At 62.9% G+C, this 57,403-nt stretch carries 52 protein-coding genes (1 of these 52 cut by a window edge); 41 read left to right on the top strand and 11 right to left on the bottom strand.

What is annotated here, in order from left to right; genetic code table 11:
- The 9 genes from MA04_RS16235 to MA04_RS16195 form a co-directional block, all read left to right on the top strand.
- On the top strand, window positions 1-310 hold the end of the coding sequence (locus MA04_RS16235; RefSeq protein ID WP_163124105.1) for an AraC family transcriptional regulator. The gene continues 719 nt to the left of window position 1, outside the view; the window shows 310 of its 1,029 coding nt (coding positions 720-1,029); its start codon lies off the left edge, out of view; the stop codon is at window positions 308-310.
- Window positions 297-1,169 (top strand): formyltetrahydrofolate deformylase, encoded by an 873-nt coding sequence (gene purU, locus MA04_RS16230; RefSeq protein ID WP_262461584.1) that lies wholly within the window; start codon window positions 297-299, stop codon window positions 1,167-1,169. The genes MA04_RS16235 and purU overlap by 14 nt, the downstream gene beginning before the upstream one ends.
- Before the next feature lie 247 nt (window positions 1,170-1,416).
- Window positions 1,417-2,457 (top strand): 23S rRNA (cytidine(2498)-2'-O)-methyltransferase RlmM, encoded by a 1,041-nt coding sequence (gene rlmM / locus MA04_RS16225; protein ID WP_163124111.1) that lies wholly within the window; start codon window positions 1,417-1,419, stop codon window positions 2,455-2,457.
- A 45-nt stretch (window positions 2,458-2,502) separates the two neighbouring features.
- Entirely contained in the window at window positions 2,503-2,691 is a 189-nt protein-coding gene (locus tag MA04_RS16220) for a hypothetical protein (protein WP_262461581.1), read from the top strand.
- A gap of 17 nt (window positions 2,692-2,708) precedes the next feature.
- Window positions 2,709-2,951: a sulfurtransferase TusA gene (gene tusA / locus MA04_RS16215; RefSeq protein WP_014995161.1), complete on the top strand. Its 243-nt coding sequence runs from the start codon at window positions 2,709-2,711 to the stop codon at window positions 2,949-2,951.
- 656 nt (window positions 2,952-3,607) lie between these two features.
- A complete protein-coding gene (locus MA04_RS16210; protein ID WP_163124114.1) occupies window positions 3,608-4,381 on the top strand; it encodes a hypothetical protein in 774 nt (257 codons plus the stop codon).
- 10 nt (window positions 4,382-4,391) lie between these two features.
- Window positions 4,392-6,002: a GH3 family domain-containing protein gene (locus MA04_RS16205; protein WP_163124116.1), complete on the top strand. Its 1,611-nt coding sequence runs from the start codon at window positions 4,392-4,394 to the stop codon at window positions 6,000-6,002.
- 10 nt (window positions 6,003-6,012) lie between these two features.
- Window positions 6,013-7,101 carry a GNAT family N-acetyltransferase gene (locus MA04_RS16200; RefSeq protein WP_163124119.1) on the top strand — a complete coding sequence of 363 codons (1,089 nt, stop codon included), beginning with the start codon at window positions 6,013-6,015 and terminating at the stop codon, window positions 7,099-7,101.
- A gap of 2 nt (window positions 7,102-7,103) precedes the next feature.
- Complete coding sequence (locus MA04_RS16195) at window positions 7,104-8,051, top strand: hypothetical protein (RefSeq protein ID WP_262461578.1); 948 nt, start codon at window positions 7,104-7,106, stop codon at window positions 8,049-8,051.
- A 9-nt stretch (window positions 8,052-8,060) separates the two neighbouring features.
- Here MA04_RS16195 and MA04_RS16190 read toward each other — a convergent pair whose 3' ends face one another.
- The 4 genes from MA04_RS16190 to MA04_RS16175 form a co-directional block, all read right to left on the bottom strand.
- On the bottom strand, window positions 8,061-11,249 hold the full coding sequence (locus tag MA04_RS16190) for an efflux RND transporter permease subunit (protein ID WP_163124125.1): 3,189 nt from the start codon (window positions 11,247-11,249) through the stop codon (window positions 8,061-8,063).
- Complete coding sequence (locus MA04_RS16185; protein WP_163124128.1) at window positions 11,233-12,498, bottom strand: efflux RND transporter periplasmic adaptor subunit; 1,266 nt, start codon at window positions 12,496-12,498, stop codon at window positions 11,233-11,235. The genes MA04_RS16190 and MA04_RS16185 overlap by 17 nt, the downstream gene beginning before the upstream one ends.
- A 339-nt stretch (window positions 12,499-12,837) precedes the next feature.
- Window positions 12,838-13,521, bottom strand: a complete 684-nt coding sequence (locus MA04_RS16180) for a hypothetical protein (RefSeq protein ID WP_262461574.1) — start codon at window positions 13,519-13,521, stop codon at window positions 12,838-12,840.
- 129 nt (window positions 13,522-13,650) lie between these two features.
- A complete protein-coding gene (locus MA04_RS16175; RefSeq protein WP_262461572.1) occupies window positions 13,651-15,039 on the bottom strand; it encodes an MATE family efflux transporter in 1,389 nt (462 codons plus the stop codon).
- A 57-nt stretch (window positions 15,040-15,096) separates the two neighbouring features.
- Between MA04_RS16175 and MA04_RS16170 the strand changes: the two genes are divergently transcribed.
- Window positions 15,097-15,663 carry an elongation factor P hydroxylase gene (locus MA04_RS16170; RefSeq protein ID WP_262461570.1) on the top strand — a complete coding sequence of 189 codons (567 nt, stop codon included), beginning with the start codon at window positions 15,097-15,099 and terminating at the stop codon, window positions 15,661-15,663.
- A 333-nt stretch (window positions 15,664-15,996) separates the two neighbouring features.
- Here MA04_RS16170 and MA04_RS16165 read toward each other — a convergent pair whose 3' ends face one another.
- Complete coding sequence (locus MA04_RS16165) at window positions 15,997-16,515, bottom strand: DUF2062 domain-containing protein (protein WP_163124136.1); 519 nt, start codon at window positions 16,513-16,515, stop codon at window positions 15,997-15,999.
- A 153-nt stretch (window positions 16,516-16,668) separates the two neighbouring features.
- On the opposite strand from MA04_RS16165, the gene MA04_RS16160 reads away from it, so the two are divergent.
- From MA04_RS16160 to murB, 8 genes are all read left to right on the top strand, one after another.
- The gene (locus MA04_RS16160) at window positions 16,669-18,897 is read left to right on the top strand and encodes a DNA internalization-related competence protein ComEC/Rec2 (RefSeq protein WP_262461567.1); all 2,229 of its coding nucleotides are present in this window, start codon (window positions 16,669-16,671) and stop codon (window positions 18,895-18,897) included.
- Between the two features lie 63 nt (window positions 18,898-18,960).
- Complete coding sequence (locus tag MA04_RS16155) at window positions 18,961-19,596, top strand: MotA/TolQ/ExbB proton channel family protein (RefSeq protein ID WP_014995148.1); 636 nt, start codon at window positions 18,961-18,963, stop codon at window positions 19,594-19,596.
- Entirely contained in the window at window positions 19,593-20,018 is a 426-nt protein-coding gene (locus MA04_RS16150; protein ID WP_163124140.1) for an ExbD/TolR family protein, read from the top strand. Before MA04_RS16155 ends, MA04_RS16150 begins: the two co-directional genes overlap by 4 nt.
- Window positions 20,015-21,763, top strand: coding sequence for a lipid A export permease/ATP-binding protein MsbA (gene msbA, locus MA04_RS16145; RefSeq protein ID WP_163124142.1), 1,749 nt, complete (start codon window positions 20,015-20,017; stop codon window positions 21,761-21,763). Before MA04_RS16150 ends, msbA begins: the two co-directional genes overlap by 4 nt.
- Window positions 21,756-22,787, top strand: coding sequence for a tetraacyldisaccharide 4'-kinase (lpxK, locus tag MA04_RS16140; RefSeq protein WP_262461566.1), 1,032 nt, complete (start codon window positions 21,756-21,758; stop codon window positions 22,785-22,787). Before msbA ends, lpxK begins: the two co-directional genes overlap by 8 nt.
- On the top strand, window positions 22,784-23,548 hold the full coding sequence (kdsB, locus tag MA04_RS16135) for a 3-deoxy-manno-octulosonate cytidylyltransferase (protein ID WP_262461564.1): 765 nt from the start codon (window positions 22,784-22,786) through the stop codon (window positions 23,546-23,548). The genes lpxK and kdsB overlap by 4 nt, the downstream gene beginning before the upstream one ends.
- Window positions 23,541-24,026 carry a low molecular weight protein-tyrosine-phosphatase gene (locus MA04_RS16130; protein WP_163124150.1) on the top strand — a complete coding sequence of 162 codons (486 nt, stop codon included), beginning with the start codon at window positions 23,541-23,543 and terminating at the stop codon, window positions 24,024-24,026. The genes kdsB and MA04_RS16130 overlap by 8 nt, the downstream gene beginning before the upstream one ends.
- Window positions 24,023-25,057, top strand: a complete 1,035-nt coding sequence (gene murB, locus MA04_RS16125) for a UDP-N-acetylmuramate dehydrogenase (RefSeq protein ID WP_262461562.1) — start codon at window positions 24,023-24,025, stop codon at window positions 25,055-25,057. The genes MA04_RS16130 and murB overlap by 4 nt, the downstream gene beginning before the upstream one ends.
- Window positions 25,058-25,318: 261 nt before the next feature.
- On the opposite strand, the gene rne is transcribed toward murB, so the two are convergent.
- Window positions 25,319-28,693 carry a ribonuclease E gene (gene rne, locus MA04_RS16120; RefSeq protein WP_262461561.1) on the bottom strand — a complete coding sequence of 1,125 codons (3,375 nt, stop codon included), beginning with the start codon at window positions 28,691-28,693 and terminating at the stop codon, window positions 25,319-25,321.
- A gap of 874 nt (window positions 28,694-29,567) precedes the next feature.
- Between rne and MA04_RS16115 the strand changes: the two genes are divergently transcribed.
- The 3 genes from MA04_RS16115 to sppA are packed head-to-tail and all read left to right on the top strand — an operon-like array spanning window position 29,568 to window position 32,213.
- Window positions 29,568-30,524 (top strand): RluA family pseudouridine synthase, encoded by a 957-nt coding sequence (locus MA04_RS16115; protein WP_163124156.1) that lies wholly within the window; start codon window positions 29,568-29,570, stop codon window positions 30,522-30,524.
- 38 nt (window positions 30,525-30,562) lie between these two features.
- The gene (locus MA04_RS16110) at window positions 30,563-31,276 is read left to right on the top strand and encodes an HAD-IA family hydrolase (protein ID WP_163124158.1); all 714 of its coding nucleotides are present in this window, start codon (window positions 30,563-30,565) and stop codon (window positions 31,274-31,276) included.
- Window positions 31,236-32,213, top strand: a complete 978-nt coding sequence (gene sppA, locus MA04_RS16105; protein WP_163124161.1) for a signal peptide peptidase SppA — start codon at window positions 31,236-31,238, stop codon at window positions 32,211-32,213. The genes MA04_RS16110 and sppA overlap by 41 nt, the downstream gene beginning before the upstream one ends.
- Window positions 32,214-32,236: 23 nt before the next feature.
- Here sppA and MA04_RS16100 read toward each other — a convergent pair whose 3' ends face one another.
- The gene (locus MA04_RS16100) at window positions 32,237-32,830 is read right to left on the bottom strand and encodes a Maf family protein (RefSeq protein ID WP_163124164.1); all 594 of its coding nucleotides are present in this window, start codon (window positions 32,828-32,830) and stop codon (window positions 32,237-32,239) included.
- 148 nt (window positions 32,831-32,978) lie between these two features.
- Between MA04_RS16100 and MA04_RS16095 the strand changes: the two genes are divergently transcribed.
- From MA04_RS16095 to MA04_RS16025, 15 genes are all read left to right on the top strand, one after another.
- On the top strand, window positions 32,979-33,509 hold the full coding sequence (locus MA04_RS16095; protein WP_163124167.1) for a YceD family protein: 531 nt from the start codon (window positions 32,979-32,981) through the stop codon (window positions 33,507-33,509).
- A 19-nt stretch (window positions 33,510-33,528) separates the two neighbouring features.
- Entirely contained in the window at window positions 33,529-33,720 is a 192-nt protein-coding gene (gene rpmF, locus MA04_RS16090) for a 50S ribosomal protein L32 (RefSeq protein WP_014995069.1), read from the top strand.
- A 409-nt stretch (window positions 33,721-34,129) separates the two neighbouring features.
- On the top strand, window positions 34,130-35,164 hold the full coding sequence (plsX, locus tag MA04_RS16085; RefSeq protein WP_163124170.1) for a phosphate acyltransferase PlsX: 1,035 nt from the start codon (window positions 34,130-34,132) through the stop codon (window positions 35,162-35,164).
- A 154-nt stretch (window positions 35,165-35,318) separates the two neighbouring features.
- Window positions 35,319-36,245 carry an ACP S-malonyltransferase gene (gene fabD / locus MA04_RS16080; protein ID WP_163124173.1) on the top strand — a complete coding sequence of 309 codons (927 nt, stop codon included), beginning with the start codon at window positions 35,319-35,321 and terminating at the stop codon, window positions 36,243-36,245.
- A gap of 9 nt (window positions 36,246-36,254) precedes the next feature.
- Window positions 36,255-36,989 carry a 3-oxoacyl-ACP reductase FabG gene (gene fabG, locus MA04_RS16075; protein ID WP_163124176.1) on the top strand — a complete coding sequence of 245 codons (735 nt, stop codon included), beginning with the start codon at window positions 36,255-36,257 and terminating at the stop codon, window positions 36,987-36,989.
- Window positions 36,990-37,263: 274 nt separating this feature from the next.
- On the top strand, window positions 37,264-37,497 hold the full coding sequence (gene acpP / locus MA04_RS16070; RefSeq protein ID WP_014995065.1) for an acyl carrier protein: 234 nt from the start codon (window positions 37,264-37,266) through the stop codon (window positions 37,495-37,497).
- A gap of 419 nt (window positions 37,498-37,916) precedes the next feature.
- On the top strand, window positions 37,917-39,155 hold the full coding sequence (gene fabF / locus MA04_RS16065; RefSeq protein ID WP_163124179.1) for a beta-ketoacyl-ACP synthase II: 1,239 nt from the start codon (window positions 37,917-37,919) through the stop codon (window positions 39,153-39,155).
- Window positions 39,156-39,165: 10 nt separating this feature from the next.
- Window positions 39,166-39,954 (top strand): aminodeoxychorismate lyase, encoded by a 789-nt coding sequence (gene pabC, locus MA04_RS16060; RefSeq protein WP_262461552.1) that lies wholly within the window; start codon window positions 39,166-39,168, stop codon window positions 39,952-39,954.
- A gap of 73 nt (window positions 39,955-40,027) precedes the next feature.
- Window positions 40,028-41,086: an endolytic transglycosylase MltG gene (gene mltG / locus MA04_RS16055; RefSeq protein ID WP_163124186.1), complete on the top strand. Its 1,059-nt coding sequence runs from the start codon at window positions 40,028-40,030 to the stop codon at window positions 41,084-41,086.
- A complete protein-coding gene (tmk, locus tag MA04_RS16050) occupies window positions 41,083-41,709 on the top strand; it encodes a dTMP kinase (protein WP_262461549.1) in 627 nt (208 codons plus the stop codon). Before mltG ends, tmk begins: the two co-directional genes overlap by 4 nt.
- Complete coding sequence (locus MA04_RS16045; protein ID WP_022994617.1) at window positions 41,706-42,716, top strand: DNA polymerase III subunit delta'; 1,011 nt, start codon at window positions 41,706-41,708, stop codon at window positions 42,714-42,716. The genes tmk and MA04_RS16045 overlap by 4 nt, the downstream gene beginning before the upstream one ends.
- A 58-nt stretch (window positions 42,717-42,774) precedes the next feature.
- On the top strand, window positions 42,775-43,122 hold the full coding sequence (locus MA04_RS16040; RefSeq protein ID WP_163124195.1) for a PilZ domain-containing protein: 348 nt from the start codon (window positions 42,775-42,777) through the stop codon (window positions 43,120-43,122).
- 274 nt (window positions 43,123-43,396) lie between these two features.
- On the top strand, window positions 43,397-44,194 hold the full coding sequence (locus MA04_RS16035; RefSeq protein WP_262461547.1) for a TatD family hydrolase: 798 nt from the start codon (window positions 43,397-43,399) through the stop codon (window positions 44,192-44,194).
- A 2-nt stretch (window positions 44,195-44,196) separates the two neighbouring features.
- A complete protein-coding gene (rmuC, locus tag MA04_RS16030; protein ID WP_262461545.1) occupies window positions 44,197-45,525 on the top strand; it encodes a DNA recombination protein RmuC in 1,329 nt (442 codons plus the stop codon).
- 222 nt (window positions 45,526-45,747) lie between these two features.
- Complete coding sequence (locus tag MA04_RS16025) at window positions 45,748-47,385, top strand: S1 family peptidase (protein ID WP_262461543.1); 1,638 nt, start codon at window positions 45,748-45,750, stop codon at window positions 47,383-47,385.
- Here the strand turns inward: MA04_RS16025 and MA04_RS16020 are convergent.
- Together MA04_RS16020 and MA04_RS16015 are read right to left on the bottom strand one after the other, a co-directional pair.
- Complete coding sequence (locus MA04_RS16020; protein WP_262461541.1) at window positions 47,358-48,188, bottom strand: hypothetical protein; 831 nt, start codon at window positions 48,186-48,188, stop codon at window positions 47,358-47,360. The genes MA04_RS16025 and MA04_RS16020 overlap by 28 nt on opposite strands.
- A gap of 11 nt (window positions 48,189-48,199) precedes the next feature.
- Complete coding sequence (locus MA04_RS16015; protein WP_262461539.1) at window positions 48,200-49,321, bottom strand: aminotransferase class V-fold PLP-dependent enzyme; 1,122 nt, start codon at window positions 49,319-49,321, stop codon at window positions 48,200-48,202.
- A 200-nt stretch (window positions 49,322-49,521) separates the two neighbouring features.
- On the opposite strand from MA04_RS16015, the gene MA04_RS16010 reads away from it, so the two are divergent.
- The 4 genes from MA04_RS16010 (at window position 49,522) to nirD (ending at window position 53,960) form a co-directional block, all read left to right on the top strand.
- Entirely contained in the window at window positions 49,522-50,154 is a 633-nt protein-coding gene (locus MA04_RS16010) for a TetR/AcrR family transcriptional regulator (RefSeq protein ID WP_163124214.1), read from the top strand.
- Window positions 50,151-50,711 carry a DUF1285 domain-containing protein gene (locus MA04_RS16005; RefSeq protein WP_262461536.1) on the top strand — a complete coding sequence of 187 codons (561 nt, stop codon included), beginning with the start codon at window positions 50,151-50,153 and terminating at the stop codon, window positions 50,709-50,711. The genes MA04_RS16010 and MA04_RS16005 overlap by 4 nt, the downstream gene beginning before the upstream one ends.
- A 372-nt stretch (window positions 50,712-51,083) precedes the next feature.
- Window positions 51,084-53,615: a nitrite reductase large subunit NirB gene (gene nirB, locus MA04_RS16000; RefSeq protein ID WP_262461534.1), complete on the top strand. Its 2,532-nt coding sequence runs from the start codon at window positions 51,084-51,086 to the stop codon at window positions 53,613-53,615.
- A gap of 3 nt (window positions 53,616-53,618) precedes the next feature.
- A complete protein-coding gene (gene nirD, locus MA04_RS15995) occupies window positions 53,619-53,960 on the top strand; it encodes a nitrite reductase small subunit NirD (RefSeq protein WP_014995050.1) in 342 nt (113 codons plus the stop codon).
- Here nirD and MA04_RS15990 read toward each other — a convergent pair whose 3' ends face one another.
- Complete coding sequence (locus MA04_RS15990) at window positions 53,961-54,797, bottom strand: ion transporter (RefSeq protein ID WP_233916691.1); 837 nt, start codon at window positions 54,795-54,797, stop codon at window positions 53,961-53,963.
- Between the two features lie 350 nt (window positions 54,798-55,147).
- Here MA04_RS15990 and MA04_RS15985 point away from each other — a divergent pair, with 350 nt between their 5' ends.
- Window positions 55,148-56,005: a redoxin domain-containing protein gene (locus MA04_RS15985; protein ID WP_233916855.1), complete on the top strand. Its 858-nt coding sequence runs from the start codon at window positions 55,148-55,150 to the stop codon at window positions 56,003-56,005.
- Between the two features lie 154 nt (window positions 56,006-56,159).
- Here MA04_RS15985 and MA04_RS15980 read toward each other — a convergent pair whose 3' ends face one another.
- Window positions 56,160-57,236 (bottom strand): 3-deoxy-7-phosphoheptulonate synthase, encoded by a 1,077-nt coding sequence (locus tag MA04_RS15980; protein ID WP_233916692.1) that lies wholly within the window; start codon window positions 57,234-57,236, stop codon window positions 56,160-56,162.
- Between the last annotated feature and the right edge of the window lie 167 nt (window positions 57,237-57,403).

Genomic DNA, 57,403 nt, shown 5'->3' with positions numbered 1-57,403 from the left:
GCTGTCCGAGGATTACGGCGGTCATTTCCCTGACTTCGGCGAAGTCTGCCGACGTTTGCAAATGACACCGCAGACCCTGCGCCGCCGTCTCAAGGACGACAACACCAGCTATCAGGAAATCAAGGATTCGATCCGCAAGGACGCCTCGGTGTATTACCTGTCCAAAGCGGAACTCAGTATTGACGAAATCGCCCTGTTGATGGGCTTCAGTGAAGCCAGCTCGTTTCACCGGGCGTTCAAGAAATGGACCAACATGACCCCGTCGGCGTACCGGCGGACCCACTTTGGAGAAACGAATGAGCACCCCTGACGCCGCCACCGCGCGGCTGCTGGTGACCTGCCCGGACCAGCCCGGCATCATCAGCGCGGTTTCCACTTTCTTCTACAACCACGGCGCGAATATCACCGATCTGGATCAGCACTCCAGCGATACCCAGGACGGTACTTTCTTTCTGCGCCTGGAATTCCAGACTCCGGATCTGGATTGTTCCCGGGACGCCCTGGAGAACAATTTCCGCAAGCGGGTGGCGGAACGGTACGGTATGCAGTGGCACATCAGCTATGCCGCCGAGAAGAAGCGCGTGGCGATTTTGGTGTCCCGTCACGACCACGTGCTCATGGACCTGCTCTGGCGGGTCTCGCGCGATGATCTGTCCGCGACCATCGCCATGGTGATCAGTAACCATGACGATCTGCGCGCCGAGGTGGAGCGCTTTGACATTCCCTACCATCACATTCCGGTGACCAGGGAGAACAAGGCGGAAGCCGAGGCCCAGGCGCTGGCATTGCTAGAGGGCCAGGTGGACGTGATCGTGCTGGCCCGTTACATGCAGATTCTCAGCCCGGAGTTCGTCGCCCGGCATCCCCATCGCATCATCAATATTCACCACTCTTTCCTGCCGGCCTTCGTCGGCGCCAATCCCTACCAGCAGGCCTGGGACCGTGGCGTCAAACTGATCGGCGCCACCAGTCACTATGTCACCGAGGATCTGGACCAGGGACCGATCATCGAGCAGAACGTGCAGCGCGTCTCCCACCGCCACTCGGCCAGCGAACTGCGCGCCCTGGGGCAGGACGTGGAACGCCAGGTGATGCAGCGCGCGGTACGCTGGCACCTGGAAGACCGGGTCATCGTCGACGGCAACAAGACGGTGGTGTTCGTTAAGTAAAGGCAATGAATAGTGGACAGTTAACAGGGAATAGTTAACAGGGAATAGTTGCGCGAGAACCGGACGGGGTGATCCGCAATTCAGGAGGCCGCGCTCAAAACCTGGGCGCGGCATCTTTGTCCTGAAAAACGCCACGGTTCAAATTGGCATCTGCTGATACGCAAACGGCTATTGCGAAACCGCAATCTGTTTTGACTTTCGCTGTTCACTATTCACTGTTAACTATTAACTGCTTTCCCGAGGTTTTATGGCTAAGCAACCACACCGCTACCTGGCCTTGTGCCGGCCCGGGTTTGAGTCGGATCTGGCGGCGGAGCTGTCGGATCGGGCCGCTGATCTGGGCGCCGCCGGTTATCCGCAGGCGCAGCCGGACAGTGGCTGCGTGTTCTGGGAGAACCTGCAAGGGGATCCGGCGCCGATTCTGGAGAGCGGACTGATTTTCGCCCGAACCTTGTATCCGCTGGTGGCGGCGTTCGATGATCTGCCGGAGCGGGACCGCATTGGTGCCTTGTGGCCTGAACTGAAACGCAACGGCCCTTATACGGAGCTGTATCTGGAACACGCGGACACCAATGACCGCCGTGAACTGGCCGGCTTCCTGCGCGGCTTCCGCAAGGCTCTGGAGCCGCGTCTGCGCAAGGAAGGGTTGCTGCGCTCAAGTGCCGGTCAGCGTTTACACCTTTACTTCGACGATTCCCGCCACGGCCATATCGGCGTCAGCCCGGCCCGTCTGCCGCTGCCCGAAGGCGGTATTCAGCGGCTGAGATTGGCGCCGGAGGCGCCGAGCCGGTCGGCGCTGAAACTGGAAGAGGCGATGTTGCGTTTCCTCGGTCGCGGCCGGCCGGAGGGGCTGCACACGGCGGTGGACCTGGGCGCCGCTCCCGGCGGCTGGAGCTGGCAGCTGGCGCGTTTGGGCATCAAGGTCACCGGCATTGATCATGGCCGTCTTGATACCCGCCTGCTGGAGGAATACCCGGTACGGCACGTTTCCGCCGACGCCTTCACCTGGCGCCCGGAGCGGCCGGTGGACCTGGTGGTCTGCGATGTGGTGGACAAACCGGCGCGCACGCAATCGCTGATGCTGAAATGGCTCACCCAGGGCTGGGCCCGGACGGCGTTGTTCAATCTGAAATTGCCGATGGCGCGCCGTTACCGTGAGTCGCGGGTGCTGTTGGAACGATTGGCGGAAGGCCTGGAAAAACAAGGATTGGCCGCGCGCATCAACGCCGCCCATCTATACTACGATCGCGAGGAAATCACCGTCTGGGTGGATACTCGTGCCCCCTGAGCGCGGCCCGGCTCGGAAGGGGGGGATTACACGCTGCAGGCGTCATTGCAGCTGATGGCGGTGGGGCTGTTCACGCTGGCCAGCGGGTTCAGCGCCAGCTATTTCGGCTACGCTGGTCATTTCCTGCTGGCGGCGCTACTGGCCTGCGCGATGGCCTTGCTGGCGCTGGCCTGGCGGCCACCGCTTGGGCCCGGCGTGACAGGGCGTTATACTGGCGCGCCCGATCACTCCTGAATCTCCGCGGAAATACCATGTCCGACGCCATTGACGCCCAACACCACCTCGACGCCACCGGTCTGTTATGCCCGGAGCCGGTGATGTTGCTGCACAGTAAAGTGCGTGACATGGCGCCAGGCGAAGTACTGGAAGTCCGCGCCACCGATCCTTCCACCGAACGGGACATCCCCAAGTTCTGCCAGTTCCTGGGCCACACTCTGTTGGCCCGGCAGCAGGACGGCGAGCTGTTCCTTTATTGGATCGAGAAGAAGCGCTAGGGCTGGACGCCAGACGCTGACACGCAACACGCCGGCACGCCTTTAAAAACACCCTGTCATGCCGGACTTGATCCGGCATCTCCTTCTACGAAGTCATGCCCCTACAGAGGGAGATGCCGGATCAAGTCCGGCATGACGTGGCCGCAAGCGGGCCTTGGGATTGGCGTGCCAGCGTGTTGCGTGTCAGCGTACAGCGAATTGTGAGACAGCAATGGTCCTCTTCATACAGAAAAGGACCGCGATGGTTGATGAAAATCGTTCACCAATAATCTTCATTCCTCTCCGAATCTTTCCTTCATTTCAATGAATTTTTTGTTGTCCTTTGTTGAAATCGAGACCTGTTAGACACCGAATAACCTCATAAAAAATAGTGCTTTGCGCGATTCGTCGGTTCCAGTTCCGATTTCATGACATTGCACTTGTTTTCTCTTTCTTGCCCTGGCTAGATGCTGTCATCGATTGTTCAGACGAATCGGTTAGAACAATAACCGTGACACCGGGAAGACGGTGACGCTCGGGATACATGCAGCTTATTGCGCCAAACATAACGTCAAATAAGTAACGCCAGATAAGGGACCATGGTTCCGGTTTGATGCCGGACGGGAATCGCCGTGCCGCGGCGCGGCCAAGTGCACTATCAAGGATGGAGAAAGAACATGGCGGGTGATACCGGCAATACGTTGAAAACACGCTACGTACCCATCGAGCGGATCTCCTTCATTGACATGAAGGAGATGTACGGGCTTTACGAAAAGTACTACCAGAACGTGTCCCTGGAGGTGTTCGTCAAGGATATGTCGGAGAAGAGCGGCGTCTTCATGGTGCGCCGGACCCTGGATCAGCAAGTGGTGGGTTTTTCGACACTGAAAACCGTGCCGATGAACGTCAGGGGGCGGGCGGCCACTGGCGTCTTCAGTGGTGACACTATCCTCGAGAAACAATATTGGGGGGATCGCTCCCTGCAAACCGCTTTCCTGCGCTGGATGGTGCGGGAAAAAATGAAGCGCCCGACGAGAATGCTGGTGTGGCTGCTGATCTCCAAGGGCTACAAGACCTACTTGCTGCTGGCCAATAACTTCAATCGGTACTATCCCCATCCCGATGGCCACCATCAGGATCTGGCGGATTACGTCGACCACTACTGCGAGCGGCTCTATTCCGGCAGCTATTGCTCCGAGCGCAAGCTGCTGGACTTCGGCGAAAACTATTCCGCGCTCAAGGGCGCGGTGGCGCCGATTTCCCAGGAAATGCGCGACGGCAACGTCAAGATCCGCTTCTTCGAAGAGCGTAACCCGACCTGGGAGCGGGGTACCGAGCTGCCCTGTGTCGGTGTCTTTGATCGTGGCACGGCGCAGGCCTATCTGGCCAAGCTGTGGCGCAAACGGCCGCGCCGCCTGCGTCTGGCCCTCCGTCCGGCGGCTTACGAATAAGGAGAGGGTTATGCTCAGCCAACGGCTATTGCATCTGGGGGTGCTGCCCGCCGGACGGCGTTTCCGCACCGGCCTCTCCCATCTGGAACACACCCAGCGATTTCGTCATCGCCAGTTGATGCGGCAAGTGGCGGCGTCACCGGCGGGGCAGGAGCAGGGAATCGGTAAGGACTGGTCCTGGGAGCGCTTCGCCGAACGGTTACCGGTTACCGGCTACGAAGACTGGCGCGCCCGGGTGGACCAGGGCCGGCGGGACGGCGTCAATCCGCTGATCGCCTCGCCCACCGCCCGTTACCAGCCCACCAGCGGTTCCACCTCGGCGATCAAATGGATTCCGTACAGTCGAGCCTTTCTCGGCGAACTGGACGGGGCCATCGGTCCCTGGCTGGCGGATCTTTATCATCGTTATCCGAAATTGCGGCACGGCCGGCATTATTGGTCGCTGTCCTGGATGCCCACAGCGCTGCGGGAGTCCCTTGGTGAGGAATTGAATGACGATCTGGCGCTGATGTCCTGGGGCAAGCGGCTGATCGCCGGCGCCACCCAGAGCGTGCCGTCCACGGTGGCTCTGGCCCGCAGCTCCGACGATTCCCTGTTCGCCACCCTGGCTTACCTGGTCGCCGATCGCCGCCTGAGTCTGCTGTCGGTGTGGAGCCCCACCTTCGGCATTGGCCTGCTGGAAGGTCTGGCCAAGTGGCGCGAGGAACTGGCGGGAGTGTTGAACCAGGGTGACTGGGGAATGCGGCGAGCGGCGATGGCGCAGTCCGGGTGTCCACGTTGTCCTCGTGCGGCAGCCCTGCTCAGGGCCTGGGATGGTGAGCTGACGGCGGATTTTTTCCGTGTCCTGTGGCCGGCGTTGGCACTGGTCAGTGCCTGGGACACCGCCGCGTCCGAACCCTGGGCACGGCGTCTGCAATCGCTGTTGCCGCAGGCGGAGTTCCAGGGCAAGGGGCTGTGGGCCACGGAAGGGGTGGTGACCTTTCCTTGTCAGGGCCGTTATCCGCTGGCGTATCGCAGCCACGTGTATGAGTTCCAGGATCCGGACGACGGCGCCATCTACGCCCCCTGGGAGCTGGAAGCCGGGCAGCGGGTGATGCCGTTGCTGAGTACCGGCAGCGGCTTGCTGCGCTACCGGCTGAATGATCTGGTGGAAGTGACCGAACATTGGCGCACCGTGCCTTGCCTGCGTTTCCTGGGGCGGCGCGGCACCGTCGATCTGGTCGGCGAGAAGATGACCGGCGAGGCGGTCAACGATGCGTTCGCGCAGGCGCCATTGCCGCCCGGCGTGACGCCGGTGGGCGTGGTGGCCTGTGAGGATGCCGGTGAAGGAAAACCCGGTTATCTGGCGTTGCTGGAAGGCGCTCCGCAAGCGCCGGTGGCAGCGCTGGCCGAGCATCTAGAGCAGGCCTTCGGCGGCCACTTCCATTATCGTCTCGCGCGCAACCTGCACCAGCTGGCGCCGCTGCGTTGTGTGGTGCTGGCGGACATGCGCGAACGTTATCTGGGCCATTGCCGGGACCAGGGCATGATCGAGGGCAACATCAAGATCGAGGCCCTGCGTGCCTGGCCGGGAACCGCGCCGGCGTTTCTGGCACCGGCGCCGTCGCCGGTTTCAGCCTGAGGAGGGGGCCATGCGTATCCGAAGAGCCACCAGTCAGGACAACCCGGCGATTCTGGCGCTGTTGGAAAACACGCCGCAGCCGGGGGCGATGACATTGACGTTTGAGCGGCGCCCGGATTATTTCCGCGGGGCCGCCATTACCTGCGAAGAGCCGGAAGTCTGGGTGGCGGAGAGTGATGGGCCCTCGCCGGAGCTGGGCGCGGTGTACAACGTGGGCCGTCGCCGGGTATGGGTGAATGGCGATTGCGTGCCGATCCGCTATGCCCATGATCTGCGTATCGCGCCCGGGCATCAGGGCAGCCGTCTGTTATTCCGTCTGTTCCGCACTTTGAAAGCCACTCTGCAGGAAGCGGAGTGGATGCAGACGGTGATCCTGCGCGATAACGGAGTATCACGGAATACCGTGGCCAGCGGCCGCGCCGGGCTGCCGGGCTATTATCCCTTCGGCACCATCGAGACCAGTGTGATCTACACCCGCCCGGGCCGCTTTCAGGCACCGGCGGGGCTTACCGTGCGCGCCATGACCCGGGCGGATCGTGGCGCGCTGCTGGCCTTGCTGGAACGGGAAGGGCCGCGCAAGCAGTTTTTTCCCCGGCTGGATTTGAGTGAGCTGCATTCCTCTCCCTATTTCCATGGTCTGAGCCTGGGCGACTGGGTCGGTGTCTGGCAGGGGACAACACTGAAAGGTGTCCTGGGGAGTTGGAACCAAAGCGATATCAAACAGACACGGGTAAGCGGCTATCGCGGCGCGCTGGAATGGCTGCGGCCGCTGCATAATGCCACCCGCCCGTTGCACGGCGGTTTGCGGTTGCCGGCGCCGGGCGAGTGTTTGTCGTTTGTCACGCTGCACACCCTGGTGACCGAGAACAATGACCCGCAATGGCTGGCGCCGCTACTGGAGCACGCCGTGCATGCCCATCATCGCGATCACGGCGCGGTGGTGTGCGGCTTCTTCACGCAGGACCCGTTGCGCGAGGCGGTGCGTGGTCTTCGCCGCCGTACCCTGCTCAGCGACCATTATCTGGTCAGTTATGGTGAAGACCCGCGTCCGCGATTGCACCCGGATCGGATCCCTTATGTGGAAGTGGCCCGGCTATGACGGTGGCGGATAAAGATTATATCGGCATGTGGTATCAGGCGCGGCGTCGTTGTGGCATCGACGATGCCATCCATTTCGCGGTGATCGACCCGGATGGCATTGGCGAGCGGCACTATTCGATTCCTCATCGAGATCACGATGGCATTGGTGGATTGCTGGTGTTGCTGCGGCAATGGGGAGTACCGGCGCCGCCAGTGCCACACAGCCGTCAGAGTTCACCTCCGCCCTGGTGGCAATGGCTGCGGGCGCCGGGGGCGCCCCCCGGACAGCCGCTTCCCTGGCGCCGTCTCCGTGGACCCGAACCCCATGGCCAGGTGGAGACCACCTGTTTTGGTCCCGAAGCCACGGCGGCGATCATGGCGCGGGCGAAGCAGGAACACGGTTCGTTGAACAGTTTATTGCTGCATCGTCTGCATCGGGCGGTAGGCGAAACGCTGTTGGAGACACCGTCCACCGGCAGTTGGTTATATCCGGTGAATATGCGCGGCGCCGTGAGCCGCCCCCGGGATGACATGAACCTGTCCAGTGGCTTTTACGTGCCGGTGGCGCCGGAGCAGTCGGTGGCGGCGCTGTACGCCACTTTGCGCGAGGGGCTGCGCCAGCAGCAGCACTGGCGTTTCTGGCACCTGGCGCATGTGGGCCGTTGGGTTGGCGAGCGCGGCGTGAATTGGTTATGCCGGCGCATGCTCGAGGGTCCCGGTCATCTCGGTTCCTTCAGCAACCTGGGGGTTTGGCGACTCGATCTTGGCGCCGCCGGTTTTTCCGATGCCGCTTGTCTGGCGGTATGCGGACCAGGCAGTCCCAACCACCCGGTCGCCAACGGCGCCATTATCGTCAACGGCCGGCTGACCCTGTCGCTGCGGGTGGACGCCTCACTGACGGCGGGGCGCCTGGCCACGCGAAAATGTCTGAATCTGTGGCGTCACTTTCTGTTGGAAGAAGGGGCTTGAGGCCGGCTCTTATCCTGCATTCTCATCACTGGCCGGCGCTGCATTCTTGCGCCGCCCGGCGAACCATCCCGTCACATCGTCCATCACCATATAGAGCGTCGGGATCAGTACCAGCGTGATCAAAGTGGCGAAGACGATGCCGAAGGACAGCGATACCGCCATCGGTTTCACCACCTGTGCCTGCAGGCTGTATTCCAGGAACACGATCGGCACCAGCCCCAGAAAGGTGGTCAGCGAAGTCAGAATGATCGGCCGGAAGCGGGCGCGTGCCGCCTTGATCGCGGCTTCCACCAGAGGTTCGCCATCGCGGCGGTAGCGATTGACGAAATCCACCAGAATCAGACTGTCGTTCACCACCACCCCGGCCAGGGCGACGATGCCGAACATGGACAGCAGACTGAAGGGCATGCCCAGCACCAGGTGGCCGACCGCCGCGCCGATGGTGCCGAACGGAATCACCGACATGATCATCAGCGGCTGCACATAGGACTTCAGCGGGATCGCCATCAGCGCATAAATCAGGAACAGGGCCAGGCCGGTGCCATAGAGCAGATCGACCATCATTTTTTCCTGATCCCGGGTGGCGCCGGTGACACGATAGCTGACGCCGGGATGATGGCTGAGAATGTCCGGCAACTGATGCTCGATCAGATCCTTGGTGATGCGGCCGGGCTCGGCCACTGCTTTGTCCACCCGGGCGGTGATGCTGATCGAGCGCTGACGGTCGAAGCGGCGGATGGTGGCCGGGCTGCTACCCATGTCCAGGTCGGCCACGGCGGAGAAGGGCACGGCCTGACCATCGCCGGTGCGAATGCGCATGTCTTCCAGATAACCCTCGGACTGTCGCTCCGTCCTGGGATAGCGAACCATGACTTTCACTTCGTCCTGGCCTCGCTGGATTCGTTGCACTTCCTCGCCGTAGAACGCCTGGCGCACCTGCCGTGCCAGATCCCGCTGGCTCAGCCCCAGCAGCTCCGCTTCCGGTTTGATCCTGAGCTGGATTTCACGCACGCCGCTGTCATGGGAATTACGCAGGTCGTAAACGCCGTTGTAGTCCCGCAATCGTTGTTCCAGTTCGGCGCTGGCTGCCTCCAGATGGGCCTGATTCTGGCTAACCAGTTCCAGTGAGATATCGTTGTCGTCCGGGCCGCCCTCGCCACCTATGTGAAAAGTCCGGGCCCCGGGAATGCGGCCGACTTTCTCCCGCCAGCGCCGTGACAGCTCCGGCACCGACACCAGACTGTTCTCGCTCTTTACCAATTCCACCACGATGCCGCCGGTGGTGTCACTCTCGGTCCAGGCCAGCTGGGTGCGTACCAGTGGCTCATTCAGTCCCAATTCCTGCTGGAGTTCCTGGTCCACTTCGGTGAGCGCTTTGCCGATGGTGTCCAGGTTGGTCTGGGTCACGTAGGCCGGCGTGCCTTTGTTCATTTCCAGTTCCACCTGAACGAAGTCGCCGCTCAGGTCGGGAATGAACACCACTCGCAACAGCCCGCCGACAATCAGGCCCACGGCCAGAATCAGCACGGAAAGGGCGCCGGCCAGCGCCAGATAACGATGGCGCAGGATGCGCCGCAGCAGGGGCAGGTAGGTGTTGTCGACGAAGCGGAACAGGCCGTCGGAGAAGCGCCGCTGGAAGCGGATCATCCGATTCGGCTTCGAGGTTTCCGGGGGGGCGTCGCGCATGTGGGCCAGATGGGCGGGCAGAATCAGTTTTGATTCGATCAGCGAATAGAACAGGCAGATCACCACCACACCACCAATGGAGGCGAAAAACTGCCCCCAGATACCGGAGACCAGCAGGATTGGCAGGAACGCGGCCATGGTGGTCAGCACGCCGAAGGTGGCGGGGCCGGCCACATCGAGCACACCGAGCACCACGTTGTTGGAGGAATGGCCATCCCGTTGAATCCGGGTGTAGGCGGATTCGCCGATAATAATGGCGTCGTCGACGACGATGCCAAGGACCACCAGGAAAGCGAACAAACTGATCAGATTGATGGTGATGCCGAACAGCGGCAGCGTGAACAGGGTGCCGAGGAAGGCGGTGAGCAGCCCGGCCATGACCCAGAACGCCAATTTCAGACGCAGGAACAACGACAGGATCAGGAACACCAGCACCGCGCCCATCAACAGGTTTTCCGACATCATGTTGAGCCGGCCTTCCAGGTAGTAGGACACGTCGATCATCCAGTTCACCTGGACACCGTCGGGCAGACTTTCCTGCATTTGATCCACGTAGTCGCGGACTTCCCGGGACAGTGCCAGAGCATCCTGCTCGCCCAGAGCCAACACCCGGATGCCCACGGCGGGACGGCCGTTATGGGTCAGGTAGTAGTTGTCCTCGACGAAGCCGTCGCGGATATCGGCGATGTCGTGGAGCAGCAGGCGACTGCCGTCCGGGTTGGTGCGCACCACGATATCCTCGAAATCCCGGCCCACGTAGGCCTGGCCCACGGTGCGCACCAGAATATCGCCGCCGGCGGCCTGGATGCGGCCGCCGGGCAGGTCCAGGGAGGAGCGGCCCACGGCGTCCGCCACTTCGGTCAGCGTCAGGCCGTAATTGCGCAGGGTTTCCTCGCTGACCTCGATGCCGATCTCATAGGGGCGGTCGCCAATCAGTTCGGTTTTGGTCACCGAGGGCAGGGCGGTGATGTCATCGCGCACCCGTCGCGCCACTTCCTTGAGGGTACGGTCGTCCACGTCGATGCTGGACACCGCCACCCAAATCACCTCGGTGCTCCAGACGTTGCGCTGGTATATCGGCCGCTCGGTCTCCGCCGGGAAGGTGGTGATCGAATCCACCCGCATCTTGATGTTGTCCATCACTTCGCGGATGTCGTAATCCGGAGCCACTTCCACTTGCACCGAACCGTTGCCTTCGCTGGCGATGGAGACGATTTCCCTGATCCCTTCGAGGTCCTGGATTGCTTCCTCGATCTTGATCAGCACACCTTGTTCCACATCCGTGGGCGTGGCTCCCAGGTAGGGCACCGTGATGGTGACGTAGTTGGTCTCCACCTGCGGCTGGATTTCCTTGGTGATAGTGAACGCGGTGATAGCGCCGCCGATGATCAGAATCGCCATCAACAGGTTGGCGGCCACCGGGTTGTGGGTGAACCAGGCGATCAGACCGGTGTAAGCGTTCAGCCGTGGCGCTTCGGATTGGCGGTTATCCGCATCAGGGGGCGACGACATGCGGGGCTCCCTGATCGTCAGAGGACTCGGCGCTGCCGTGCTCTCCCGGTGATGTCACCGGTGCCGGGGCGGACGGCTCGCTGTCGTCCTGGTCTTCGTCCAGATCACGGATTTTCAAGGCCATGCCCGGTATCGGTGTCTGAATCGCGGTGATCACCGCGCGGTCGCCGGGTTGAAACACATCGTCGGTGTAGACCTGCTCCGGCGTACTGCGCACCACCTGGACCTGGCGTACGGCGAGCTTGTCGTCGCTGTCCGCCACATAGACCTGGTCGCCGTTGCGCAAGGCGACTCGCGGCAGCACCACCAGTCCCTCGGCTGAGCGGCCCTGGATACGGGCACTGACAAAGGTGCCGATGGGCAGTGGCGGCTGCTCGTCGTCGCCTTCGAGATCGTACGGATCCTGTACCCGGGCCACCGCGTAAACCAGCCGGGTGCGCTCATCGACCACCCCTTCGGTACGGACGATTTCGCCGTGCCAGGTTACCGTTTCGCCGCCGACCCGCGCTTGCAGTGCCACTTCGGGTAGCGAGGGCGGCCGATAGCCCGGGCGCGGCAGATCAATGAAGGCGCTGTCCTGCTGGGATAACGGCAGCCGTATTTCCGCCTCCTTGACGCTGAAGGCGGTACCGAGCGGATTGCCGGCGCCCACGAACTGACCCAGATCCACACTGCGTTCCTTGACCAGGCCGTCGTAGGGGAGATGAATGCGGGTCCGCTCCAGGTCCCGCTGCGCCTGTTGAACCAGGGCTTGCTGTGACTGGATCGCGGCCTGGGTCTGTTCCGCTTCCGATTGCCGCTGTTCCAGATCCGATTTCGATATGTTCTTGCGCTGATAAAGATTCTCGAACCGGTCCAGCTGTTGACGGGCCAGGCGATGCGCCGCCCGCAGCCGCTTTAATTCCGCCTGCGCCTGGGCAAGGGTATTGCGATAATTGCTGGGGTCGATTTCGATCAGCACCTGATCGGCCTGAAACAGACCGCCGGCAACGAACTCATCGGCGATGCGGATGACCTTGCCGGATACTTCCGCCACCAGTTGGGTTTCGATGCGCGGTTGCACGGTCCCCTGGGAGCGCAGCTGAAACTGGCTGTGGGCGGTTTTGATCGGCAGCACATCGACGATTTCCGCCATGGCCGGCCGTTCCTCGACCTCCGGTTGCGGGCGCATGGCCGCCAGTATGGCCACCACGGCCACGGCGCCGAGCACCATGGCGGCGGCGATCAATACGAGAGTGGTTTTTTTCATAAAAGTCCGATTAGACGCGTATCAATCCGTTGATGATTCCCTTGCCACACCGGCGCCCTGGCATCGTGTTCAAGCACGGGTCCGTTCAATAAAAGAGACAGACTAGCATTCCTGTTTTGCGCGGATATGACCGCCTGGCCCGGGCGTGCCGCCGGTCAGCAACATCCTGGGTGTCGCCGGTCTGGCAGCCGGGAGAGTAAGCGGGTGTAGGAAAACTACAGGTCGGCGGCGGGGCCGTAAAGCACGTTCAACCGGCGAGAGCCACCGGTGGTCGGCCGGGCCGGCCACCGGGGCATCGACGGTCCGCCGGTTGCAGCGGATCGGGGAGCGAGGTCGACGTCAGTAACGAGCCGCCAGCATGGCGATGGCGGCCAGGGCTTCGGGGTCGTGTTCCTTGAGCCGGTTGGCGATGCCATGCTGGAAAAAATAGCGAAACCCTTCCTGTTGTTCGGCGGCGACCAGACTGGCATCGCCAGGCAATACCGGGGTCTGTGTCACCGCTGCCTCGTCCGCTACCATGGCCTGAGGGGTGCCGTCGCCATGCACGCGCCAGCTCACCACCTCCATCAACGACAGTGTCTCGAATTCGTCCTGGGAAAACACCGCGTGGGTGCCGATGGTGTCGGGAATCTCCTGGCGGCTATGATCGCCCGGTTTGCCGAAAAAGCGCAGCGCCGCGTCCAGTTCCTGCACCTTGTGCTCCGGTGCATCACGGAACAGGTAGTCGCTGTCGGGGAGGCGATAACCTTCCCAGCGGCCATTGAGTGGATCGGACAAGGCACTGGCGGTGACCAGGTCGCGCAACCAGGGCACCAGCGCCTGGGTGGTGCCGTCCTCAAGACGGGCCCAGGCGAGAATTTTCAGGGAAAACAGAGTGTCGGGATGCTGATCGTTGGCATAGAGCAACTCCATGCCGTCGCACTCCGGAGAGAGTCTGAGAATGGACGGCTTGCCGGAGCGCCGTCTGGGGGTGAAGGGGATGACGTTACTGCCGCGTGGATCCTGCCGGTTAGCCCGAACCATAAGCGCCTCCGCCCAAGAGAACCATGGAATACCCCTGCGTCGGCGCCGATCCCGTGGCGGATCGTCCTCGCACGGGCTATTCCAGACTCTACGATTTTCACACTAGACGGTTGCGGGCGGAGGCGCAAGTCAGGCGGCGTGGTCCAGAGACTGACCACCATCGCCGGCACGCGCGGCCAGCGGTTGCCGCAGACGCCAGCGCAGGCGGATACCGAGCAGAATGGCGGCGCAGGTAAGCCCGGCCACCAGACCGATCCAGAAGCCGCTGGGCCCCATGGCCGGCACCAACAGATCGGTGAGGGCGAGCGCATAGCCCACCGGCAGGCCGATGCCCCAGTAGGCGAACAGGGTCATTACCATCGGCCAGGCGGTGTCCTCGAAACCGCGCAGGCAGCCGTTGGCCACCACCTGAATGGCGTCGGAGATCTGGTAGAGCGCGGCGAACAGCAACAGATGCGAGGCCAGGGCGATGACATCCGGATTCTCGGTGTAGATCCAGGGAACCCATTGCCGTACCAGCACCAACAGGGCCGCGGCGGCAACCCCGACCAGGCTGACCATGCGTATCGCGCTGCTCACCGCCAGATTCAAGGCATCACGGTTGTGACGGCCACGAGCGTGGCCCACCCGCACCGTGGCGGCCAGGGAAAAACTGAGCGGCACCATGAAAATCAGCGAGGTGAAGTTGAGGGCGATCTGATGACCGGCGACGATTTCCGGCCCGAGGCTGCTGATCAGCAGGGCGATCACGGCGAAAATACTGACCTCGAAAAAGATCGACAACCCCACTGGCAGCCCCAGCCGCAGCATGTAGGCGAGACTGGCGAATTCCAGATGGCGCCGTCGCAGATTCAGACGCGCCGGTTGATAGACCGGATGGCGGCGGATGTAGAGCCCCATCATCAGCGCCGTGGACCACATCACCACGCTGGTGGCCCAACCGCAGCCGACACCGCCCATCGCCGGGAAGCCGAGTTTGCCGTGGATGAGGACGTAGTTGGTGGGAATATTGATCAGCAGACCGATGATGCTGATCCACAACACCGGACGGGTGTGGCGCATGGCTTCCGTGTAGCTGCGCATGGCCAGCATCAAGGCGGCGCCGGGCATGCCCCAACTGAGACCTTCCAGGTAACCCTGCACCAGAGGCAGCATGGCCGGGTCCACGTCCATGGCGTGCAGCACCGGTGACATGCTGCGCAAGGCCACGGCGGCGAACAGCCCCAATCCCAGCCCCAGCCACAGCGCCTGCTGGGCCAGCGGGTTGACCCGATGGTAAGCTTCGCCCCCCAGATGGCGGGATAAAATCGGCGTGGCGCTGGTCAGTACCCCGGTCATGAACAGGAACAGCGGGACCCAGATGCTGGCACCCACCGCCACCGCGGCCAGATGCTCGGCGCCCACGCGACCGGCCATCATGGTATCGACGAAGCCGTTGGCGGTTTGCGCCAACTGACCACCCAGAATTGGCAGGGCGAGAGCGAGTTGAGCAGCGTATTCCTTACGGCGAATGGACATGATGCGGATCGGGAGCAGAGGCACGGGGCGGCTACCATACCGCAAAGCGCCGCCGGGATGTACCGCTCCGAAATCCTGGAAGAACTGTTCCGCGATATCTTTTATCCGCGCTATCACACTGTGCTGGAGGGCGGCGCCGAGGAGCCTGTTTATTTACCGGGTGAAGATGGAACGGGCGCCCCCCACCGCATTGTCTATAGCCGTGACTATTTCCGCAGCGCCCTGCACGAGGTGGCGCACTGGTGCGTGGCCGGCCGCCACCGCCGCACCCTGGAGGATTACGGCTACTGGTACGCGCCGGACGGCCGCGATGCCGCTCAGCAAAGCCTGTTTGCCCGGGTGGAGGCGTCGCCACAGGCGCTTGAAGCCTTGTTCTGTGCCGCCTGCGGCCATGATTTCCGCGTCTCCATGGACAACCTCAATGGTGACGAAGCCGCCCGGCGGCTGGAGGCCGCTTTCGCGGAGCAGGTGTACCGCCGGGCCCGGCGGTATCTCGAGGAGGGCCTGCCCGCGCGTCCGCTGGCCTGGTGCCAGGCTTTGGCGGTTTGTTTCAATACCGGTTGGAATGGCGGAGCGGAAAGTCTGGATCGGGTCTATATCTTTCCCGCCAGCGTGACGGAGTAGGCAGCGCGGCATCGCGGTCCATGGACCGCTGGTGCCCCACAGATTTTGATGACGCCTGCGAATCATGAATTGTCCATTGCCAACCTGCCTTGGAGATATGGATTCGGAGATGGCCACCGAGCTGCTGTGGGAGCTTGCCTGCAAGCGAATTGTTGGGGGGGCGGAAAGCACGATTCGCTTGCAGGCAAGCTCCCACAGCGGCTTCTTAGTCAGGTCTGTGGGAAGCGGCCTGGGCAGCGAATTGGCGTAGGAGTGGTCCACGACCACGATAATATCCTCTCCGGCCTACAGCACATCACCACGAAAGCTTACAGCCACCGCCGTGGCGCCGGGTTAGGGTTCGTTCACCGGCTTCCGGCGTTTTCTGGAGCGCAGCTTCCAGCTACGCACCACCGCCAGGCGCCAGAATACTTTCACCGCCCCATAGGAAAGCAGCCCGGCCACCAGGGCCACGATCAGTGAGCCGATCCACAGCGGAACCAGTTGCTGCAGGAACCAGGCGGTGGTGATGCCTTCGCCGTGATGGGGAGGAAGGCCCATCAGCCAGGCGCCGATACGGTAGTTGAAATAGAACACCGGAACATAGGTGAGCGGATTGGACAGCCAGACCAGCATCATCGACAGCGGCAGGTTGCAGTGGAAACGTACCGCCAGGAAGGCCGCCACGCCCATCTGCATGGGAATGGGCAACAGTCCGGTAAACACACCGATGAAAGCGGCGCCGGCCAGGGAATGCCGATTAATGTGCCACAGGTTCGGATCCGACAGGATCTCGCCAAGGAACTTCAGGGAGCGATGTCCACGAAGTTTCTCGGGGGAGGGCAGATATTTTCGGAATAACCGTTTCGGCATGGAAAGTCGAGAATCCGGTTCCAGGTGCGCGCATTATGCCGATGTGGGACGGTCGCGCCTAGTGTGCGTGATCCGCCCCGCCGCTTAGACAGTGTAGAACAGACAAACTGAACGGAAGCTGTCAACGCCAGGGGTTGGCGGCGGGGGGCAAGGATGCCTTGGTGGCGTATGGCCGCGGCGATGACGGCCGCGGTGTGGTACGGCCTGTTATGGCCAGTGGCGGTGGGATTAGTGCTGGCGCTGCTGGCCCGGCGCCGGGGTGGGTCCGCCGGGGATTGGTTGTGGCCGGCGCTGACCTATCTTTACGCCGTTGTGGCGCTGCAACTGGCTCTGGAGGCCCGTTTGCCGGAACACCTCAACGGCGAGGATCTGGTATTCGTGGGGCGAGTGGTGTCGTTACCGGAGACCCGCGGCGGTGTGCATTACGGTCAGGCCGGTATCAACCAGATCGCGCGGCTGGAAGGCCGGGTCAGTGCGCCGCGGAGCCGTTGGCCGGGACGGCATCGGCTGCGAGTGAGTTACTGGAATCCCGATCCGCCGCTGCGCGCCGGTGAATGGATACGGGCACGGCTGCGCCTGCATGTGCCTCGTGGTACCTATAACGAAGCCGGCTTTGATTCAGAACGCTATTTCCTGGCCGAGGGCATCGACGCCCGCGCCACGGTGCGGGCCGTGGAGGCGCGCTGGGGCAGTGGCGGCTTGCCGGGCTGGCGGCAGGCGGTCAGCGATCGGATCGCCGGCCATCTGGCGGCCAGCCCCCATGGCGCGGCGGTGGTGCCGGCCCTGGTGGTGGCCGATCGCCGTGGCTTGCCGGCGGCGTTGTGGGACTTGTTTCGGGATACCGGCACGGCGCACTTGCTGGCCATCTCCGGACTTCATCTGACCTTGGTGAGCGGCATGGTCTGGTGGCTGGCCAGGGTTCTGCTCGGTCCTCTCTGCCAGTGGCTGTGCGGGCCGTTGCGGCGGCTCCCGCTGGCGCTGCTGGCTTGGCCTCCGGCGGTGGCGGCGGCCTGGGGCTACGCCGCGCTGGCCGGTTTCAGCCTGCCCACCCAGCGCGCGGCCTTGATGATCTCGGTGTTGGCCCTGGCGGTATGTCGCCGCCGCCCAAGGCCGCCGCTGCAGATCCTTGCCCTGGCCCTGTGTGTAGTGCTTTTACGGGATCCGCTGGCGGCGTTGTCGGCCAGTCTGTGGCTGTCCTTCGGCGCGGTATTGGCGATCCTGCTGATCGCGCGGACGGGTGGGCCCTGGTTGTGGATCGGCCTGCCGTTGATGATGGGTGTGATCAGCGCGGTGCTGTTTGACAGTTGGCACTGGACGTCGCCGGTGGCCAACGCCGTGCTGGTACCCTTGTTCAGTCTGTTGATCGTGCCGTTGGCCTTGAGTGGCGCTTTATTGGATTGGCCGGCGCTGTCATTGGGGGCCGCCACCGGGGTGGAAGGCGCGGTGGCGCTGATGACGGTGCTGGCGCGGTTCACGCCGGGGACGCCGCCGCTGCTGACGGGGGTGGCGGCAGCGGCGCTGTTGCTGGCGGTGGCGCTGGCGACGCTGAGAGCCTGGCCCTGGCCGCGCCGCATGCTGCCGTTGCTGATGGTGCCCTGGCTGTGGCCGCAGAATACCGCGCCCCCGCCCGGACAATTGCGCATGACGGTATTTGATGTGGGGCAGGGCCAGGCGGTGGCGCTGCGCACCCATGAGCACCTGGTCCTGTACGATACCGGCCCGGCCTGGCCCGGTGGTTCCGCCGGCGCTGGCGTGCTGGAGCCGTGGCTGCGCCGCCAGCGGTTGCGGCCATCGATCACCGTCATCAGCCATGGCGACCTGGATCACGCTGGCGGCTTGAGGGACCTGCGCGAGCCGGGCTTGTTGCTGTCCGGCGAACCGGACCGTACCGTCGGCGCGGCACCTTGCCAGGCCGGGCAGAGCTGGACTCTGGACGGTGTGAGGTTTCGTTTTCTGTGGCCTCGCGACCGGGCCTGGCAAGGGAATGACGCCAGTTGTGTCCTGTGGGTCGAGGCCGGCCCGCACCGCGTGCTGCTGACCGGCGATATCACCCACCAGGTGGAATACCGATTGTTGAATCAGGTGGCGCCGGTGACCGTTCTGGTGCTGTCGCATCATGGCAGCGGCACCGGCACGTCACGGGCCTGGGTGTCGCGATTACAACCCCGTTGGGCGGTGGCTTCGGCCGGTTATGGCAACCGTTTCGGGCACCCGGCGCCGGCGGTGCTGGAGCGCCTGGAAGCGGCAGGCGTCACGGTTCTGCGCACCGACCGGGCCGGTATGATTGAGTTTCAATTGGGGGCCACCGATAATGCCGCGCCTATAACAAGGTGGCGTGACGATCATGGCCGGCCCTGGCATGGGCCCGGCGGTTTCTGGTAAGGGGGTTACCGGATTGGCCTGATGTCGCGGCGCGCCACCGCAACTGAGCAAGGGGATAATAACGTGCAGGAATTGGTGCAGTCCGGGGGCTGGATGATGCTCCCGATCCTGATCTGTTCGGTGGTGGCGCTGGCCATCGTGGCGGAACGGTTCTGGACTTTACGTCCGTCCCGGCTGGCGCCGGCGGGCACTCTGGCGGAAGTGCAGGGGTGGTTGAAGAAAGGGCAACTGTCCGATGAGCGGCTGGAAACCTTGAAATCGCAGTCCGCCCTCGGTGTGATTCTGGCGGCGGGGCTGGCCAATGCCCGCCATGGCCGCGAGATCATGAAGGAGAGTATTCAGGAGGCGGCCACCGGGGTGGTCCACGACCTCGAGAAGTATCTGGCGACGCTGGGCTCGGTCGCCGCCATCACACCCTTGCTGGGCCTGCTTGGCACGGTGGTGGGCATGATCGACGTGTTCGCCGCGATCATGATTCACGGCACCGGCGACGCGGCCCAGCTTGCCGGTGGTATTTCCCAGGCCCTGCTGACCACCGCCGGCGGCCTGGTGGTGGCGATTCCGGCGATTTTCTTCCACCGTTTCTTTGTGCGCCGGGTGGAGGAGATCACCGTCGGGCTGGAACAAAACGCGGTGCATCTGGTCGATCTGGTGCACGGTGACCGCGAGCCGGAGCAGGGGCAAGGAGCGAAGTCGTGAAATTCCCACGGCCCCGGCAGGAAGAAATCAGCGTCAACCTGACGCCGTTGATCGATGTGGTGTTTTTGCTGTTGATTTTCTTCATGGTATCCACCACCTTCACCCGCGAAACGCAGTTGTCGCTGACTCTGCCGGAAGCGCAGGGCACACCGCCGGAACAGGCGCCCCGGGCGGTGGAAATTCTGGTGTCGTCGGCGGGTGAGTATGTGATCAACGGCGAAAAACTGATCGATAACAGCGACGCCGGCCTGCGTTCCGCATTGTTGCGGCTGGGCCAGGACAAAACCGAGTGGCCCATGTTGATCACCGCCGACGCCTACGCCAGCTATCAGGCGGTGGTGACCGTGATGGACGTGGCGGGCCAGCTAGGCTTTGATAAGCTGTCGCTCACTACACGTGAAGCCGCTGAAGAGGGCCAATGAGCCAACAATCGGAAAGTGCATGGCAAACGTATAAACGACTGCTGGGCTATGTAAAACCTCACTGGTTTCTGTTACTCGCCAGTTTTTTCGGCTATGCCATCTATGCCGGCACCCAGGCCGCCGCCGCTCAACTGGCCGGCTATCTGGGTGAAACCGTGCTGGATCCACAGCCTTACCGGGTGCTGGTGGTGTCCATCGCGCCACTGATCATCGCCCTGGCTCAGGGCCTCGGGCAGTTCCTTGGCAGTTACACCCTGGCCTGGGTGGCCCAGGAAATCGTCTATTTCATGCGTAATGAAGTGTTTGGCCATGTGCTGCGGCTGCCTCAGTCGGAGTACAACAACAATGCTTCCGGCCGCATCATGTCCAAGATCATCTTCGATGCTCAGCAGGTGACCAGCGCCGGCACCGACGCGGTGATGGTGATTTTCCGGGAAGGACTGACGGTGATCGGGCTGATGGCGTTCCTGTTCTATCAGAACTGGAAACTGACGCTGATTCTGCTGGTGGTGGCGCCGGTGATCGGCCTGGTGGTGAACGTCACCAGTAAACGGTTCCGCCATATCAGCCGCCGCATTCAGTCGTCCATGGGTAACATCACCCAGTTTCTCGGTGAAGCCATCGAGGGCAATCAGGCGGTGAAGATTTTTGGTGGTCAGAAACTGGAAGGGGACCGCTTTCACAGTGTCAGCCGCCGGTTCGCGCGCCAGAACACCAAGCTCAATGCCAGTAAGATCGCCTCCACGGTGATTGTGCAACTGTTCGTGGCGGTGGGTATTGGCGCCATCACTTATTTGTATATCACGATGATGGGCGAGCAGCTTACCGTGGGCGGTTTCCTGTCCTACATCGCCGCCGCCGGCATGGTGCAGAAACCGCTCAAGCAGCTCACCGACGTCAACGTCAAGATCCAGCGTGGCGTTACCGGCGCCGCCTCCTTGTTTGAATTGATGGACCGTCCGGTGGAGCAGGACCTGGGACAGCTGACACTGCCGCGCACCGAGGGTAACGTGGAGTTCCGCGATGTCACCTTCGGCTACGACCCGAATCAGCCGGTGCTGCGTAATCTCAGTTTCTCCATTCGCAGCGGTGAGACGGTGGCGCTGATTGGCCGCTCCGGCGCCGGCAAGAGCACCATCTCCGCCATGCTCCCCCGGTTCTTCGATCCGGACCAGGGCTCGGTGCTGCTCGATGGCGTGCCGCTGCCGGACTACAAGTTGGCGGAATTGCGCCATCAGATCGCCATGGTGAGCCAGAAAGTGGTGCTGTTTAACGATACCGTGCGCAACAACATCGCCTATGGCGAGATGCGCGATGCCGACGAGGCAGCGGTGGAGCAGGCCGCCCGTAACGCCTATGCCTGGGATTTCATTCAGGGCCTGGACAAGGGCCTGGACACCATGGTCGGCCAGGACGGTGCTCAGCTTTCCGGTGGCCAGCGCCAGCGCGTGGCCATCGCCCGGGCGTTGCTCAAGGACGCCCCGATCCTGATTCTGGATGAGGCCACCAGTGCGCTGGACACGGAATCGGAACACCATATCCAGAAGGCGCTGGAACGTCTGATGGAAGGCCGTACCACCCTGGTGATCGCGCACCGCCTGTCCACTATTGAGAAAGCGGACCGTATTCTGGTGCTGGATCAGGGCCAGTTGATTGAACAGGGCACTCACGCCGAGCTGTTGGAAAAGAATGGACTCTACACTCAACTCTACAAGATGGATTTCGCCGACGACGTTAATGACTGATTTTGCCCGCCGCGTGGAGCGGGGCTGGTATCAAGGCAGCCCCTGGCTGACGCCGCTACGCCCTCTGGGGTGGCTGGTGGGGCGGGTGGCCGGGCGCCGTCTGGCTGCCTTCCGACGGCAGCGGACAGTGCCGCCGGTGCCGGTGCTGGTGGTCGGCAATGTCACCGTCGGTGGCACCGGCAAGACCCCGCTGGTGGTGGCTCTGGCGCAGCGCGCCAGCGAGCGTGGCCTCAGCGTGGTGGTGATCTCCCGGGGCTATGGTGGCAAGGCCGGCCGATACCCGATGACCGTGACACCGTCCAGCGACCCGGCGGTGGTCGGCGATGAGCCACTGTTGATTGTGCGCCGGGCCGGGGTGCCGGTGGTGCTGGATCCGCGCCGCGACCGTGCCTTGAACTATGTGGTGCGTGAGCTGGCACCGGACCTGGTGATCAGTGACGATGGCCTGCAGCATTATGCCTTGCCCCGTTCCGCCGAGATCGTGGTGATCGATGCCCGCCGGGGGCTCGGCAATGGCCGCTGCCTGCCCGCCGGCCCGCTGCGAGAACCGGCCAGCCGTCTTGATCAGGTGGATTTTCTGGTGGCCAATGGCGGCGTCTGGCCGCGGGCCGTCACCATGCATCTCAAACCCGGTAAACTGACCCGTCTGAGCGATGGGCTGACCCTGGACGGGGAGGCGTTCCGGGAGCGCTTTGGCGCCGTGCACGGCGTTGCCGGTATTGGCCATCCGGAGCGTTTCTTTCGTTCCCTGGCGGTACTGGGGCTGGCGGTGACGCCGCATGCGTTTGCCGACCACCATGCTTTTAAACCCGAGGATCTGGCGTTCGCCGATGGTCGCCCGGTGGTGATGACCGAGAAAGACGCGGTGAAATGCCAGGGCTTCGACAATACCCGTCTATGGATGCTGCCGGTGCGGGCCGCCTTGCCGGAAACGGTGCTGGACGCCATGATCGACCGCGCATTGAATCCGGGGGCGGCGCCGTCCGCAGCGGCGCTGGAATCCGTCGAGAAGGAGAGAGAATGAGTTTTTCCGTGGTGGTGCCGGCCCGCTATGCGTCGGCGCGTCTGCCGGGCAAGGCGTTGGCGGATCTGGCCGGTAAGCCGATGGTGTTGCGGGTGGCGGAGCGCTGCCTGCTCAGCGCCGCCGGGCAGGTGTGGGTGGCCACCGATGATCCGCGTATCGCCGATGCCGTGGGCGAATGCTGTCCGGTGGTGATGACGCGGCCGGACCATCCATCCGGTACCGATCGTTTGCAGGAAGTGGTGACGCAACTGGGGCTCGCCGACGACGACATCATCGTCAATGTGCAGGGGGACGAGCCCCTGATTCCGCCGGAGGTGATCAATCAGGTGGCGGAAAATCTGGCCGCCAATCCGGATTGTCAGATGGCCACGTTATGCGAGCCGATCACCGCCGCCGGGGACCTGTTCAGCGCGGACATTTGCAAGGTGGTGTTCGACAACCGTGGCCGCGCCCTGTATTTCTCGCGGGCGCCGATTCCCTGGGATCGCACCGCGTTCGCCAAGGATCGAGAGCAGCTTGGTGACGGGGAATGGTGGCGGCACATTGGTATCTATGCCTACCGTGCTGGTTTTCTGCACCAGTTCGTCAACTGGCCGCCGGCGCCGCTGGAGAAACTGGAATCCCTGGAACAATTGCGGGCACTGGCTAATGGCGCGGCGATTCATGTGGCGCCGGCCTGCAAGGACGTGCCCGGTGGCGTGGATACGCCGGAGGATCTGGAACGCATGCGGACTCTGCTGCGGGGAGGGGCGCATGACTGATGCTGACAAGCCGGCGGTATTGTTCGTTTGTCTGGGCAATATCTGCCGTTCGCCCACCGCCGAGGCGGTATTCCGCCAGCGGGTGGCCTCGGCGGGGCTGAACGGCCAGTTGGAGATCGACAGCGCCGGCACCGGTGACTGGCACATCGGCCGGGCCCCGGACCGCCGTGCCGCCGCCGCCGCGGCCCGGCGCGGTTACGTCATGGATGAACTGCGTGCCCGTCAGATCACGGTGGATGACTTTCACCGTTTCGACCTCATTCTGTGCATGGACCACAGCAACTTCCACGATGTCTCCGAACTGGCGCCGGCCCGTAGCCGCGCACGGGTGGTCCGTTTCCTGGAAGTGCTGGGGGAGGGCGAGCCGGAAGAAGTGCCGGACCCCTATTACGGTGGTGAAGACGGCTTCGATCAGGTGCTGGATCTGGTGGAACGGGCCAGCGAGCTGTGGCTGGAACAGTTGCGGGCATCGCTGTGATCGACACCGATGTGGATCTGAGCACCGCCAATACCCTGGCCCTGCCGGCCCGCGCCGAGCGGCTGGCCCGTCCCGCCGATGTGGATGAACTGGCCCGAGTGTTGACCGGGCGCGGGGCGGACCCGCTGTTCGTACTCGGTGGTGGCAGCAACCTGGTGCTGACCGGGGATTTGCCCGGCCTGACCGTGATGCCGGTTTTCGACGAGGTAAGCTACCGGCAGGTGGATGAGGACCGGGCCCTGGTGCGGGTTGGCGCGGGCGTGGTCTGGGACCGGCTGGTGGCGGACACCATCGCCGCCGGCTGGCAGGGTCTGGAAAATCTCTCCCTGATTCCCGGCAATGTCGGCGCGGCGCCATTCCAGAACATCGGTGCCTACGGTGTGGAGCTGGCGGACGTGGTATCGACGGTGGAAGCGGTGTCGGTGGAAGACGGCAGCAACATCAGCTTCGATGCCGACCAGTGCGAATTCGCCTATCGGGACAGCCTGTTCAAGAGCCGCTGCCGGGGTGAATTCATTATTACCCACCTGACTTTGAAGCTGCGTCGTGGCAGCGACTGCCGATTGGACTCTTTCCGATTGGACTATGGCGGGCTGGCGGAGCGGCTCGAAGGAGACGGGCCGGTGACGCCGGCGCGGGTGCGCGAAGCCGTCATCGCGTTGCGCCAAAGCAAACTGCCGGATCCGGCGAAGCTGCCCAACGCTGGCAGTTTTTTCAAGAATCCGGTGGTCTCCCCGAAGCACTATCAGCGGCTTCTGCAGCGCGATCCAGAACTGGTTTCTTTCCCAGTGGAAGAAGGCCGTAAGCTCGCCGCCGGCTGGCTCATCGAGCGCAGCGGCTGGAAGGGCCGCCGTCTTGGCCCGGTGGGCATGCACGACCAGCAGGCGCTGGTACTGGTGAATCATGGTGGCGCCACCGCCGTTGATGTATTGAGTCTCGCGGCGGCGGTTAGGGAAGACGTGCGGCAGCGCTTCGGCGTGGAGCTGGAACAGGAGCCGGTGTTGATGCCGGGAGCCATTGGTGTCCCGTAATTTCAGGAGAGTCTGACGCTCTGGCTTGTGAATTTCCGCAATGCCATATCGGCAGGTGCTGGGAACACTAATTCAGAGAGGGCTATGAAGCCGCTGTGGGAGCTTGCCTGCAAGCGAATCTTGGTGCCCGGAAGCCCATTCGCTTGCAGGCAAGCTCCCACAGCGGCTTCGTAGCCAGGGTCACCGCCGTCCATGGCGGTCATAAAAAAGCCCTCGCCGGTAACCCGGCGAGGGCTTTTTCATGCCTGAAGGATCAGGGCATCAGTCGCCGGTGCTGGCGTCCTTGGCGCTGTCCGCCGCGGCGGCCGCCTGCTGTTGCTGACGACGGCGCTGGCGCGGGTCATTGCTGGCCCGGCCTTGCGGAGCGGCGGTCGGCGCTTGAGGCGCGGCTTCGGAGCCGGTGCCTTTGGCGTCGCTCGCCGGTGCCGGCTGTTCCGGGCTGACTGCCGGCTTTGCTGCTTCCACCGGTTTGCTGTCTGCCTCCGGCTTGGCGTCGTCCGTGGGGGACGTTTCGGCCGTCGGTTCCGCTTTCGGCTCAGCTTTCTGTTCCGTTTTCGGTTCAGCGGCCGGCGCTGCCGGTTTCGGCTGCTCGGCTTCGGCCGGCTTGCTGTCCTCGGTTTTTTCCGGCGCTTTCTCCGCGGCCTTGACTGAAGCAGGGGCTGGCTCAACCACCGGTTGCGGTTTTTCCGCCGCCGGTTTTTCTTCTACCGGTTTGCCCATCGGTTCCGGTTGCGTGGCCGGGCCGCTGTTGGTGTGTTCCGGCTCGGACGCTTGCGGCTTGGTCTCGGCCTGGGCCTGGGCCGCGGCCTGGCGGTTACGCTGGCGCGGATCGTTACCGGCACGCCGTACCGGCTGCTCTTCCGCTTCGGCGGAGGCTACCGGTTGCTCGTCCCGGGCCGGCGCTTCGGCGGCGGGCTTTGGCGCTTCCTGCTTGGTTTCCTGTTCCGGCTGCTGCGGCTTGCTCACGGGCTCGCCATGCTGCTGCCGGGAGGTGTCCTTTTGTTGCTCCGCCGGAGCCTCTTGAGCTGGTTTGGCCTGAGCCGGTGCCTGGTCGGCTTGCATATTGCCTTCGCCACCTTCCTGGGCCGGAACCAGCTTGGCCTTGGGCGGACGACTGTCGCCGCGTTCCTGATCGCGTCCCGGCGTATTGTCTTCGCTGGTCATCAACGGCGGTTGAACCGCAGCGCCGCCCTTGCCGACGTCCAGCTTGTTGTCCGCCTGGGACTCATCACGGCCGGCGTTTTGCTGGCGCTGATCATTGCGGCGCTGGTCGTTGTCCCGTTGCGCAGCGGCCTTGTTGCCGTCGTTGCGGGGCTCTTCCTTGTGCTGCTGGTCCTTGCGCTGCTGGGTGTCGCCACTGCTTTGCTGCTGAGAGTTTTGCTGTTGAGCGTCCTGCTGCTGAGCTTTGCGGTCGTCCTGGCTCTTGCGCGGCCGTTCGCGTTCGCGCAGCGGGCGATCATCCTTGGCTTCCTGGCGGCGGTTGGCTTTGGGGCCTTCGCCGCGACGTTCCTGACGTCCCTGGCTGTCATTCGCCTTGGCATCAGTGGCCTTGGTATCGCTGGACTTGGCGTCGCTGGATTTATTGTCCGTGCTCTTGTTGTCCGAGGAACGGTCGCCACCGCGGTTGCGCCCGCGGCGGTTATTGCCGCCGCCGGCGTTGTCACCGTCGCGCCCCTCCGCCTTGTTGCGGTTGCGATTCTGGTTGCCACGGTTACCACGACGGTTATCGTCCTGCTGCTCCGAGTCATCCCGCCGGTTGCGATTATTGCGGTTGTTGCCCCGCTCCGGCTGACGGCGGCCACGCTCTTTGTCGCGGTTGCCGCGCTGGTCACGGTTTTGCGGAGCGCGCTCCTGCTGGCGGCGTCCGTCTTTCTGGCCGCCCTTGGATTCCTGTTTCTGTTCCTGGCCGGCACCGCCACCGAACACGGCAGCGAACCAGCCCAGCAGTCGGGCGAACAGGCCGGGAGTGCTTTCGGCCGCCGGTGCGGGTGCAGGTGCCGCGGCCGCCGGTTGCGCCTTGGGTGTTGGCGGGGCGGTGTCCGGAGTGATCAGCTTGACCGCCGGCTCCTGGGGTTTCGCCGGGGCTTCCTGGGTATTGGTGACGGGCTCCTCGGCGCTGTTGTCCACCAGTTCCAGCTCGTGGCTGGTCTGCGATTTGACTTGATCGTCGCGGATCCGCTCGACCAGGAAGTGGGGCGTTTCCAGGTTCGGGTTGGGAATCACCACTACCCGGGCGTTATGCGCGGTTTCGATATCGCGTAGCACGGGACGTTTTTCGTTGAGCAGGAAGGTGCCCACGGCCACCGGCACCTGGGCCTGGATTTCGCCGGTGCGCTCCTTCATCACCTCTTCTTCGATCAGGCGCAGGATGCTCAGTGCCAGGGACTTCACGTCACGGATATGGCCCTGCCCATTACAGCGCGGGCAGACGATGCTGGAGGTCTCACCGAGGCTGGGACGCAGTCGCTGACGGGACAGTTCCAGCAGACCGAAGCGTGAAATACGGCCGAGCTGAATACGGGCGCGGTCCGCTTCCAGGGCGTCGCGCATGCGATTTTCCACTTCGCGCTGATTACGGGCCGGCCCCATATCGATGAAGTCCACCACGATCAGGCCGCCGATATCCCGCAGACGCAGTTGCCGGGCGATCTCGTCGGCGGCTTCCAGGTTGGTCTGCAGGGCGGTTTCCTCGATGTCCGCGCCCTTGGTGGCACGGGAGGAGTTGATGTCGATGGACACCAGCGCTTCGGTGGGATCGATAACGATGGAGCCGCCGGAAGGCAGTTTCACTTCCCGTTCGAACGCGGTCTCGATCTGGGATTCGATCTGGAAACGGGAGAACAGCGGGATCTCCTCGTTATAGAGTTTGATCTTGTGCTTGTAGTCGGCCATCACCTGCTGGACGAAGGCCTGGGCTTCCTCGAACACCTTCTCGGAGTCGATCAGCACCTCGCCGATGTCCTTGCGCAGGTAGTCGCGGATGGCGCGGATGATGACATTGGATTCCTGATAGATCAGGAACGGGGCTTTGCGGGACTGCGATGCTTCGGAAATGGAATCCCACAATTTGAGCAGGTAATCCAGGTCCCATTGCAGTTCCTCGGCGCCACGGCCGAGACCGGCGGTGCGCACGATCACGCCCATTTCGTCGGGCAGTTTGAGGCTGGCCAGGGCTTCCTTGAGCTGCTGCCGTTCCTCGCCCTCGATACGGCGGGAAATGCCGCCGGCGCGCGGGTTGTTGGGCATCAGCACCAGGTACCGGCCGGCCAGGCTGATGAAGGTGGTCAGGGCGGCGCCTTTGTTGCCACGCTCTTCCTTGTCCACCTGGATGATCACTTCCTGACCTTCCTTGATCACATCCTTGATATTGATGCGACCCTGGATGTCCTTGGGATCCTTGGTGAAGTACTGACGGGAAATTTCCTTCAGCGGCAGAAAACCATGGCGTTCGGCGCCGAAGTCCACGAAAGCGGCTTCAAGAGAGGGTTCAATGCGAGTGATCTTGCCTTTGTAGATATTGGCTTTTTTCTGCTCGCGGGAGCGGTGTTCGATATCCAGGTCATAAAGACGCTGGCCGTCCACCAGGGCCACCCGAACCTCTTCGGGATGGGCGGCGTTGATCAACATACGTTTCATTGTGCTACCACGTTGTTTCGTGGCGGCATGCAGCGGGCCGGCTTGGTGCCGGTATCAGACCCTGACCCTGAACGAGAAAAAGCCGCGCAGGCATTGACGTCACGTGTTACGGCGCTTTGAGGCGCGGAGACGACGGTGATGATTCTGCCTGTTCGCTACTCTTTCTCCTCCGGATATAGGAAGTCGTTCCGTTGGTGTTGCGCCGGGGATGTCATGCCCCGTGGTTGTGCTTCACGCTGTGCCCGGCGCCTGGATTTGCTTGGCGCCGGACCGGGTAAACTTTGGTTTGTCTGTATACCGGTTCTCTGTCTTCAGCCTGGCTGCAGTCCGCCTGTTTAGGTTGTCGGCAACCTGCCGGGCATTGATGCGGCCCGGGAGGTCATGCTGCAGCGTCGCGCTCCGGTGGGAGTTCTCGCGACGTCATCATGGTCGGGCGGGGCGGGCGGTCTGATCTTGACGGCGAATGGTCGCTGCGCGTCGCCGTTGGCCTGCCGCGGCCGACATGAGTCTGTCATCAGCGTTCCGATCGCGCATCGGAGGCCATCTTTTCACGGTAACCGGGCGCAACGAGCGTCTCTGATTGGGTGGGCGGGCACGGGAAGCGGCAAGGATAAATGTTTCCGGGGGCGCCCTGACTTGACCCGATAGGGGAGCAGGGTGCCGGCCCGGGCCGCCCGTCATGCTCACGGGACCACCGGCTTCACTGTTCGCGCCCCGCTATCCGTAAATATGAGTAATGGGCGGACACAACGATCGTAAAGCTGTTGCCAGACAAGGCACTATAGCAACAAAACCGCAATAAGATCAATCTGATGGCGCTGTCGGGCTGGCGGGGCAATTGACCTGCGCGGGGGCTGAGGTCAGAATCCCCCGCATGTCCGAGACCCCCTCCGCCGACCGCGTTTCCTTCGTCACCATTGATGAAGGGCGTGACGGTCAACGCCTGGATAACTTCCTCATCACGCACCTCAAGGGCGTGCCGCGTTCCCGTATCTACCGGATCATCCGTTCCGGCGAGGTGCGGGTGAACAAAAAACGCGCCAAACAGACCACCCGCCTGGCGAATGGTGACATCGTGCGGGTTCCGCCGATCCGCACCGCCGAGTCCGAGGCGCCGCCGAAAGTCAGCGGCGCTCTGGCGGAGCGGCTTTCCCGCACCCTTATTTATGAAGACGAGCACTTGTTCATCTTCAACAAGCCGGCGGGGCTTGCGGTGCATGGCGGCAGCGGCGTTAGCCTCGGCCTGATCGAGGCGCTGCGGGTGCTCTATCCGGAAGAGCGGGAGCTGGAGTTGGTGCACCGGCTCGACCGGGACACCAGCGGCTGCATCATGGTGGCGCGCCGGCGCAGTTTTTTGCGCCGATTGCAGCGATTGATGCAGCAGGGCGGCGTGGAAAAGCGCTACTGGCTGTTATGCCAGGGCTTCAAGGGCAAGGAGCGCCGTATCGAGGCGCCGTTGCTCAAATTGATGCAGGGAAACGAGCGGGTGGTGCGTGTGTCCCGGGAGGGCAAGCCCTCGGTCACCGACTTCCGGCTGCTCGAGCGGCTCGGCGGTGTCAGCCTGGTGGAAGCCACTCTGGGCACCGGGCGCACCCACCAGATCCGCGTACACAGTCAGTTCGGCGGCTTCGCGCTGTTGGGGGATGACAAGTACGGCAACGATCAGGGTGACCGGCTGCTTGGGGAACTTGGCGTACGTCGTTTGTGTCTGCATGCTCATAGCCTGACCTTTCGGCATCCGCTCAGTGAGCGTCGGGTGCGGGTGGAGGCTCCCCTGGACGAGGATTTCGAGTCGATCCTGGCGGCGCTGCGGCGCCGCTCCCGATCCTGATCCTGCAGTGAAGTAAGGCTACCCGAGGCACTGGCAACATGAGCTACGATCTGGTGATTTTCGACTGGGACGGCACGGTGATGGATTCCACCGCCCGCATCGTCACCTGTATGCATGATGCCGCCCGTGATCTTAGCCTGCCGGCGCTGGAGGATGAGCAGGTGCGCGGCATCATCGGCCTCGGCCTGCCGGAAGCGATCCTCACTTTGTACCCCTTTCTGGACGAAGTCATGGTGACCACCATGCGCGAACGGTATGCTCATCATTTCGTATTGGCGGAGCGTTCCCCCAGCGTGCCTTATCCGGGTGCTCGCGATACCTTGCTGGCGCTGCGTGAGCAGGGTATGCAATTGGCGGTCGCCACCGGCAAGTCGCGCAAGGGGTTGGACCGGGTCTGGACCAACACCGGCCTGGGTGCCTTGTTTCACGCCTCCCGCTGCGCCGATGAAAGCCGCTCCAAGCCGCATCCGGCCATGGTGCTGGAGTTGCTGGAGGAGTTGAGGGTGGCGCCGGAACGGGCGCTGATGGTGGGGGACACCACCTTTGATCTGGATATGGCCGAGGCCGCCGGGGTTGACCGGGTGGCGGTCAGCTATGGCGCTCATACGCCGGAGCGCCTGCGCCAGCGGAGTCCGCGGGCGATGATCGATGCTTTGCCACAGTTGCTGCCCCTGATCGGGGTAGGGGTAACCACGCGAGGAGCAGATGTAGATGGATTCGAATCAACCGCCGTCCCAGCCGCAAGGCAGTGATAAAGAGTGGAAGCTGATTGAGAAGCTGCTGGGACAGGCCCAGGCGGAGCAGCGTAAAAGTCGCCGCTGGGGCATTTTCTTCAAGACGCTGACCTTTATTTACCTGTTCGTCGTTCTGTTCATGTTGATTCCCGGCCGCGATGGCGCTTTGGCTGTTTCCGAGTCCCATGTGGCGGTGGTGGATGTGGACGGCGTCATCAGTGCTGACAGCGAGGCCTCGGCGGACCTGATCAGTGCCGGTCTGCGAGAAGCGTTCAAAGCGGATAACGCCAAGGCGGTGTTGCTGCGCATCAACAGTCCCGGCGGTTCACCGGTGCAATCCAATCAGGTTTACAACGAGATCCGGCGGCTGCGCGAGAAATATCCGGAGAAAAAGGTCTATGCGGCGATCACCGACACCGGTGCCTCAGGGGCCTACTATATTGCCTCGGCCGCCGATGATATCTACGCCGATCCGGCCAGCATCGTCGGCTCCATCGGCGTGATCATGGCCGGGTTCGGTCTGCAGGAAGCGGCGGAGAAACTGGGCGTGGAGCGCCGTGTCTACACCGCCGGTGAGAACAAGGACCTGATGGATCCGTTCGCGCCGGTCAATCCGGCCCATCGCCAGCACGTGCAGGAGATGCTGGATGAAATTCACCAGCAGTTCATTGCCGCGGTGAAACAGGGGCGCGGTGACCGCTTGCGGGTGGAAGGCCATCCGGAATTGTTCTCCGGTCTGTTCTGGACCGGTGAGCGGGCTCTGGATTTGGGGCTGATCGACGGTCTCAAGAGCCCAGGCCAGGTGGCCCGCGATGTCATCGGAGTTGATAAGCTGGTGAACTACACCTACAGCCCGTCCCCGGTGGAGCAGTTGCTGCAGCGCTTCGGCGTTTCCATCGGCAAGGGGCTGGGTAGCAGTCTGGGGCTGGAGCAGTACCTGCCGGATCTGCGTTGATAAGGGGCGTCCGGCGTCCGGCGTCAGGGCAGGCTGACGCCTTCCGCGGCCAGGAAGTCGGTCAACAGGATCAGCGGCAGCCCTACCAGGGCGTTGGGGTCCCGGCCTTCCAGCGCCTTGAACAGGACGATGCCGAGTCCCTCGGACTTGAAGCTGCCGGCGCAATTGAACGGTTTTTCATTGTCCACGTAGCGACGGATGCGGTCCTGGTCCAGAGTGCGGAAATGCACGGTGAAGTTTTCGCAGCCGCTTTGATGGCGGCCGGTGGCGCTGTTATACAGGCACAGGCCGGTATGAAACACCACGCTGCGGCCACTGGCGTTGGTTAGCTGGGTGATGGCGTTGTCCCGGTCGCCGGGTTTGCCGAGAATGGCGCCGTCCAGCACACACACCTGGTCGGAGCCGATGATCAGCGCGTCGGGATGGTCGGCGGCCAGGGCCCGGGCTTTCAGCCGGGCCAGGCGAAGTACCAGCTCGGTGGCGCTTTCGCCGGGCAGGGCGGATTCGTCGATGTCCGGACTGGCGACGGTGAAAGGCAGCCCCAGTTTGCCCAGCAGCTCACGGCGAAACGGAGAGGAAGAGGCCAGAATCAGAGTCGGCTGAGTGTCATTCACCATGGTCTCCTCGGTTTTCAAAGCAGCGAGTGTAAAAGAGGTGGGTGTGGCAGTGCACGAAAAATCCAAATTTCTCAGATGGTTAGGTACCGGCCGCTGGCGTGATTTTCGCTTTGACAGCGCCGCGGCGCGGGCCTAGAATTGCGCGCTTATGTTTTCAGGGCAACTGCCACCGTACCTGGAACCGCGCAAGTTCGCGGACCAGGAGCGCGTCATCGAGGGCGAAGCTCGGGTTGGGGATCTTCCCCGGCTGCGGGAATATCGCGAGAGCCAGGACCAGCCGGTCCGGGTGTCGCTGGCTTTTGGCCGCGACGAGGACGGGCACCGGTGCGTTCGGGGCCAGGTGGAAACCACGTTGGTGTTGATTTGCCAGCGTTGCCTTGAACCCGTGCACCAGCGGATCCTCGCCAATGTGGACCTGACCATGGTCTGGAGCGAGGAGCAGGCAAAGGCATTGCCCGCGCACCTGGATCCTCTGCTGGTCACCGAAGAGCGCCTGCCGTTGGCGGCTGTGCTCGAGGAAGAGCTGCTATTGGCAATGCCACTGGTGGCGCTGCATGATCAATGCCCGAATCCGCTGCCGGATACCCGCGACGATGGGGAAGACGGCGAGGGCCGGGACAAAGACAATCCGGATAACCCCTTTGCCGTGCTGGCCCAGCTCAAGGGTCGCCGCAAGTAACACGCCGAGGAGCTCGACAATGGCTGTTCAACAGAATCGCAAAACCCGTTCCAAGCGCGGTATGCGTCGTTCCCACGATGCGCTGTCCGCCGCCACGCTGACCGAAGACAGCAACACCGGTGAAGTGCATCGCCGTCACCACATCTCTCCGGACGGCATGTACCGCGGCCGCCAGGTTCTGCGCACCGCGGACCTGGACGAAGAAGAATAAGTCGAACGGCGCCCGTCACCCGGTTATATCCGGCGTCTGACGGGCGCCGTTTTTCGTTCTGGGGCACTGGTCTGTGTCCGGCCTTTACCTTGGTCGGATTAGGAGTATTCTGGGTGCCGCCATGCCTGAGAGCCTGTTCATGATCTTTACGCCACCGCGTTGCTGCTGGAAAAGCCGCCAGACGGCGTTGCGGACTGCAGGCTCTGGTGGTTCCAAAGTCAAAGGCCGCAGCGTCGTCTGGCGGCTTTTCCAGCGCAACCCGAAGGGTCGGGCTCCTTTTGCCGCCAGACCGCGATTACGCTTGTTTATGTAGAATGACTACACTGCACAATCGGAATCACGGCCTGACGACAAAATGAACTCCGGCGCGGTGGTGTAAAGATTATGAACAGGCTCTAAGGAAATGGTCATGTCAGACGTGACTCTGGCGGTGGACGCCATGGGGGGGGATCACGGGGTACCTGTCACCGTTCCCGCCGTCAGCCGTGCGCTTTCCCGTCATTCCAGTCTCCATATCATTCTGGTCGGTAATCCCGATGTTCTGGCGCCGGCGCTGGCCAAGGCCGGTCTCGAGGGCCACGCCCGTGTTTCCATCGAGCCCGCTTCCGAAGTGGTGGCCATGGATGACCCGGTGGCGGTGGCGCTGCGCCAGAAAAAAGATTCCTCCATGCGGGTGGCCATCAATCTGGTCAAGGAAGGCCGTGCCCAGGCCGCGGTCAGCGCCGGCAATACCGGTGCCCTGATGGCGGTCAGCCGCTTCGTGCTGAAAACCCTTCCCGGCGTCGACCGTCCCGCCATCTGCACCGCCATTCCCTCCGCCAAGGGCCATTGCCACATGCTGGATCTGGGCGCCAATGTGGACTCCCAGCCCGAGCATCTGTTGCAGTTCGCGCAAATGGGGCAGGCGGTGGTCCGCGCCGTTGACGGGCTGAGTCAGCCGCGGGTGGCGCTGCTCAACATCGGTGAAGAGGACATCAAGGGCAACGAGCAGATCAAGGAGGCCGCCGCCCTGATGCAGGCCGCCGAGGACCTCAACTATGTGGGGTTCGTCGAAGGCAATGGCATCTTCCTCGGTGACGTGGACGTGGTGGTCTGCGATGGCTTCGTCGGTAACGTGTCATTGAAAACCATGGAAGGCGTGGCCAACATGATCGGCGGGATGATCCGTGAGGAGATCGGCCGGTCCTGGTGGCGCAAGCTCAGCGGCCTGTTTTCCCTGCCGGTGTTGAATGGCCTCAAGCGCCGCATGGATCCGGAGCGCTACAATGGCGCCAGTCTGGTGGGGCTTAATGGCGTGGTGGTGAAAAGCCATGGCGGCACCGGCGAAGCCGGCTTTACCAGTGCCCTGGAAGTGGCGCTGCTGGAAGCCCGCCGCAACGTGCCGGCACTGATCCGTGACGCCGTGGCGCCGCTGGTCCAGGCCTCCGAACAGCCCGCATCCTGACGGATGCCGCGCCGACGCCATTCATACTTTGTTGCAGCCCGGAACGGACAAGCCGGGCGGGTAAAGGCATACTGCCGCCAAATCCAATAACCCGACGTCCGGGGCGGGCTCTCGCGGAGTCCCACCGGCCGTCCTTCGCGAATCAGGGAAACGCATGTCAAAAACCGCTTTCGTTTTTCCCGGTCAGGGCTCGCAGAGCCTGGGTATGCTGGCCGATTTCGCCGATCACACCGCCGTGCGCCAGGCCTTCCAGGAAGCTTCCGGCGCCCTCGACATGGACCTCTGGGAATTGGCCCAGAATGGCCCCGAGGCCAACCTCAATCGCACCGAGAATACTCAGCCGTTGTTGCTGACCGCCGGTGTCGCCCTGTGGAAGGAGTGGGAGCAAAGCGGTGGCCCGCGCCCGGCGCTGCTGGCCGGGCACAGCCTGGGTGAATACACCGCGCTGACCTGTGCCGGAGTGATCACCCTGGGTGACGCGGTGCGCCTGGTGCGCACCCGCGGCGAGTTGATGCAACAGGCGGTGGCGGAAGGCGAGGGCGCCATGGCGGCGATCCTCGGTCTGGACGACGATCAGGTGCGCCGGGCCTGTGCCGAGGCCGCTCAAGGCGAAGTGGTGGAGGCGGTCAACCTCAACGCCCCCGGTCAGGTGGTGATCGCCGGCCAGGGTAGCGCCGTGGAGCGCGCCATTGCTGCCTGCAAAGCCGCTGGCGCCAAGCGCGCCATGCCGCTGCCGGTGAGCGTGCCTTCTCACTGTGCGCTGATGAAGCCGGCCGCTGAAGCGTTGGCGGAACGCCTCGCCCAGGTCCGTTTCCACGCCCCGGAACTACCCGTGATCAATAACGCGGACGTGGCCCGGGAAACCGATCCGGAGGCGATCCGCAGTGCCCTGATCCGGCAGCTGTACTCCCCGGTACGCTGGGTGGAAACGGTGCAGGCTCTGGCCGCCGATGGCGTGACCACACTGTACGAATGCGGCCCCGGCAAGGTACTGTGCGGCCTGACCAAACGTATTGACCGGGGACTGGACGCCAAGCCCCTGGAATCCCTGGACGCCTTTCAGGCGGCTTTGAACGGTTGAGGACGCCCCATGAGCGACGAACGTAAAGTGGCCCTGGTCACCGGTGCCAGCCGCGGCATCGGCAAAGCCATCGCCGAGAACCTGGTGAACGCCGGTTTCTTTGTGGTCGGTACCGCCACCAGCGAGAATGGCGCCAAGGCCATTGCCGACACCCTCGGAGAGAACGGTGACGGCGCGGTGCTGAATGTGTCCGATGACGCTTCGGTGGAGACGGCGATCAAGGCCATCGTGGAAAAGCACGGCGCGCCTCTGGTGCTGGTGAACAACGCTGGCATCACCCGTGACAACCTCATGTTGCGGATGAAGAGCGACGAATGGATGGATGTGATCAACACCAACCTGAATTCGCTGTACCGGGTCACCAAGGCCTGCATCAAGGGCATGACCAAGGCCCGTTGGGGCCGGGTGATCAATATCAGTTCCGTGGTGGGGACCATGGGCAACGCCGGCCAGGCCAACTATGCCGCGGCCAAAGGCGGTGTGGAGGGCTTTACACGGGCTCTAGCCCGCGAGCTGGGCTCGCGTAACATCACGGTGAATTCGGTGGCGCCGGGCTTTATCCAGACCGACATGACCGATGTTCTGCCCGAGGCCCAGCGCGATGCGCTGCTGCGGGAGATCCCCCTGGGCCGCCTCGGCAGTCCCGATGAAGTGGCCAGCGCGGTAGCGTGGTTGGCCGGTGACGGTGGTGGCTATGTGACGGGTACCACGGTCCACGTTAACGGTGGCATGTTCACCGGGTAGGGACAAATCCTCCGGAAACCGCTAAGCTGCCGGTTCCGGTTGGAATGCGCCGGCCCTTCGGGGCTGGTTTACGCAATGGATTCGCCCGGGCCGCTGCTTCAGGGTGGCCCCCGTCGAGATGGCGTTACCGTCTCCACGGTGGGTGGGGTTCAACATATTTGGAAACGTATCCGTGAAAACGGGCACCGGCGGCGGCTTGCAAGCGCAAATCGCGTTCACCTAGAATAGCCGCTCATAGGTGCTTGCACACCATTAATAGGAGAGTAATAGGATCATGAGCAGCATCGAAGAACGGGTCCAGAAGATCATTGTCGAGCAATTGGGCGTTAAGCCGGAAGACGTGAAATCCGAATCTTCCTTCGTGGAAGACCTGGGCGCCGATTCCCTGGACACCGTTGAACTGGTAATGGCCCTCGAGGAAGAATTCGAGACCGAAATCCCCGACGAAGAAGCTGAAAAGATCAGCACCGTACAAGCAGCCGTGGACTACATCAAAGCCCACAGCTGATTTCGGTCGTAACGCTGCGCTAAGGAAAACCGCAGGCTCTGTACGGGCTTGCGGTTTTTTTGTGATCACCGTCCATGGTGATCACCCTGCGGGCCGTCGCCGGGGCGACGTCAAAAATCGCTCCGGGCGATTTGTTTGTGATCACCATCCATGTGATCACCCCGCGGGCTGTTGTTGGGGATGACGTTAAAAATCGTTCCCGGCGATTTGTTTGTGACCGCCATCCGTGGTGGTTGTGCTGCGTTTGTTAGTGTTGGAGATATGAAGTCGCGCTGTATTCGCGAGCAGGCTCGCTTCCCACAGAGAGCGCTACGGAGCTGCTGTGGGAGCTGCCCTGGCAGCGAATCGGTACGCTATAATCCGAGGGCGCCGGCGCTGACAGGTCCGGCCCCGGAATCGTCATTTTGGGAGGAATACAGGTGACACGACGTCGAGTAGTGGTAACCGGCCTGGGTATGCTCACGCCCCTGGGCGCCGATGTGAACAGTACCTGGGAGGGCATCAAGGCGGGCCGTAGCGGCATTCGCCCGATTGAGCACTTCGACACCTCGGATTTCTCCACCAAATTCGCCGGCCTGGTACCGGATTTTGAACTGGGTGATTACCTGTCCGCCAAGGAAGGCCGAAAAATGGACCTGTTCGTCCAGTACGGCATGGTGGCGGCGATCCAGGCCATTGGCGATGCCGGCCTGGATATGGACAAGGAAGACGGCGAGCGCATCGGCGCCGCCATCGGTTCCGGCATCGGCGGTCTCACCAATATCGAAGAGAACCACCGCAAGTTGCTGGATTCCGGCCCGCGCAAGCTGTCTCCATTCTTCGTGCCCAGCACCATCATCAATATGATCGCCGGTAACCTGGCCATCATGTACGGCTTCAAGGGCCCGAACTTCGCCACCGTATCCGCGTGCACCACCGGCACCCATAACATTGGCTTCGCTGCCCAGCAGATCCAGTTGGGCCTCGCCGACGTGATGATCGCCGGCGGCGCGGAAAAAGGCTCCACGCCGCTGGGCATGGGCGGTTTTGCCGCGGCGCGGGCGCTGTCTTCCCGCAATGATGATCCTCAGGCGGCCAGCCGGCCCTGGGACCGCGAGCGCGACGGCTTCGTGCTTGGCGACGGCGCCGGTGCCGTGGTGCTGGAAGAATACGAACGGGCCAAGGCCCGCGGTGCCACTATTTACGCCGAACTGGTCGGCTACGGTATGAGCGATGACGCCTACCACATGACCGCGCCGTCTGAAAACGGCGCCGGCGCCGCGTTGTCCATGCGTAACGCTTTGCGTGACGCCGGGATGGACGCCGGTGAAGTGGATTACATCAATGCCCACGCCACCTCCACCAAGCTGGGCGATCTGGCCGAACTGAACGCGGTGAAGCAGGTGTTCGGCGAGCACGCCGACAAGCTGGCGGTGAGTTCCACCAAGTCCATGATCGGCCACCTTCTGGGGGCCGCCGGTGCCGTGGAAGCGATCCTCTGTCTATTGGCCATGCGTGACAATGTGGCGCCGCCGACCATCAATCTGAACGATCCGGATGACGGCTGTGATCTGAACCTGGTGCCCAATCAGGCCCAGGACCGGCAGATCGACGTCGCCTTGTCCAATTCCTTCGGCTTCGGCGGCACCAACGGCACCCTGCTGTTCCGCCGCGTCTGAGCGGAGCGCCATGCTGTCCCGCAGTGACCGTGGCCTGGCCTACGGGGATGGTCTGTTCGAAACCCTGAGGGTCGGCGCGGACGGCCGGGTGCCGTTGTGGCCCCGGCACCGGGCGAGAATGCTGGCCGGCGCCCGCCGGCTGGCGATTCCGCTGGCGGCACAAGGGCTGGAGCGGACTCTGGCGGCGCAGTTGCGCGATCATGACGCGGAGGCCGGCGTGGTCAAGCTGGTGCTGACCCGTGGCAGTGGCGGCCGTGGTTATTTGCCGCCGGAGCAGCCTGAACCCACCTTGTTTGGCCAATGGTTTCCGCTGACAGAAGAACCGTGCGACCATCTCCGTCACGGGGTCGAAATCGGCCTCTGCGATACCGTGCTGCCGGACGACCCCTTTGCCGGACTCAAGCATCTTAACCGCCTGCCGCAAGTGGCGGCGCGCGCCGAGGCCGGCCGCCATGGCTGGCGCGAGGGGCTGTTGCTGGACCGCCACCGGTGCCCGGTGGAAGCCACTTCGATGAATCTGTTCGCCGTGTTCGGCAACCTGCTGTGGACACCCTCCCTGGAGCGCGCCGGGGTCGCTGGCGTGGCACGCGACTGGCTGCTCGACATCGCCCGTGATCAGGGCTGGCAAGTGCAGGTGAGGGCGAGGCCCCTGTCACATCTGCGCCGGGCGGATGGCATTTTTCTTACCAACAGTATTGTCGGCCTGTTGCCGGTGCGTAAACTGGCGCAGTGGGCGTGGCCGATGAACCCGCACGTTCCACGGTGGCAACAGCTCTGGCGGGCGCAGTTCAACGACTGAGCGCGCGCATAACCCCGATCCCGCTCCGTGGCCAGGGCCAGGGATCGTCAATACAGGCATTGAAATTCAATCCATGCGTCGAAAAATACGAGTTTTTGCTCTGCTACTGGTGTTCGTCATCGTGGCGATTCCGCTGGCGGGCTTTTGGGTAAGTGGGTATTTGCATCGACCCTTGCCGGTGACCGAGGCCCGCCTGGTGCAGGTGCCGGCCGGCACCGGGTTCAGTCATTTGATGAGCAGGCTGCAAGGGGAAGGCCTGCTGGGCGGTGAGCCGGAGTCCACGCTGCGGCGGGTGGCGGGACGTTTTTACAGCCGATTCACCGGTGTCGAAGGGCGCATGCACGTGGGGGAATATCAATTGTTCCCGGGGGACTCTCTGTTGACGCTGCTGGAGCGTATCGACCGGGGGGAGGTGATGCAGCGCAGTGTCACCCTGGTGGAGGGCTGGACCTTTCGCCAGTTTCGCGCCCGTTTGTCCGAACTGGAAGGGCTCACCATCACGCTGGACGGGGTTGACGACGAGGAAGTGATGGCACGGCTGGGGATGCCGGATACCCATCCTGAAGGCTGGTTCGCCCCGGACACCTATTTCTACACCGCCGGTACCAGCGATATGGAATTGCTGCGCCGGGCCCTGGAGCGTCAACGCAAGATACTGGACGAAGCCTGGCTCGGCCGCGATGATAAGCTGCCCTATGACGACCCCTACCAGGCATTGATCATGGCCTCCATCGTGGAACGGGAAACCGGTGTACCCCAGGAACGCGGCCAGATCGCCGGTGTGTTCGTCAACCGCTTGCGTCTGGGAATGCGGCTGCAAACCGACCCCACCGTGATCTATGGCATGGGCGAGCGCTACGCCGGCCGCATTGGCCGGGCTGATCTGCGTGAACACACCCCTTACAACACCTATGTGATCACCGGATTGCCACCGACGCCCATCGCCATGCCCGGTCGCGATGCCATTTTCGCCGCCGTGCACCCGCAACAGACCAAGGCGTTGTACTTCGTCGCCCGTGGCGACGGCAGCCACACCTTCTCCAATACGCTGGCGGAGCACCGGCGAGCGGTACGCCAATACCAGCTCAACCGGCGTGATGATTACCGCTCAAGCCCGGGAGCGGCACCGTGAGCGGCCGCTTCATCACTCTCGAGGGCGGTGAGGGCGCCGGTAAAAGCGTCAACCTGGAATGGGTGGCTGAACGCCTGCGTCAGCGCGGCAAGACCGTGCGTGTCACCCGGGAGCCTGGCGGCACCGAACTGGCGGAGCGCATCCGTCAGGTACTGCTGGCACCCAGCGAGGAGCCGATGGCCGATACCACCGAATTGCTGTTGGTGTTCGCCGCCCGTGCCCAGCACCTGGACGCTCTGATCCGGCCCGCCCTGGCCTGTGGCGAATGGGTGCTGTGCGACCGTTTCATGGACGCCACCTGGGCCTACCAGGGCGCCGGGCGCGGCCTGGACCGTGACGCCATCGCCATTCTCGAGCGGCTGGTGCTGGCCGGGGTGACGCCGGATCACACCTTGCTGTTCGACGTGCCGGTGGAAGTGGGGCTGGCCCGCGCCGGCAAACGGGGAGAGCTGGACCGCATCGAGCAGGAGAGCCGTGATTTTTTCCAGCGGGTGCGTGACTGCTATCTGCAACGGGCCCGCAATGAACCCGGCAGATTCGTGCAGGTGGACGCCACTCGGCCGCTGGAGCAGGTGCGCGAGCACCTGAGCGCCTGGGTGGATGCGATTACGGAGGGGGCATGAGTAAAGCGCCGGTACAGGTACCCTGTCCCTGGCATCAGGAGGAGATGGCGCGGCTGCTGGATCAGCACCAGCGTCAGCGTTTGCCCCACGCCCTGTTACTGGCCGGCCCCGAAGGCATCGGCAAATACCGGCTGGCACAGTCGTTGATGCAGACGCTGTTGTGCCGGCAACCCAGCGCCGGCGTGGCCTGTGGCCAGTGCGAGGCCTGCCACCTGAGCACCGCTGGCACCCACCCGGATATGCACGTGCTGACACCGGAAGGAGGCAGCCGGGCGATCAAGATCGATCAGGTGCGGCGCTTGGTGGAGTTCTGCTCCCGCACCGCCCAGTTCGGCGGCGGGCGGCTGGCGCTGTTGTCCCCGGCGGAAGCGCTCAACCGCAGTGCGCAGAATGCGCTGCTCAAGACTCTGGAAGAGCCGGGGCCGGGCATGACCCTGATTCTGGTCAGCCACCAGCCCAGCCTGCTGCTGCCCACCGTCCGCAGCCGTTGCCAGCAACGGTTGTTGCCGGTGCCCGCCGCCGATCAGGCGCTCTCCTGGTTGACGCCGCAGGTCGGGGAGGCGGCGCCGGCGTTGCTGGACGCGGCCCAGGGCGCGCCTTTGAAAGCGCTGGTGCTGCAGGACGCGGACTGGTTCAGCGATCGCCGCCGGCTTGCCGAACAGGTATTGAGAGTGGCCCAGGGGCGTCTGTCTCCAGCCCAGGGCGCACAGGCCCTGGCGGCGTTCGAGCCGGACACCATGGCGCGGATATTGTATGGTTGGCTGGCCAGGGCGACGCGGTTGGCGGCGCTTGGGGGCGCGGCCATACCCGCCGGCGAAGGCGATGCACAACTGGAGCCGCTGCTGCGGCAGCTCGCCGATACCGTTCCGGTGGCGCGGTTGATGCGCGCCACCCAACGGATCCAGGAAGGCCGCCGGCAAATCCTGGCCGGGGCCAACCCGAACAAGGAATTGCTCATGGAGCAATGGATGCTGGTGCTGGTGGGCGTGGACGCCGCCTTGCAGTAAGCGCCCACGGAATTGGCATGCACAACAATCACAAGCAGTACCGCGACAGGGGGGTGGCATGAAGATGCCGGGGGGCCGTAGTGGCATTCTTTCGCTGAGTATCAAGGACAAAGCAGCGCTGTACGCTGCTTACATGCCGTTCATCGGCAACGGCGGCCTGTTCGTGCCGACCGAGAAAGTCTATCAGCTGGGGGAGGAGATCTTTCTCCTGCTCAGCATCATGGATGAGCCGGAGAAAATACCGGTGGCCGGCCGGGTGGTCTGGATCACGCCGCGAGGCGCCCAGGGCAATCGCAGTGCCGGCATCGGCGTGCAGTTCTCCGATCAGGACGACACCGCCCGGCGCACCATAGAAAATCACCTCGCCGGCTCGCTGCAATCGGACCGGCCCACGCATACGATGTGACGCTGGCCGCTTGCACACAACACGCCATTCGCTGCTAAAGCCGCTTCCTACGGAAGGGACTACGAAGCCGCTGTGGGCGCTTGCCTGCAAGCGAATTGGGCTCCACAAGAGATTCGCTTGCAGGCAAGCGCCCACAGCGGCCTTGTAGCCACCCGTGAATTCATGTCTCGGGCCAAGGGTTTGGCGTGCCGGCGTGCTGTGTGTAAGCGTCCAGCGTCCCGCACTCAACATCCCGTTTCATGTAGAATGCTCGCAGTTCAATACGGAGTGTTTCATGTCTACGGAGACCCTTGATCTGGTGGACTCCCATTGCCACCTGGACCGCCTCAATCTGGACGCCTACCAAGGTGATTTTCAGGCCCTCATGGCCGCCACCCGCGCCGACGGCGTGGGCACCATGCTGTGCATCGGTGTCGATCTGGAAACCTTTCCACGGGTGCGGGAGATGGCTGAAACCCAGCCGGACGTGTTCGCCACCGTCGGTGTGCATCCACTTTACAAGGACGTGCATGAACCGGACGCGGCGGAGCTGATCGGCTTGGCGGACCATCCCAGAGTGGTGGGCATCGGTGAAACCGGCCTGGATTACTTCTACGCCAAGGAGCAGCGGGAGTGGCAGCAGAAGCGTTTCGTTGAGCATATCCGTGCCGCTCGCGACACCGGTCTGCCGCTGGTGGTGCACACCCGCGGCGCCAAGGACGATACCCTGGCGCTGCTGCGCGAGTATGGGGAAGGGCGGGTGCGGGGCGCCCTGCACTGCTTCACCGAGGACCGCGACATGGCGGAGCAGGCCATCGAACTGGGTTTTTACATCTCCATTTCCGGTATCGTCACTTTCCGCAACGCGGAAGCGCTGCGTGCAACCGTTGCCGCGTTGCCAGTGGAACGTTTGCTGATCGAGACCGACGCACCCTGGCTGGCGCCGGTGCCCCATCGGGGCAAGCCCAACGAACCCCGTTACGTCGCCAAAGTGGCGGAGTGCGTGGCGGAACTGAAAGGGTTGCCCGTGGCGGAGCTGGCCCGCATTACCCGCGATAACTTCTTCCAGCTGTTCAATAAGGCGGTACCGTGACGATGGCGACGTTTTGGTGGTGGCTGGTGGCCGCCGCCGTGGCCGCGGCGGTGATCGCCGCACTGCTGGTCTGGCTGCCGATGCGGCGGCGTCGTGCCCTGTTGGAACAGGAAGCAGAGCGACTGGCGCTGCGGATCCAGGCGCTGGAACAGGAACGTGACGAGCAACGTCAGTACCTGGAACAGCAAGGTCAGCAATGGCGCCAGGCGGAGGAAAAGCTGTCCGTCGCCCGCGCCGAACAGGCCCGTCTGGAGGAGCGTTTGTCCGGCCAGCAGGACAAGCTGCGCTTCGCCGAGGAGAGCCGGGAGCAGTTACGCAAGGAATTCGAATTGCTGGCCGGGCGCATCTTCGAGCAGCGCAGCCGTCAGTTCGAGGAAAAGAACCGTGAAGGCATCCATACCCTGTTGCAGCCGTTCCGTGAGCAGTTGACCGAATTCCGCCGCCGGGTTGACCAGATCCACGGTGATGATGCCCGTGCCCAGGCAGCGTTGTCCGAGCAGCTCCAGAATCTCAAAAGTCTCAACCAGCAAATGCATCAGGATGCCCGGAATCTGACCGACGCCCTGCGCGGCCAGGTGAAGACCCAGGGCAACTGGGGCGAGATGATTCTGGAGCGGGTGCTGGAAAGCTCCGGCCTGACCAAAGGACGGGAATACGACACCCAGGTGGCGTTGCGTGGCGAGGACGGAGGTCGGCGGCTGCCGGACGCCATCGTCCATCTGCCCGAAGGCAAGGACGTGGTGATCGACGCCAAGGTCTCCCTGGTGGCTTATGAGCGCTTCACCAGCGCCGAGGACGAGGAGGAACGCCGCCAGGCCCGCGATCAGCACCTGCAATCCGTGCGCGCCCATATCAAGGGGCTGGACATCAAGGATTACAGCCGTCTGGACGGGATTCGCAGCCTCGACTTCGTGTTGCTGTTCATCCCGGTGGAAGGGGCCTTCATGACCGCCATGGAAGCGGAGCCGGGGCTCTACACCGAGGCCTACGAGCGCAACATCGTGCTGGTCAGTCCCACCACGTTGCTAGTGACCCTGCGCACTATTCAGAACATCTGGCGGTATGAGTATCAGAATCGCAATGCCCTGGATATCGCCGATCGCGCCGGCCGTATTTGTGATCAGGTGTCCCTGATCAGCGAATCCCTGGAGGATGTGGGAGACAAGCTCGGCAAGGCGCAACAGGCCTGGGAAACGTCCTACAAGCGGCTCACGGAAGGGCGCGGCAACCTGCTGGGGCAGGCGCATAAATTGCGGGATCTGGGAGCCAAGGCCCGGCGTAATCTGCCGCCTCCGGTGGAGGATGAGGATGACGAGGACATCAGCGATTAATAAGTCACTTTTTATAGTGCTATAAATTGTAGATAAAAAACTTAAATAGGCGCCTATCGTGTGGTTAATCTGCACGAAGTGGCGCCTTTTTATTGTTTTTGCACATGCTTTTTTGTGACACACATCACAGTAATATATCCGTATCGATCTGCTAGGTAGAATTTCTCATTATTCTGGGATTAATGTCCTGTCTCTTTGCGAAATTGCCTTGGTGGGTGTGGTGTGAATTTGCGTATCTTTGTTGCTTTCTCCTGTGTACTGCTTTGCCTGGCGCCCTTGGGCGGCCGGGCACAGAGCATGTCGCCACAGATTATCGGGGGGGAACCGGTCACCGCGGCGCCGTCCTGGATGGCGGAGCTGGAGGTGAGCCGTTCCGGTGATCCGGAACAGGGCTCGTTTCTGTGCGGCTCGGTCCTGGTGGCGCCCCGCTGGGTGCTGACGGCGGCACACTGCGTGCGTGGCCAGAGCGGCAGTCAATTGAAGCCGGAGCAACTGTTCGTCGCTCTGGGCAGCGCCGACCGTGGCGGGGAGCCGGCGGAGCGCTGGCCGGTGCAGACGGTGCATGTGCATCCGCAATTCGTCTACGGCGTCTTCCACAATGACCTGGCATTACTGCAAATGCAGGGAGAATCCGCCCTGGCCGCGCTCGACCTGGCCAAGAACCGGGAAATGCAGGCGTTGATCGACGGCGCCGCCGAGCGGGCCCTGACCGCTTACGGCTGGGGTACCACCGAGAGCGGAAGCGCCCCCCGGATGCTTCATCAGGTGGCGTTGGATTACATCACTCCGGAGCGCTGCGCGCGTCACTGGTCCAACCTTACCGATCGTCAGCTGTGTGCCGGTGAGCTGCAAAGGCAGGGGGATTCGGGACGCGATACCTGCCGGGGAGACAGCGGTGGACCACTGATCTATCGCTATGACGGCCGCCCCTGGCTGGCCGGCATCACCAGCTATGGCCCGCCTCAGTGCGCCACACCGGATGCGCCGGGCGTCTACACCCGGGTCAGTGATTACCTGGCGTGGCTGGAGAGCACCTCCGGCGATGCGCTGGTGGACTTGCACAGCCGTCCGCTGGGAGGGCGCCGCTACAGCCCTCCGGGGGAGACTCTGACACTGTCTTTGAGGCTGGAGAATCAGAGCCGGGTCAATGCGGCGCACCAAGTGGGCGCGCGTATCGATCATGACCAAGGGGTGCGGATCAGTGCCGATGAACTGGCTTGTCGTGACCACGACGGTTACAGCCTGTGCCGGGGTGATGCTTCGCTGGCGCGCGGGGCCAGTAGCGGCGATTATCGCTTGCGGGTGCAATCCAGCACTGGTGCGACGGTGCAGTCCCGATTGTGGATCCGGCCGGACAGTGCCGCCCACGATTATTACCGGCTGGAACGGGATGCGGTGACCGCGATCTTCAGTGATCAGCCGGATCTGCTGATGGCCGCAACCCAGTGTCTCAACGGCGACACCGTCACGCTGGAAGCCCGATTGATCAATCGCGCCACCCATTTCCCGGCCCGGGATGCCTGGCTGTCGTTCCGGATTCCGCAAGGCTGGTTCTGGAAAACCCTGCCCGAGGGGTGCAGTGGTGGCGCCGCGGTTCGGTGTCAATTGGGGGATCTGGCGGAAGGGGCGCAGGCCAGTCGGTCACTGGTGATCGAAGGGGAGGGCGAGGGCCGGGTCTATCTGGACGGTGGCTCATCCAGCGGAGATTTCCCGGCTGGAGATACCCGCTTGTCGTTCCTACCATCCCAGGCGCAAGCGGAGACGCCTCGCGCCGGTGCTGGCGGCAGCGGCGGCGGTGGCGCCCTGGGATTGGGGTGGGTATTGCTGTTGGCTTACGGGTTATCCACCAGACTCAAATGAGAGGCCTGCTGTTCCGAGGCCATGGCACCGGCGTTCCCTTTCCACGGAATAGCCTGAAATCCGGCGGGGACCTGATCCAGTAGATAAGGAGCCTTGATCACGTCGAAATAGGGCGAGTGATCGAAATCGGCGGCGTGGAACAGGCGCGGCTGCAGGCGCAGCAACCGTGAGCCATCGTCTTCCGGCCGTTTCACCAGCGGATAAACCGGGAATTGAATGAAAGCGAAGGCTTCGCCCACCAGGCTGCCGCTGAGGGTACGCAGCAACTCAGTGGCCAGGCGGTTGGCGAGGCGCCGGCGCCAGCCGCTTGGCAGCGTGCGCCAGGGAAGTAGCCAGAGCAGCATAAGGGTGCTCCAGGAGGTGGTGCTGCCGGTGCCGACCCGGCTGATGGCGTAGCGCAGCGCGTCCTGGCGCTCATCCGTGGACAGATTTTGTGCCCGGCAGACGCGCAGATGCAGGCCGCTGAGCGTGCTCAATTCCCGCACCCGTAACCCTCTCTCCAGGCTGGCATCCAGCACCAGTTGAGTGTCCGGTTCGCAAGGCACGTAATCGGCCAGCAGGGCGCGCAGGGACGGGTCGGCGACGTCGTGCAAACGGCCGATATAAAGCAGGGCACGGGAGAACCGGCTGCCGGTGAGCCGCCGCAGTCGCCGGTCCAGAGCACTGTCGCTGTCCACCAGCAACACGTCGCAGGGCTGCAGCAGGACACGCTGATGGTCCAGGCTGCTTTGCGGCCAATCCTTGCCGCCGTCCTGACGTTGCAGGCGCTCGCACAGCCATTGATAGAGTCGTTGCGTTCGCATGGGGCGCTATCCTACAACAGCGCCAGGGCGCGGTCGATGACTGACTGGTCAGTATGAAAGTGGGGCGAGAAGCGCACGCCGCCACCGCGCTGGGCGCAGACCACGCCGCCCTGACGCAGACGTTCAAAGGTGGATTGCGGTTCCTCGCCGGGCAGCCGGAAGGTGACGATGCCGGCGCGGCGGCGTGCCGCTTCCGGGGTCAGCAACTCCGCGCCGCGCGCCTTGAGCTCGCCGATCAGGCCGGTCATGGTATCGGTCAGGCGCTGTTCCACCGCCGCCATGCCCACCTCTTCCAGTAACGACAGAGACGCGTTGAGTGCATGGGCGCACAGCAGGTTGGGGCTGCCGCACTCGAAACGTCGGGCATCATCCGCCGGCCGCCAGTCCTGGCGGTCGTATTCACCGGATGCCGCCACCATGTGCCAGCCGAACTGACGCAGGCGCAGCCGATCGCGGGCTTCCGGCCGGGCGTAGAACAGCGCCAGCCCCTCCGGTCCCAGCATCCACTTATGGCCATCGGCGACGACGAAATCCGCATTGATGCTTTCGGCGTCGAAGACGTGGGCCCCCAGACTCTGGATCGCATCCACGCAGAACAGCACGCCCCGTTCCCGGCACGCGGCGCCGATCGGAGCCAGATCCAGGCGAATGCCGCTGGCATATTGCACCGATGACAGTGACACCAGGCGCACACGGGGGCCAAGCGCATCAATGACGCGTTGCTCGGCGTTGTCTCCGTCCACCGCCACCTGGATCACCTCCACACCCTGCTCGGCCAGGGCCTGCCAGGGAATGCGATTGGAGGGGAACTCCTGGTCGCTGATCAGCACCTGATCGCCGTCCCGCCAGGACAGGCCCTGGGCGATGACCGACAGCCCTTCGGAGGTGTTCTTGAGCAAGGCGATGTCCTCGTGTGGCACACCGCCGATCAGCGCCGCGAGGCGGCCGCGCAAGGTCTGCTCGGTGTCGAGCCAGCGTGGATAGTCCCGCGCTCCCACGGTGATGTTCTGCTCGGCGAAACGCACCACGGCGTCCCGGGTGCGTTTAGGCCAGGGCGCCACGGCGGCGTGATTGAGATAAAGCACGTCGTTTTCAAGAGGGAATTCCGCGGACAGATCCAGAGCGCTGGTCATGTGATGATCGACTCCATTGTCATTGCCGGGCGGGTGGGTATCATCCTGCCCGAAAGGGGCATCGATAATTCGCCGGAACACATGACTCACAGCATGACCGATTGCCGTGGCAGGTCAACCTGGCCCGTGATGCATGGTGCCCGAGGGTGGGATAAACTGTGGTGAATCGCGAGGTTCACCGGTCTTGGGAGTAAGGATGAATGGCTGATCTGGAAAAAGCGACGCGTAAGGCACAGGAGTTCCGGCAACGGGAGCAACAAATCCTCGACACCGCTCTGGAATTGTTCCTGGAGCAGGGGGAGGATCGTGTCACCGTGGAAATGATCGCCGACCGGGTGGGGATTGGCAAAGGCACCATCTATAAGCACTTCGAAACCAAGAACGAGATCTATCTGCTGCTGATGCTGCGTTACGAAGAGGATCTGGCGGCGGTGTTCAACAGTATTTCCGAGGACGACGACAAGGAAAAACTGACCCGCGAGTATTTTCGTTTCCGCATCAACGATCCGGCCCGCTACCAGCTGTTCGACCGGCTGGAGAACAAGGTGATCAAGGACCACGCGGTGCCGGAACTGGTGGAGAAACTGCACAACATCCGCGAAGCCAATTTCGAACGCCTCAAGAGCATCGTCAAGGCGCGCATCAGCGAGGGGTCTCTGGAAGACGTGCCGCCGATTTATCACATTTGCGCGGCCTGGGCGCTGGCCCATGGCGCCGTGGCGCTGGCGCAGTCGCCGTTCTATATGGGACTGATCGACGAAAAGGAGGATTTCCTCGACTTCCTGATCGAGATCGGGATTCGCATGGGCAATAAAGGACAACGCCGAAAATGACTTCCGCCGATTCCCTGTTGGCCTTGCTGGAAAAGGCCGAACGGGACGAGCAGGGGCTGCCGCCGGTGCATCAGTGGCACCCGGAGCACCAGGGCGAAAGCCGTATGCGCATCGCCCGTGATGGCACCTGGTATTACCAGGAGTCTCCGATTGAGCGGGAACGCATGGTGCGATTGTTCTCCACCATTCTTTTGCGTGAAGAGGACGACTATTTCCTGATTACGCCGGTGGAAAAGTTGCGAATCGAGGTGGATGACGCGCCTTTTGTCGCCACCGACGTACAGCGGGTGAAGGACGGTGGCGTCGACAAGCTGGTGTTCACCACCAACGTGGGGGCGCACGTGGTAGCCGGCGAACGGCATCCATTGCGAATAGAACACGACCCGGACAGCGGTGAGCCGTCCCCCTATCTGCATGTGCGCGACAATCTGGAGGCGCTGATTTCCCGCAACATGTTTTATCAACTGGTGGAATGGGCCGGCCATGAAGAGCGGGACGGCGTGACCCACTTATATATCGACAGCGACGGCGCCCGTTTCCCCCTCGGTTCCTTCTGATACACAACCAGACCGGACTACGAAGCCGCTGTGGGAGCTTGCCTTGCAAGCGAATCTTTTGCGCCGGAAGCCGAATTCGCTTGCAGGGCAAGCGCCTACAGCGGCCTGGTAGCGACCTCCGATTTGATCTCTCTCAGGTTGTAGTGTCAGCAAACCGCCCCACAACCGTGCCCGTTTTTGTTCCAACATGGCGCACCATAATCTGCCTCGAAATGGGGCGCCCTTGCCCGCGGCTAAAGCGAATGTCCCTTCCCCTGATCGTTCTTTACAGCCTTAAACCCATTTAAATCAAAGGGTTATGCACATGGCATGGGCTTTGCTTTCACCCTGTTCAACAGTTGGCAAGCTGAAACGGTGAAAGGGGACATTCCCATGACGAAACAAAAGGTGTTGCTGGTAGGCCACGGTATGGTGGGGCAGCGCTTTCTGGAGGCGCTGGCGGACCGTGGTGGTCTTGATCACTACGATGTGACGATCCTGTGCGCGGAGAGCCGGCCGGCCTATGACCGGGTTGGTTTGACCCGTTACTTTACCGAGCGCGATGCCGATGCTCTGTCGCTGGTGCCGGATGGTTTCATGGCACAACCGGGGCTGACCCTGAAACTGTCCACCCGAGTGCGCGAGATCGATCGACACGCCAGGGTAGTGATCACCGAGGCGGGGGAACGGCTGGATTACGACAAACTGGTGCTGGCCACCGGATCCTACCCGTTCGTGCCTCCCATTGACGGCAACGACCGCCCGAACTGCTTTGTTTACCGCACCCTTGATGATCTGGACGAGATTATCGCCGCCGCGGATCAGGCCCGTATCGGCACCGTGGTGGGCGGTGGCCTGCTCGGCCTGGAAGCGGCCAAGGCGCTGCACGACCTGGGGCTGGAAACCCACGTGGTGGAATTCGCGCCGCGTCTGATGGCGGTTCAGGTGGACGATCTCGGCGGCGGTTTGTTGAAAGACAAAATCCAGGCCCTGGGTGTGACGGTTCACACCAACACCGGCACCCGGGCCATCGTCGACGGAGAGCAACACCGCCATCGCATGGACTTCGGCGAGGACCGCCACCTGGAAACCGACATCATCGTGTTTTCCGCCGGCATTCGCCCGGAGGACAGCCTGGCCCGTGCCTGCGGGCTGGAGCTGGGTGAACGCGGCGGGGTGGTGATTGATGATTACTGTGTCACCTCCGACCCGGATATTTTCGCCATTGGCGAAGTGGCGTTATGGCAGGGCCGGATCTTCGGTCTGGTGGCGCCGGGCTACCAAATGGCGGAGACCGCCGCCGCGCGGTTGTGCGCGGATTCCGAGCCGAGTTTCCAGGGTGCCGATATGAGCACCAAGCTGAAACTGATGGGTGTGGACGTGGCCTCGGTGGGGGATGCTCATGGCCAGACGCCGGGTGCCCGCAGCGCGGTGTTCTTCGACCAGAGCACCGGCGTGTACAAGAAAGTGGTGGTCAGCGAGTGTGGCAGGAAGCTGCTGGGTGCGGTGCTGGTGGGCGACGCCAACGATTATGGCAACCTGCTGCAACTGTGCCTGAACCAGATTGACCTGCCCGGAGAGGCCGCTGCTCTGATCGCGCCGGCCGCCGGCGACGCGCCCATGCTCGGTGCCGATGCGTTGCCGGATAGTGCCCAGATCTGTTCCTGCAACAATGTTTCCAAAGGCGCGCTTTGCGCCGCCATCGATGATGGCGCCACCACCGTTGGTGATCTGAAAGCCTGCACCAAGGCCTCCGCCACCTGCGGCGGCTGCGCGGCTTTGGTCAAGCAGGTGCTGGACAGCGAGCTGGCCAAGCGCGGCGTGGAGGTGAATAACCACGTGTGCGAACACTTCCCGTATTCCCGCCAGGAGATCTACCACCTGGTGCGGGTGGGGGAAATCAAAACCTTCGACGAGCTGTTGGAAAAGCACGGCAGCGGCGACGGCTGTGATATCTGCAAACCGCTGGCCGCTTCGGTGCTGGCGTCCTGCTGGAACGACTATGTGCTGAGCAAGCCCCACGCCAGTCTGCAGGACACCAACGATTATTTTCTCGGCAACATGCAACGTGACGGCACTTACTCCATCGTGCCCCGTGTACCCGGCGGTGAAATCACGCCGGACAAGCTCATCGTGCTGGGCGAAGTGGCGAAGAAATACGATTTGTACACCAAGATCACCGGTGGGCAGCGGGTGGATCTGTTCGGTGCCCGCGTCGAGCAGTTGCCGGAAATCTGGAAGATTCTGGTGGACGCCGGTTTCGAGACCGGACACGCCTACGGTAAATCCCTGCGCACGGTGAAGTCCTGCGTCGGTTCCACGTGGTGCCGATACGGCGTCAAGGACTCGGTGGGTACCGCCATTCAGGTGGAAGATCGCTACAAGGGGCTGCGCAGCCCGCACAAGATCAAGATGGCGGTGAGTGGCTGCACCCGTGAATGCGCCGAAGCGCAAAGCAAGGATGTAGGCGTGATCGCTACCGACAAAGGCTGGAACCTTTACGTCTGCGGTAACGGTGGCATGCGCCCTCGTCACGCGGATCTGCTCGTCTCCGATTTGTCCGACCAACAACTGATCAGGACCATCGACCGTTTCCTGATGTTCTACATCCGCACCGCCGACCGCTTGCAGCGCACCAGTGTCTGGCTGGAAAACCTGGAAGGCGGGCTGGATTACCTCAAGCAGGTGATCCTGGACGACTCACTGGGCATCGGTGATGAACTGGAAGCACAGATGCAGCAAGTGATCGACACCTATCAATGCGAGTGGAAGACCACCGTGGAAGATCCCCAGGCGGTGAAACGCTTCAAACACTTCGTTAATGACGATGTCGCCGACGACAACCTGCACTACGTCCGTGAGCGCGGTCAGCGTCGTCCGGCCTATGAACATGAACGTATCGAGCTGGTGCAACAGGAGGGTTAAGGCATGAACAGTTCCGTTACTCTGGAATGGAAAGCGGTCTGCAAAGTGGATGAAATTCTGCCCGGTACCGGTGTCGGGGTGCGTCTGCCCGAGGGGCAGGCGGCGCTGTTCCGTACCCGCGACGGTCAACTTCATGCGCTGGATAACATGGACCCGTTCAGCCGCGCCAATGTGATCAGCCGTGGTCTGCTGGGCTCTCTGGGTGGCACCAGAGTGGTGGCATCACCGCTGTACAAGCAGCACTTCTGCCTGGAAACCGGGAAGTGCCTGGAGGACGAGACGGTATCCCTGACCGTGTATCCGGTCCGGCAGCGTGGCGAGCTGGTGGAAGTCGCCGTCGGCTGATCAGGACCCGTCGTCGCCGGGCTTGGGCAAACCAGTGCCGCATTGTTTGCAGAAGCGGGCGTCTGGATCGTGGTCATGGCGGTGGCAGTTGGGGCATTCCCGTTCATAGCGGCGGGCAATGTGCGCGGCGGAGATTTCCGCGGTGACGATGCCGGTAGGCACGGCGATGATGGCGTAGCCGGTGATCATCGCCATGGACGCCACGGCCTGGCCGAGGGGCGTCTGCGGCGAGATATCACCGTAGCCTACCGTGGTCACGGTGACGATGGCCCAGTAGATGCTGCGTGGAATACTGGTGAAGCCGTTACTTGGCCCTTCGACCACATAGATCAGACTGCCGAAGATGATGATCACCACCAGCACCGAGAACATGAAAATGCCGATCTTGCGGCGTGTGCGGGCCAACGCCAGGCCAAGCTGGTTGGCCTCACTCATCAGTGCCGCCAGTTTCATTATGCGGAAGATTCTCAGCACCCGCAGAGCGCGAATGGTAAGCAGATAGTTGGCGCCGGGCACCAGCAGGCTGATGTAGGTGGGAACCACGGAAAGCAGATCAACCACGCCGAAGAAACTGCGCGCGTAGCGCAGCGGGCGGTCACTGACCCAGAGACGAATCAGGTATTCGCCGGTGAACAGCAAAGTGAAGAACCATTCCACGCCATACAACCAGTCGCCGTAACGCTGGTGGATGCTTTGCACGCTGTCCAGCATGACGGCGACAACGCTGCTGAGGATGGCGATGATCAGCAAGAGGTCGAAACGCTGGCCGGCCGGGGTATCCGTGCCAAAGATAATGTGGCGCCAGCGCTCACGCTGGGATGGGGACTGGGACGACATCCTGTTGATTGCTCCGTTTCTGCCCATGCCGGACCGGACGGGCCCAATGAATCCGGTCATTCTGATTTGGCCGGGTTACATTCTCTCTTGTTAAACCTTTCGTGACCACCTAACTTATCCCTTGTAACGCATTCTGGAACCTTGGGGAAAACGTTTCAGGGTTGATATGCAATCACCTCCGATGGCGGCGGCCCGGCCCCGCGATCCGCATAATGATAGTCAACAATAGTCAGGGGGCGACAATGATCGGTATGGCATTGGCGCGGCGAGGGCGACGCAAGGGGACGGCGTCGAGGGCCGTGGTGGTGCCCACGGACGGGGTTGGAAATGGGGAGGGCAAGCGGCGCGTGATGAAACGGATCCGGGCTTTCCTGATTGCCATGCATCCGTTGGTGGCCGCCGTGATCTGCTGCCACGCCTTCTGGATGGCGGTCTCTCAGCGTCATTGGATTTGGCTTGGCCCTTTGCTGGTCAACGCGCCGACCCTGTCGCTGGCGGTGTGGCTGGTGCGGCGTGGCCGTTCCGGCTGCGGCTCGCAACTGCCCGTGGTATTGCTGTGCGCCTGGCTTGGCAGTGCCTGGACCTTGCTCGGTACCCTGTCGCTGGATGATCCCCAGCCTCTGGCCTGGATTTACACGGCAATTGGGCTGGTCGGATTGGCGGCCTGTCTGCTTTGGTATTTTCCCCAATACCGGGAACGCGACGACGGTCCCCGTCCCGGTCAGCGGTTGCCGGTGCTGACTTTTCAGGACTTGCGCGGCAATGCCGTATCCTCCACCTCATTGCGAGGCGCCCCGGCGGTACTGTTATTTCATCGCAGCGACTGGTGCCCCAAAAGCGTGGAACTGTTGCGTCTGCTGGCGCGGCATCGCGGTGCCCTGGGGCGCCGTGGTGCCCGTATCGTCCTGATCAGCGCCGACAGCGATGCCCGCTCCTGCCGCATGGCGGACCGGCTCGGCGTGCCGCTTGAACGTTGGATTGATCCGGATCTTGCCGCTGCCCGGCAACTGCAATTGCTGGATCCCGGCGGCACCCCCCTGGGATTGGAACTGCTGGGACATCAATCCGATACCGTGGATCCCACGGTGATCATCATCGATAGTCTGGGTGATATCCGTTACGTGGATAAGGCCGGGAATTCCCGTTACCGGTCCGAGCCGGTGACCTTCCTCAGGGTGCTGGACAGCGCGGTGCCCGCGTCACGATAAGGGATGGAAGAGGGCGGCCGTGGAGCGTTACATTCGCTGGCAAGCCAGCTTCCCACAGCAGCTCCGGAGCCCCCTGTGGGAAGCTGGCTTGCCAGCGAATTGGAGTGCGGCGATCCCGGAAAAGGACCGCGTTTTCTCTGTTTCCCCGGTGGACTCAGCGGTCGCGCTGCGGTAACACGTCGCGGACCTTGTTGGCCAGGGCGCGTACGGCGTCCTCGGTGGTCTGCCAGTCGATGCAGCCGTCGGTGACGGAAACGCCGTATTGCAGATCGTCCAGGTTCTCGGGGATTTTCTGATTCCCTTCGTTGAGGTGGGACTCGACCATCAGACCGACGATGGAGGTGTTGCCCTCGAGAATCTGATTGCCGATGTTTTCCATCACCAGCGGCTGCAGGCTCGGATCCTTGTTCGAGTTGGCGTGGGAGCAGTCCACCATGATGTTGGTGGAAACGCCGGCCTTATGCAGAGCACTCTCCGCCAGGGCCACGGAGACCGAATCGTAATTCGGCTTGCCGCCACCACCACGCAGTACCACGTGAGCGTAGGGGTTGCCACGGGTGGTGGTCAGCGCCACGCGGCCGTCCGGGTCGATGCCCAGGAAGCGGTGCGGGTACTGCACGCTGAGCATGGCGTTCACCGCCACATCCAGGCTGCCGTCGGTGCCGTTCTTGAAGCCCACCGGGCTGGACAGACCGGAGGACATTTCCCGGTGGGTCTGGGATTCGGTGGTGCGGGCGCCAATGGCGGACCAGGCGATCAAATCCTGCAGATACTGCGGCGTGGTCGGGTCCAGTGCCTCGGTGGCCGCCGGCAGGCCCAGTTCGGCCACGTCCAGCAACAGACGACGGGCGATATGCAGCCCTTCCTCCACCTTGAAGGAGTCGTTCATGTACGGGTCGTTGATCAGGCCCTTCCAGCCCACGGTGGTGCGGGGCTTCTCGAAATAGACCCGCAATACCAGGAACAGGGCATCATCGACTTCCTCGGCCAGGGCCTTGAGACGACCGGCGTATTCCAGAGCCGCTTTCGGATCATGGATGGAGCAGGGCCCGATGACCACGAACAGCCGCGGGTCCTTGCGGTCGAGAATGTCACGAATCACCTGCCGGCCGCCGACCACCGCGTCCCGGGCGGCGTCGCTCAGAGGCAACTTTTCCTTGAGCGCCCGTGGCGTGATCAACACCTGCTGGGACTCGATATTGAGATCGTCTACCTGTCGTATCTGGCTCATGATGCTGGATTGGCCTGTGTTTTCAGTCTCTGCGGATTCGGCAGTCTAGCCGAATCCGGATGACGAAGAAATAACACAGAGCCAGGGGGGCAGTTAATAGTGAATAGTTAACAGTGAATAGCGGCGCGGCCACCAGGTGGACCGGCCCCAAAAAAGTAGACACCTTC

The sequence above is a fragment of the Alloalcanivorax balearicus MACL04 genome, from assembly GCF_025532145.1.
Classification (GTDB): domain Bacteria; phylum Pseudomonadota; class Gammaproteobacteria; order Pseudomonadales; family Alcanivoracaceae; genus Alloalcanivorax; species Alloalcanivorax balearicus.
This window is presented reverse-complemented; position numbering and strand designations above follow the sequence as displayed.

Excerpts from the sequence above, each read along its gene's own strand:
- purU (WP_262461584.1), top strand. The coding sequence starts at position 297 with ATGAGCACCCCTGACGCCGCCACCGCGCGGCTGCTGGTGACCTGCCCG.
- rlmM (WP_163124111.1), top strand. The coding sequence starts at position 1,417 with ATGGCTAAGCAACCACACCGCTACCTGGCCTTGTGCCGGCCCGGGTTT.
- tusA (WP_014995161.1), top strand. The coding sequence starts at position 2,709 with ATGTCCGACGCCATTGACGCCCAACACCACCTCGACGCCACCGGTCTG.
- MA04_RS16210 (WP_163124114.1), top strand. The coding sequence starts at position 3,608 with ATGGCGGGTGATACCGGCAATACGTTGAAAACACGCTACGTACCCATC.
- MA04_RS16205 (WP_163124116.1), top strand. The coding sequence starts at position 4,392 with ATGCTCAGCCAACGGCTATTGCATCTGGGGGTGCTGCCCGCCGGACGG.
- MA04_RS16200 (WP_163124119.1), top strand. The coding sequence starts at position 6,013 with ATGCGTATCCGAAGAGCCACCAGTCAGGACAACCCGGCGATTCTGGCG.
- MA04_RS16190 (WP_163124125.1), bottom strand. The coding sequence starts at position 11,249 with ATGTCGTCGCCCCCTGATGCGGATAACCGCCAATCCGAAGCGCCACGG.
- MA04_RS16185 (WP_163124128.1), bottom strand. The coding sequence starts at position 12,498 with ATGAAAAAAACCACTCTCGTATTGATCGCCGCCGCCATGGTGCTCGGC.
- MA04_RS16180 (WP_262461574.1), bottom strand. The coding sequence starts at position 13,521 with ATGGTTCGGGCTAACCGGCAGGATCCACGCGGCAGTAACGTCATCCCC.
- MA04_RS16175 (WP_262461572.1), bottom strand. The coding sequence starts at position 15,039 with ATGTCCATTCGCCGTAAGGAATACGCTGCTCAACTCGCTCTCGCCCTG.
- MA04_RS16170 (WP_262461570.1), top strand. The coding sequence starts at position 15,097 with ATGTACCGCTCCGAAATCCTGGAAGAACTGTTCCGCGATATCTTTTAT.
- MA04_RS16165 (WP_163124136.1), bottom strand. The coding sequence starts at position 16,515 with ATGCCGAAACGGTTATTCCGAAAATATCTGCCCTCCCCCGAGAAACTT.
- MA04_RS16160 (WP_262461567.1), top strand. The coding sequence starts at position 16,669 with ATGCCTTGGTGGCGTATGGCCGCGGCGATGACGGCCGCGGTGTGGTAC.
- msbA (WP_163124142.1), top strand. The coding sequence starts at position 20,015 with ATGAGCCAACAATCGGAAAGTGCATGGCAAACGTATAAACGACTGCTG.
- lpxK (WP_262461566.1), top strand. The coding sequence starts at position 21,756 with ATGACTGATTTTGCCCGCCGCGTGGAGCGGGGCTGGTATCAAGGCAGC.
- kdsB (WP_262461564.1), top strand. The coding sequence starts at position 22,784 with ATGAGTTTTTCCGTGGTGGTGCCGGCCCGCTATGCGTCGGCGCGTCTG.
- MA04_RS16130 (WP_163124150.1), top strand. The coding sequence starts at position 23,541 with ATGACTGATGCTGACAAGCCGGCGGTATTGTTCGTTTGTCTGGGCAAT.
- rne (WP_262461561.1), bottom strand. The coding sequence starts at position 28,693 with ATGAAACGTATGTTGATCAACGCCGCCCATCCCGAAGAGGTTCGGGTG.
- MA04_RS16115 (WP_163124156.1), top strand. The coding sequence starts at position 29,568 with ATGTCCGAGACCCCCTCCGCCGACCGCGTTTCCTTCGTCACCATTGAT.
- MA04_RS16110 (WP_163124158.1), top strand. The coding sequence starts at position 30,563 with ATGAGCTACGATCTGGTGATTTTCGACTGGGACGGCACGGTGATGGAT.
- sppA (WP_163124161.1), top strand. The coding sequence starts at position 31,236 with ATGGATTCGAATCAACCGCCGTCCCAGCCGCAAGGCAGTGATAAAGAG.
- MA04_RS16100 (WP_163124164.1), bottom strand. The coding sequence starts at position 32,830 with ATGGTGAATGACACTCAGCCGACTCTGATTCTGGCCTCTTCCTCTCCG.
- MA04_RS16095 (WP_163124167.1), top strand. The coding sequence starts at position 32,979 with ATGTTTTCAGGGCAACTGCCACCGTACCTGGAACCGCGCAAGTTCGCG.
- rpmF (WP_014995069.1), top strand. The coding sequence starts at position 33,529 with ATGGCTGTTCAACAGAATCGCAAAACCCGTTCCAAGCGCGGTATGCGT.
- plsX (WP_163124170.1), top strand. The coding sequence starts at position 34,130 with ATGTCAGACGTGACTCTGGCGGTGGACGCCATGGGGGGGGATCACGGG.
- fabD (WP_163124173.1), top strand. The coding sequence starts at position 35,319 with ATGTCAAAAACCGCTTTCGTTTTTCCCGGTCAGGGCTCGCAGAGCCTG.
- fabG (WP_163124176.1), top strand. The coding sequence starts at position 36,255 with ATGAGCGACGAACGTAAAGTGGCCCTGGTCACCGGTGCCAGCCGCGGC.
- acpP (WP_014995065.1), top strand. The coding sequence starts at position 37,264 with ATGAGCAGCATCGAAGAACGGGTCCAGAAGATCATTGTCGAGCAATTG.
- pabC (WP_262461552.1), top strand. The coding sequence starts at position 39,166 with ATGCTGTCCCGCAGTGACCGTGGCCTGGCCTACGGGGATGGTCTGTTC.
- mltG (WP_163124186.1), top strand. The coding sequence starts at position 40,028 with ATGCGTCGAAAAATACGAGTTTTTGCTCTGCTACTGGTGTTCGTCATC.
- MA04_RS16045 (WP_022994617.1), top strand. The coding sequence starts at position 41,706 with ATGAGTAAAGCGCCGGTACAGGTACCCTGTCCCTGGCATCAGGAGGAG.
- MA04_RS16040 (WP_163124195.1), top strand. The coding sequence starts at position 42,775 with ATGAAGATGCCGGGGGGCCGTAGTGGCATTCTTTCGCTGAGTATCAAG.
- MA04_RS16035 (WP_262461547.1), top strand. The coding sequence starts at position 43,397 with ATGTCTACGGAGACCCTTGATCTGGTGGACTCCCATTGCCACCTGGAC.
- rmuC (WP_262461545.1), top strand. The coding sequence starts at position 44,197 with ATGGCGACGTTTTGGTGGTGGCTGGTGGCCGCCGCCGTGGCCGCGGCG.
- MA04_RS16020 (WP_262461541.1), bottom strand. The coding sequence starts at position 48,188 with ATGCGAACGCAACGACTCTATCAATGGCTGTGCGAGCGCCTGCAACGT.
- MA04_RS16015 (WP_262461539.1), bottom strand. The coding sequence starts at position 49,321 with ATGACCAGCGCTCTGGATCTGTCCGCGGAATTCCCTCTTGAAAACGAC.
- MA04_RS16010 (WP_163124214.1), top strand. The coding sequence starts at position 49,522 with ATGGCTGATCTGGAAAAAGCGACGCGTAAGGCACAGGAGTTCCGGCAA.
- MA04_RS16005 (WP_262461536.1), top strand. The coding sequence starts at position 50,151 with ATGACTTCCGCCGATTCCCTGTTGGCCTTGCTGGAAAAGGCCGAACGG.
- nirB (WP_262461534.1), top strand. The coding sequence starts at position 51,084 with ATGACGAAACAAAAGGTGTTGCTGGTAGGCCACGGTATGGTGGGGCAG.
- nirD (WP_014995050.1), top strand. The coding sequence starts at position 53,619 with ATGAACAGTTCCGTTACTCTGGAATGGAAAGCGGTCTGCAAAGTGGAT.
- MA04_RS15990 (WP_233916691.1), bottom strand. The coding sequence starts at position 54,797 with ATGTCGTCCCAGTCCCCATCCCAGCGTGAGCGCTGGCGCCACATTATC.
- MA04_RS15985 (WP_233916855.1), top strand. The coding sequence starts at position 55,148 with ATGAAACGGATCCGGGCTTTCCTGATTGCCATGCATCCGTTGGTGGCC.
- MA04_RS15980 (WP_233916692.1), bottom strand. The coding sequence starts at position 57,236 with ATGAGCCAGATACGACAGGTAGACGATCTCAATATCGAGTCCCAGCAG.